Annotated in this window: 59 protein-coding genes and 2 tRNA genes (2 of these 61 cut by a window edge); 23 read left to right on the top strand and 38 right to left on the bottom strand. The window is 67.4% G+C overall.

Annotation, left to right across the window (positions count from 1 at the left end):
- Window positions 1–383 carry the 3' portion of a signal peptidase II gene (lspA, locus tag K368_RS0114150; protein ID WP_018044290.1) on the top strand. The gene continues 145 nt to the left of window position 1, outside the view, so only the last 383 of its 528 coding nucleotides appear in the window; its start codon lies beyond the left edge, outside the window; its stop codon occupies window positions 381–383.
- A 147-nt stretch (window positions 384–530) separates the two neighbouring features.
- On the opposite strand, the gene K368_RS0114145 is transcribed toward lspA, so the two are convergent.
- Window positions 531–1277, bottom strand: a complete 747-nt coding sequence (locus tag K368_RS0114145) for a phosphatase PAP2 family protein (protein ID WP_018044291.1) — start codon at window positions 1275–1277, stop codon at window positions 531–533.
- A 538-nt stretch (window positions 1278–1815) separates the two neighbouring features.
- Between K368_RS0114145 and K368_RS0114140 the strand changes: the two genes are divergently transcribed.
- The 5 genes from K368_RS0114140 to K368_RS0114120 are packed head-to-tail and all read left to right on the top strand — an operon-like array spanning window position 1816 to window position 4783.
- A complete protein-coding gene (locus tag K368_RS0114140) occupies window positions 1816–2199 on the top strand; it encodes a hypothetical protein (protein ID WP_018044292.1) in 384 nt (127 codons plus the stop codon).
- Window positions 2200–2212: 13 nt separating this feature from the next.
- Window positions 2213–2722: an RNA polymerase sigma factor gene (locus K368_RS0114135; RefSeq protein ID WP_018044293.1), complete on the top strand. Its 510-nt coding sequence runs from the start codon at window positions 2213–2215 to the stop codon at window positions 2720–2722.
- Window positions 2719–3528, top strand: a complete 810-nt coding sequence (locus K368_RS0114130; RefSeq protein ID WP_018044294.1) for an anti-sigma factor — start codon at window positions 2719–2721, stop codon at window positions 3526–3528. The genes K368_RS0114135 and K368_RS0114130 overlap by 4 nt, the downstream gene beginning before the upstream one ends.
- On the top strand, window positions 3525–4415 hold the full coding sequence (locus K368_RS0114125; protein ID WP_027172942.1) for a LysR family transcriptional regulator: 891 nt from the start codon (window positions 3525–3527) through the stop codon (window positions 4413–4415). Before K368_RS0114130 ends, K368_RS0114125 begins: the two co-directional genes overlap by 4 nt.
- A complete protein-coding gene (locus K368_RS0114120; protein ID WP_018044296.1) occupies window positions 4412–4783 on the top strand; it encodes a DUF202 domain-containing protein in 372 nt (123 codons plus the stop codon). Before K368_RS0114125 ends, K368_RS0114120 begins: the two co-directional genes overlap by 4 nt.
- Before the next feature lie 3 nt (window positions 4784–4786).
- Here the strand turns inward: K368_RS0114120 and K368_RS0114115 are convergent, their stop codons facing one another.
- From K368_RS0114115 to K368_RS0114090, 6 genes are all read right to left on the bottom strand, one after another.
- Window positions 4787–5872: a sulfite oxidase gene (locus K368_RS0114115; protein WP_018044297.1), complete on the bottom strand. Its 1086-nt coding sequence runs from the start codon at window positions 5870–5872 to the stop codon at window positions 4787–4789.
- A 79-nt stretch (window positions 5873–5951) separates the two neighbouring features.
- Window positions 5952–6935, bottom strand: a complete 984-nt coding sequence (locus K368_RS0114110) for a beta-propeller fold lactonase family protein (protein ID WP_018044298.1) — start codon at window positions 6933–6935, stop codon at window positions 5952–5954.
- A 185-nt stretch (window positions 6936–7120) separates the two neighbouring features.
- On the bottom strand, window positions 7121–7459 hold the full coding sequence (locus tag K368_RS0114105) for a cytochrome c (RefSeq protein ID WP_018044299.1): 339 nt from the start codon (window positions 7457–7459) through the stop codon (window positions 7121–7123).
- An 11-nt stretch (window positions 7460–7470) separates the two neighbouring features.
- Window positions 7471–8694, bottom strand: a complete 1224-nt coding sequence (locus tag K368_RS0114100) for a molybdopterin-dependent oxidoreductase (RefSeq protein WP_018044300.1) — start codon at window positions 8692–8694, stop codon at window positions 7471–7473.
- 278 nt (window positions 8695–8972) lie between these two features.
- Window positions 8973–9107 (bottom strand): hypothetical protein, encoded by a 135-nt coding sequence (locus K368_RS27585; protein ID WP_018044301.1) that lies wholly within the window; start codon window positions 9105–9107, stop codon window positions 8973–8975.
- 78 nt (window positions 9108–9185) lie between these two features.
- On the bottom strand, window positions 9186–9419 hold the full coding sequence (locus K368_RS0114090) for a hypothetical protein (protein WP_018044302.1): 234 nt from the start codon (window positions 9417–9419) through the stop codon (window positions 9186–9188).
- A gap of 214 nt (window positions 9420–9633) precedes the next feature.
- Between K368_RS0114090 and K368_RS0114085 the strand changes: the two genes are divergently transcribed.
- Window positions 9634–10785 (top strand): TDT family transporter, encoded by a 1152-nt coding sequence (locus K368_RS0114085; RefSeq protein ID WP_018044303.1) that lies wholly within the window; start codon window positions 9634–9636, stop codon window positions 10783–10785.
- A 26-nt stretch (window positions 10786–10811) separates the two neighbouring features.
- Here K368_RS0114085 and K368_RS0114080 read toward each other — a convergent pair whose 3' ends face one another.
- Both K368_RS0114080 and K368_RS0114075 read right to left on the bottom strand, forming a co-directional pair.
- Window positions 10812–11873: a putative sulfate exporter family transporter gene (locus K368_RS0114080; protein WP_018044304.1), complete on the bottom strand. Its 1062-nt coding sequence runs from the start codon at window positions 11871–11873 to the stop codon at window positions 10812–10814.
- Between the two features lie 183 nt (window positions 11874–12056).
- Window positions 12057–12695, bottom strand: coding sequence for a 2,3-bisphosphoglycerate-dependent phosphoglycerate mutase (locus K368_RS0114075; protein WP_018044305.1), 639 nt, complete (start codon window positions 12693–12695; stop codon window positions 12057–12059).
- Window positions 12696–13034: 339 nt separating this feature from the next.
- Between K368_RS0114075 and K368_RS0114070 the strand changes: the two genes are divergently transcribed.
- The gene (locus tag K368_RS0114070) at window positions 13035–13445 is read left to right on the top strand and encodes a response regulator (RefSeq protein WP_051074325.1); all 411 of its coding nucleotides are present in this window, start codon (window positions 13035–13037) and stop codon (window positions 13443–13445) included.
- A gap of 171 nt (window positions 13446–13616) precedes the next feature.
- On the opposite strand, the gene K368_RS0114065 is transcribed toward K368_RS0114070, so the two are convergent.
- The 9 genes from K368_RS0114065 to K368_RS0114025 form a co-directional block, all read right to left on the bottom strand.
- Window positions 13617–16784 (bottom strand): CusA/CzcA family heavy metal efflux RND transporter, encoded by a 3168-nt coding sequence (locus K368_RS0114065; protein WP_018044307.1) that lies wholly within the window; start codon window positions 16782–16784, stop codon window positions 13617–13619.
- On the bottom strand, window positions 16781–18283 hold the full coding sequence (locus K368_RS0114060; protein WP_018044308.1) for an efflux RND transporter periplasmic adaptor subunit: 1503 nt from the start codon (window positions 18281–18283) through the stop codon (window positions 16781–16783). The genes K368_RS0114065 and K368_RS0114060 overlap by 4 nt, the downstream gene beginning before the upstream one ends.
- Window positions 18280–18675: a FixH family protein gene (locus K368_RS0114055; RefSeq protein WP_018044309.1), complete on the bottom strand. Its 396-nt coding sequence runs from the start codon at window positions 18673–18675 to the stop codon at window positions 18280–18282. Before K368_RS0114055 ends, K368_RS0114060 begins: the two co-directional genes overlap by 4 nt.
- Window positions 18676–18757: 82 nt before the next feature.
- Window positions 18758–19153, bottom strand: coding sequence for a hypothetical protein (locus K368_RS0114050; RefSeq protein ID WP_018044310.1), 396 nt, complete (start codon window positions 19151–19153; stop codon window positions 18758–18760).
- 44 nt (window positions 19154–19197) lie between these two features.
- A complete protein-coding gene (locus tag K368_RS0114045; protein WP_018044311.1) occupies window positions 19198–20361 on the bottom strand; it encodes an MFS transporter in 1164 nt (387 codons plus the stop codon).
- A gap of 7 nt (window positions 20362–20368) precedes the next feature.
- Window positions 20369–21664, bottom strand: coding sequence for an arsenic transporter (locus K368_RS0114040; protein ID WP_018044312.1), 1296 nt, complete (start codon window positions 21662–21664; stop codon window positions 20369–20371).
- 36 nt (window positions 21665–21700) lie between these two features.
- Window positions 21701–22126: an arsenate reductase (glutaredoxin) gene (gene arsC / locus K368_RS0114035; RefSeq protein WP_018044313.1), complete on the bottom strand. Its 426-nt coding sequence runs from the start codon at window positions 22124–22126 to the stop codon at window positions 21701–21703.
- Complete coding sequence (locus tag K368_RS0114030) at window positions 22126–22653, bottom strand: arsenate reductase ArsC (RefSeq protein ID WP_018044314.1); 528 nt, start codon at window positions 22651–22653, stop codon at window positions 22126–22128. Before K368_RS0114030 ends, arsC begins: the two co-directional genes overlap by 1 nt.
- Window positions 22646–23005: a metalloregulator ArsR/SmtB family transcription factor gene (locus K368_RS0114025; RefSeq protein WP_026176011.1), complete on the bottom strand. Its 360-nt coding sequence runs from the start codon at window positions 23003–23005 to the stop codon at window positions 22646–22648. Before K368_RS0114025 ends, K368_RS0114030 begins: the two co-directional genes overlap by 8 nt.
- Window positions 23006–23055: 50 nt before the next feature.
- Between K368_RS0114025 and arsH the strand changes: the two genes are divergently transcribed.
- The 8 genes from arsH to K368_RS0113980 all read left to right on the top strand — a co-directional run bounded on the left by arsH (window position 23056) and on the right by K368_RS0113980 (window position 32356).
- Window positions 23056–23802, top strand: coding sequence for an arsenical resistance protein ArsH (gene arsH, locus K368_RS0114020; RefSeq protein ID WP_018044316.1), 747 nt, complete (start codon window positions 23056–23058; stop codon window positions 23800–23802).
- A gap of 848 nt (window positions 23803–24650) precedes the next feature.
- A complete protein-coding gene (locus tag K368_RS0114010) occupies window positions 24651–25229 on the top strand; it encodes a toll/interleukin-1 receptor domain-containing protein (RefSeq protein WP_018044318.1) in 579 nt (192 codons plus the stop codon).
- Window positions 25230–25270: 41 nt separating this feature from the next.
- Entirely contained in the window at window positions 25271–26875 is a 1605-nt protein-coding gene (locus K368_RS0114005) for a DUF2235 domain-containing protein (RefSeq protein WP_026176012.1), read from the top strand.
- 57 nt (window positions 26876–26932) lie between these two features.
- Entirely contained in the window at window positions 26933–28936 is a 2004-nt protein-coding gene (locus K368_RS0114000) for an AAA family ATPase (RefSeq protein ID WP_018044320.1), read from the top strand.
- Between the two features lie 193 nt (window positions 28937–29129).
- Window positions 29130–29558, top strand: coding sequence for a S24 family peptidase (locus K368_RS0113995; protein ID WP_018044321.1), 429 nt, complete (start codon window positions 29130–29132; stop codon window positions 29556–29558).
- The gene (locus tag K368_RS0113990) at window positions 29555–30844 is read left to right on the top strand and encodes a Y-family DNA polymerase (protein ID WP_018044322.1); all 1290 of its coding nucleotides are present in this window, start codon (window positions 29555–29557) and stop codon (window positions 30842–30844) included. The genes K368_RS0113995 and K368_RS0113990 overlap by 4 nt, the downstream gene beginning before the upstream one ends.
- A 154-nt stretch (window positions 30845–30998) precedes the next feature.
- On the top strand, window positions 30999–31541 hold the full coding sequence (locus tag K368_RS0113985; protein WP_018044323.1) for a metallophosphoesterase: 543 nt from the start codon (window positions 30999–31001) through the stop codon (window positions 31539–31541).
- A complete protein-coding gene (locus K368_RS0113980) occupies window positions 31538–32356 on the top strand; it encodes a metallophosphoesterase (RefSeq protein ID WP_018044324.1) in 819 nt (272 codons plus the stop codon). Before K368_RS0113985 ends, K368_RS0113980 begins: the two co-directional genes overlap by 4 nt.
- Window positions 32357–32671: 315 nt before the next feature.
- Here the strand turns inward: K368_RS0113980 and K368_RS0113975 are convergent, their stop codons facing one another.
- From K368_RS0113975 to K368_RS0113935, 7 genes are all read right to left on the bottom strand, one after another.
- On the bottom strand, window positions 32672–32962 hold the full coding sequence (locus K368_RS0113975; protein WP_018044325.1) for a hypothetical protein: 291 nt from the start codon (window positions 32960–32962) through the stop codon (window positions 32672–32674).
- A gap of 313 nt (window positions 32963–33275) precedes the next feature.
- Complete coding sequence (locus tag K368_RS0113965; RefSeq protein WP_238206018.1) at window positions 33276–33512, bottom strand: hypothetical protein; 237 nt, start codon at window positions 33510–33512, stop codon at window positions 33276–33278.
- An 11-nt stretch (window positions 33513–33523) separates the two neighbouring features.
- Entirely contained in the window at window positions 33524–35086 is a 1563-nt protein-coding gene (locus K368_RS0113960; protein ID WP_019904521.1) for an AAA family ATPase, read from the bottom strand.
- A 66-nt stretch (window positions 35087–35152) separates the two neighbouring features.
- Complete coding sequence (locus tag K368_RS0113955) at window positions 35153–35749, bottom strand: hypothetical protein (protein WP_018044328.1); 597 nt, start codon at window positions 35747–35749, stop codon at window positions 35153–35155.
- Window positions 35750–35882: 133 nt separating this feature from the next.
- Window positions 35883–36281 (bottom strand): hypothetical protein, encoded by a 399-nt coding sequence (locus K368_RS0113945; protein WP_018044330.1) that lies wholly within the window; start codon window positions 36279–36281, stop codon window positions 35883–35885.
- 98 nt (window positions 36282–36379) lie between these two features.
- Entirely contained in the window at window positions 36380–36904 is a 525-nt protein-coding gene (locus tag K368_RS0113940) for a hypothetical protein (RefSeq protein WP_018044331.1), read from the bottom strand.
- On the bottom strand, window positions 36901–37440 hold the full coding sequence (locus K368_RS0113935) for a hypothetical protein (RefSeq protein WP_018044332.1): 540 nt from the start codon (window positions 37438–37440) through the stop codon (window positions 36901–36903). The genes K368_RS0113940 and K368_RS0113935 overlap by 4 nt, the downstream gene beginning before the upstream one ends.
- Before the next feature lie 269 nt (window positions 37441–37709).
- Between K368_RS0113935 and K368_RS0113930 the strand changes: the two genes are divergently transcribed.
- The 5 genes from K368_RS0113930 to K368_RS0113905 all read left to right on the top strand — a co-directional run bounded on the left by K368_RS0113930 (window position 37710) and on the right by K368_RS0113905 (window position 39612).
- Window positions 37710–38177, top strand: a complete 468-nt coding sequence (locus tag K368_RS0113930; protein ID WP_018044333.1) for a hypothetical protein — start codon at window positions 37710–37712, stop codon at window positions 38175–38177.
- A gap of 187 nt (window positions 38178–38364) precedes the next feature.
- Window positions 38365–38619 carry a hypothetical protein gene (locus K368_RS0113920; protein WP_018044335.1) on the top strand — a complete coding sequence of 85 codons (255 nt, stop codon included), beginning with the start codon at window positions 38365–38367 and terminating at the stop codon, window positions 38617–38619.
- Window positions 38616–39134, top strand: coding sequence for a hypothetical protein (locus K368_RS0113915; RefSeq protein ID WP_238206015.1), 519 nt, complete (start codon window positions 38616–38618; stop codon window positions 39132–39134). Before K368_RS0113920 ends, K368_RS0113915 begins: the two co-directional genes overlap by 4 nt.
- On the top strand, window positions 39131–39421 hold the full coding sequence (locus K368_RS0113910; protein WP_018044337.1) for a hypothetical protein: 291 nt from the start codon (window positions 39131–39133) through the stop codon (window positions 39419–39421). The genes K368_RS0113915 and K368_RS0113910 overlap by 4 nt, the downstream gene beginning before the upstream one ends.
- The gene (locus tag K368_RS0113905; protein WP_018044338.1) at window positions 39418–39612 is read left to right on the top strand and encodes a hypothetical protein; all 195 of its coding nucleotides are present in this window, start codon (window positions 39418–39420) and stop codon (window positions 39610–39612) included. Before K368_RS0113910 ends, K368_RS0113905 begins: the two co-directional genes overlap by 4 nt.
- A gap of 99 nt (window positions 39613–39711) precedes the next feature.
- Here K368_RS0113905 and K368_RS26685 read toward each other — a convergent pair whose 3' ends face one another.
- From K368_RS26685 to K368_RS0113840, 13 genes are all read right to left on the bottom strand, one after another.
- The gene (locus K368_RS26685) at window positions 39712–39951 is read right to left on the bottom strand and encodes a hypothetical protein (RefSeq protein ID WP_018044339.1); all 240 of its coding nucleotides are present in this window, start codon (window positions 39949–39951) and stop codon (window positions 39712–39714) included.
- Between the two features lie 182 nt (window positions 39952–40133).
- Window positions 40134–40207 (bottom strand) — tRNA-Gly (locus tag K368_RS0113895).
- A gap of 82 nt (window positions 40208–40289) precedes the next feature.
- Window positions 40290–40373: transfer RNA gene (locus K368_RS0113890), tRNA-Tyr, on the bottom strand.
- An 88-nt stretch (window positions 40374–40461) separates the two neighbouring features.
- Window positions 40462–42201, bottom strand: a complete 1740-nt coding sequence (gene recJ / locus K368_RS0113885; RefSeq protein WP_245259689.1) for a single-stranded-DNA-specific exonuclease RecJ — start codon at window positions 42199–42201, stop codon at window positions 40462–40464.
- Between the two features lie 101 nt (window positions 42202–42302).
- The gene (locus K368_RS0113880) at window positions 42303–43094 is read right to left on the bottom strand and encodes a VOC family protein (protein WP_027172940.1); all 792 of its coding nucleotides are present in this window, start codon (window positions 43092–43094) and stop codon (window positions 42303–42305) included.
- 211 nt (window positions 43095–43305) lie between these two features.
- On the bottom strand, window positions 43306–44706 hold the full coding sequence (locus tag K368_RS0113875) for an NAD(P)(+) transhydrogenase (Re/Si-specific) subunit beta (protein WP_027172939.1): 1401 nt from the start codon (window positions 44704–44706) through the stop codon (window positions 43306–43308).
- 4 nt (window positions 44707–44710) lie between these two features.
- Window positions 44711–45151, bottom strand: coding sequence for a proton-translocating transhydrogenase family protein (locus K368_RS0113870; protein ID WP_027172938.1), 441 nt, complete (start codon window positions 45149–45151; stop codon window positions 44711–44713).
- A 17-nt stretch (window positions 45152–45168) separates the two neighbouring features.
- A complete protein-coding gene (locus tag K368_RS0113865) occupies window positions 45169–46311 on the bottom strand; it encodes a Re/Si-specific NAD(P)(+) transhydrogenase subunit alpha (RefSeq protein WP_027172937.1) in 1143 nt (380 codons plus the stop codon).
- 94 nt (window positions 46312–46405) lie between these two features.
- Window positions 46406–46699 (bottom strand): aa3-type cytochrome c oxidase subunit IV, encoded by a 294-nt coding sequence (locus K368_RS0113860; protein ID WP_027172936.1) that lies wholly within the window; start codon window positions 46697–46699, stop codon window positions 46406–46408.
- Window positions 46700–46869: 170 nt separating this feature from the next.
- Window positions 46870–48234 (bottom strand): AarF/ABC1/UbiB kinase family protein, encoded by a 1365-nt coding sequence (locus K368_RS0113855; RefSeq protein ID WP_027172935.1) that lies wholly within the window; start codon window positions 48232–48234, stop codon window positions 46870–46872.
- Window positions 48235–48355: 121 nt separating this feature from the next.
- Window positions 48356–48742, bottom strand: coding sequence for a type II toxin-antitoxin system death-on-curing family toxin (locus K368_RS0113850; RefSeq protein WP_027172934.1), 387 nt, complete (start codon window positions 48740–48742; stop codon window positions 48356–48358).
- Complete coding sequence (locus tag K368_RS0113845; RefSeq protein WP_027172933.1) at window positions 48739–48963, bottom strand: AbrB family transcriptional regulator; 225 nt, start codon at window positions 48961–48963, stop codon at window positions 48739–48741. Before K368_RS0113845 ends, K368_RS0113850 begins: the two co-directional genes overlap by 4 nt.
- A 60-nt stretch (window positions 48964–49023) precedes the next feature.
- Window positions 49024–50913 (bottom strand): M3 family oligoendopeptidase, encoded by a 1890-nt coding sequence (locus K368_RS0113840; RefSeq protein ID WP_027172932.1) that lies wholly within the window; start codon window positions 50911–50913, stop codon window positions 49024–49026.
- A 293-nt stretch (window positions 50914–51206) separates the two neighbouring features.
- On the opposite strand from K368_RS0113840, the gene K368_RS0113835 reads away from it, so the two are divergent.
- Together K368_RS0113835 and K368_RS0113830 are read left to right on the top strand one after the other, a co-directional pair.
- On the top strand, window positions 51207–52700 hold the full coding sequence (locus K368_RS0113835) for a sigma-54 dependent transcriptional regulator (RefSeq protein WP_027172931.1): 1494 nt from the start codon (window positions 51207–51209) through the stop codon (window positions 52698–52700).
- Between the two features lie 181 nt (window positions 52701–52881).
- On the top strand, window positions 52882–54636 hold the 5' portion of the coding sequence (locus K368_RS0113830; protein WP_027172930.1) for a L,D-transpeptidase family protein. Its footprint extends 348 nt past the window's final position; 1755 of the gene's 2103 nt are visible here — the first part of the coding sequence; it begins with the start codon at window positions 52882–52884; the stop codon falls past the right edge of the window.

Below are 54636 nucleotides of genomic sequence, written 5' to 3'. Positions count from 1 at the left end.
TCAGGCTCGCGTTCAATCATGGCATCAGCTTCAGCCTGCTTCCGGCGCATGACGCGACGTCCTTGGTCGTCCTTCTTGCGCTTCAGGGAATGCTGACGGCCTACGTTGCCCGGTTGGCATTCCGCGCGACCGGAGCGTCGGAAGGAGTTGGTTTCGCCATCATGACCGGCGGTGCACTGGGAAACCTCATCGACCGATGGGTGGACGGCCGCGTCACGGACTTCCTCGACCTGCACCCGGCGGAGGTGCATTGGTTCACCTTCAACATGGCCGATATCTGGATCAGCCTCGGGGCCGCCTTGATAGCTTGGGAGGCAGTCGGCAAGCCGGGCGGGCCGAGACCACCAGCGCCGCTTGATCGGGCCGCCCTACGGGTCCCTTAACGGCGTCATTTCGGTCGTGCCCGTAATGGTCGAACGGCCTGGCCGCAGGCATGGACGATGCGGTCCTGCTAATTGAACGAATGCTGGGATGCGTCCGTCCCTTCAGTCAGGCGGAGGATGCGTTTAGGAAGAACGGCGCATGGGGTCCTATGCCTCGATGCCGGCCTCGCCCGCGACATGGTCGGGCTTCTCGACTTGACCGCGTCGCTGAAGCTGGAGGGCCACGACCCAGCACAGGACCGCCCAGGCCGACCCCACGCACCAGCCTGCCAGCACGTCGGTCGCGTAGTGGACCCCGACATAGACCCGGCTCAGCCCGACGACGACCGTGAGGAAGACGGCCAGCCCCATGAAGTACGCCTTCAGGCGAGCGCCCGCCGCCACGCGCGTCATGAGGGCGCCGAGTGTCAGGTAAGTCACGGCGGAGAGCATGGCGTGGCTGCTAGGGAAGCTGGCGGTGAACACCTGGATGCCGCCGGGGATCTCGGGTCGGGGCCGGTTGAAGAGGAGTTTCAGCCCGAAGCTGATGACCGTCCCGCCCAGGATCGATCCCACCACCAGGACCGCGGCCCCCTGCTTGCGGATCAGGAGCAGGTACCCTGCCACAGCCGCGATGAGGAAGCAGAGGACCACCATGCTGCCCAGGGAGGTCACGTCCCGGGCCATCTCGTGCAGCCAATCCGGTCCAATCGGACCAGCCGCGCCGGGTGGACGGAAGAAGTGGGCGACGCGGGTGTCGAACCCCATCGTGCCGCCCTCCATGACCTTGTCGGCCAGGAGACCAAACCCGAGGATGAGGGCGGCGACGCAAAACAGCGTCACGGGCAGACCGATCTCCCGCTTGCCGAGGCGCGCCATGATACCGGCACGGGCGGACGGAGAGGACTGGTTCATGCGCCCGAACTCCTGGATCGGTCCCTTGACGGTTGCTGGCTCGGGACACTCACCGCCTCATGCGGCAGAGCCGAAGAACCCGTTCGGATCCTCGCCCGTTCCCCCGCGGTGAGCGGCGAGCCAAGGAGAACCCGCACCTTTGTTGCCCGCAATGGTCGCATCCACGCCGAGATCCCTGTGGAGGAGGGCCTGAAACGTCGGATATCGACCCCGAGGCCTAGTGGTCGAAACCTGACGCTTGATACCGTCCGCTTCCGACCCAACTACGCCGTAAGAGCAAGCCAACGTATCTCTCGAAAGCAGACGTTGCAGTCGATCTCGCCGTGCGAGGGCATGATCTCGGATCTCCGCCTTTCAGAGTGGTGACGCCGCCGCATCATTCCTCTGACTGCTCCTGGGTGACGGCCGTATGCCGTGGTTGAGGACGAGTCGGCGGTCACGCTGACGTCACCAATCTTTTTCGTGTGTCAGTGGAATAGACGCGCCCGTTCGGCATCTCTCCCGATGCGGTCATGGTCGACCGCGGGAGACCTCACTCATGCACACCATGCTGATCCGCGCTGCCTTTGCGGCCTTCGCCTTCTCCGCCGCCGCCGCCCAGGCCGCTGCGCCTGCGATGACGGCCGAGACTGCCAAGGGGCCGGCGCTCGTCGATGCCAAGAGCATGACCCTCTACACCTTCGACAAGGACATGGGCGGCAAGTCGATGTGCAACGGCCCCTGCGCCGCCAACTGGCCGGCCCTGATGGCCGCCTCCGGCTCGGCTGCTAGTGGCGACTGGACGATGGTGACGCGGGACGACGGCACGATGCAGTGGGCCTACAAGGGCAAGCCGCTCTACACCTTCGCCAAGGATACGAAGCCCGGCGACATCACCGGCGACGGATTCCTCAACGGTGCATGGCACATCGCCAAGCCCTGATCGGTAAAGCCTCGTGGACGAGATCGCCGCCCTCATCGAACCGCAGATCCCAGCGTTGCGGCGCTACGCAGTCGCACTGTTGCGGGACCGCGAAGCGGCGGATGACCTCGTCCAGGACACGTTGGAGCGGGCGTTGTCCGGCTGGTCCGGACGTCGCCGCGACGGCGACCTGCGAGCCTGGCTGTTCACGATCGAGCGCAACCTGTTCCTCGGCACTGTTCGACGCCGGGGCCGGCGCGGCATCGATGTCGGCGCTGAGGCTTTGGAGCAGGTGCCCGATCCGGGTGCCGACCCCGAGGCCGTTATGGGGGCACGCGACGTGCTCACCGGACTCGACGCCCTGCCCGAGGAGCAGCGCTCAGTGCTACTGCTCGTCGCGGTCGAGGATCTGTCTTATGCGGAAGCGGCGCAGGTGCTCGGAGTACCGCTGGGCACGGTGATGTCGCGGTTAAGCCGAGCCCGGGAGCGGATGCGAAGTTTTCTGGAAACGGGCCGAACCGGCTTGTTGAGGAGGGTGAAATGAGCGGGGATCCACGCCCGGTCGGCGAGGACGACCTGCACGGCCTGATCGACGGTCGTCTCGAACCGGAGCGGCAGGCACTGGTCGAGGCATGGCTCAGGGGAAACCCCGCGCGGGCGGCCGAGGTCTCGGCGGATCGCGCCCTGCGCGAGCGCTTGCGTGCCCGCCTCGCGCCGATCGCCGAGGAGGCGATCCCGGCGCGGCTCCGGGTGGCCAACATCCGCTCGCGACATCGCCCGATAACCGGGCGCTGGCTTCCGGTCGCGGCTGCGGCCGTGCTCTGCCTCGCGGTTGGCGGTGCCGCCGGCTGGTTCGGCCATGCCGCGCGGCAGGTACCCACGGTCACGCTCGCGCGAACCGAGCCGGCGACCGACGACGCGGTGGCGGCCTTCCGCACCTACGTGGTCGAGGCGGTGCATCCAGTGGAGGTGCGCGCCGATGAGAAGCCACACCTCGTGACGTGGCTCTCGAAGCGCCTCGGCCGGGCGGTGACCACCCCCGACCTCACGGCCTACGGCTTCCGCCTGATGGGGGGCCGGCTGCTGCCGGCGGGTTCCGAATCCGCCGCGATGCTGATGTACGATGACGATCACGGCACCCGGCTGACGCTCTACAGCCGCGTAGGCGATGCGGATGGCCGCACGGTGTTCCGCTTCGCCCGCGAGGGCGACGTCGCCGCCTTCTCCTGGGTCGATGGCGGCATGTCCTACGTCGTCACCGGTCGCACCGACGAAGCGCGGCTTTTGACCGTCGCGCAGGCGGTTGACGCGCAGGTCCGTGGATTGCCGGTTCCGCCGCGGCAACCATGACCCTCGACCAACTCCGCATCTTCGTGGCGGTGGCCGAGCGGCAGCACGTAACCCGGGCTGCCGAGGCGCTGAACCTCGTGCAGTCGGCGGTCAGCACGGCGATCGCCAATATCGAGGGACGACACGCGACCAAGCTGTTCCATCGGGTCGGCCGCGGGATCGAGCTGACCGAGGCGGGACGCGTGTTCCTCGTCGAGGCCCGCGCGGTGCTCGCCCGGGCCGAGGCCGCCGAGCTGGTGCTCGCCGACCTCAGCGGCATGCGACGCGGGACGCTGGCCCTCTACGCCAGCCAGACCATCGCCAGCGACTGGCTGCCGCGCCACCTTGTCGCCTTCCGCCGGGCCTACCCTGAGATCGCCATCCGGCTGGCGGTGGGCAACACCACCGACGCTGCCGATGCGGTCCGCGCCGGGCAGGCCGAACTCGGCTTCGTCGAGGGGGCGCTGGACGACCCGACGCTCGCGAGCATCACCATTGCTCATGACCAGCTCGTCCTCGTGGTCGCCCCAGGCCATCCCTTCGCCGGAGCGACCGCCCTTGAACCCAAGGACCTCGCCGGGGCCGACTGGGTGCTGCGCGAGGGGGGATCGGGAACCCGCTCGGCCTTTGAGGCGGCGCTGGGTGCGGCCGGCCTCGCTGCGGCTCAACTCCAAGTCACACTCGAATTGCCCTCGAACGAGGCGGTCCGCGCCGCCGTCGAGGCCGGGGGCGGGGCCGCCGTGCTGTCCGAGACCGTGGTCGCCGCAGCGCTTCGAGCCGGGACCCTGGTACGGGCGGCGTTCGCCCTGCCGAGCCGGCCGTTCCGGGTACTGCGCCACAAGGAGCGCTACCGCAGCCGGGCCGCCGACGCGCTGCTCGATTTGATCGCAACGGCGGATGCCGAATGAGCGAGCCCGCGAAACCCGTTCCCCCCGACGACCCGCGGGTCAGGCTCGCCGAGGACCGCACGGTGCTGGCAGCCGAGCGCACCTTCGTGGCGTGGCTTCGCACCGGGCTCGCCTTCCTCGGCGTCGGCCTGGCCGCGCAGCGCTTCCTGCGAGAGGTGCTGGCGGTCTGGCCACTGAAGGTGCTGTCGCTCACGCTGATCGCCTGTGCGCTCGCCTCGTTCGCCGGCGCCGCATGGCGGGACCGAGCGATCCGGGCGCGACTCGCTCATGCCGAGATCCCGATGATGCCGCGCATCCTCACCGTCGGGGTTGCGGCCCTGCTCATCGCGATCTCGGGCCTCGCTGCCACCGCCCTGCTCTGGGCGTGACGGTCAGGCCACCGTTACCCGCACCCGGTGCCAGGCGGCGCTGAGGTAGCCCTTGTAGTTCCAGGTGTCGTCCGGCGCCGCAGGCTGGGTCTGGCCGGCGGAATCCCAGGCCCGTACCGCGAGTTCGTGCTCGCCGGTCGTCAGCTCGCGCTCGATCTCCCAGAACGTCCAGGCGTAGGGTGCGTCGGCGTCGCGGTCGATCCGGGCCTGCGCCCAGCTGCGACCGCCATCCGTCGAGACATCGACGCGGGCGACCGCGCGGTCACTGGCGATGGCGTAGCCGCGGATCGCGTGCCGGCCGGCCTTCAACGCCGCGCCGCGGGCGGGCTCGCAGATCGCGCTGTTGAGCGGCATCGCCTCGATGGTGATGCCGTGGGCGGGGTCCGCGGTCTCGGCGGTCACGTCGGGCGGAAACAGCTTGTAGTCGTCGGCCTGCATCGGGTTGTTGGAGGGGTGATCCTGCACCGTGATGCGGGCGAGCCATTTCGGGCTGCGGATGCCGGCAAAGCCCGGCACCACAACACGCAGCGGGTGACCGTGCTCGGGGGCGAGAAGCTCGCCGTTCATCGCGAAGGCGAGCAGCGTCTCGGGGGCGAGAGCCTTGGCGAGCGGGATCGAGGCGCCGAAGCGCGTGTCCGTATGGGCGATCCGGTCGTGGCTCTCGAAGGCGACGTGACGTGCGCCCCCCGCGTCGAGGCCGGCCGCGCGCAGCACCTCGGCGAGGCGCACGCCGGTCCATTCCGCGTTGCCGATGGCGCCGGGCGCCCACGGGTCGCCGGAGACCGGCGCCACCGCCAGCATGTCGGCCCGGCGGTTGCCGGCGCATTGCATCACCGCCGTGACGGTGACGGGCGCGAAGCGTTCCTTGAGATCGGCGAGCGAGAGGTCGAGCGACGTCGCGACCATCCCGTCGATAATCAGGCGGTAGCTGTCGGCGTCGAGGTCCGGGATGTCACCGTGGCTGCGGACGTAGAAGTCGGCCTGATCAGTCAGGAAGGCCGCGCGCAGGCGATCGAGCGGCGGCTCGGCGTTGTAGGGCGCCTTTCCGTGGACGATGAGGCGGTCCTTGCGCTGGAACAGGCCGAGCATGGGGTCTTTGTCCTGCGTTCGTGACGTGTCGACATCGGGAACGCGCCGGGAGCCGAGAAGGCACCCGGCGCGCGACGCCTCAGGGCTTCATGGTCGAGATGACCGCGTTCTTCGCCCGGTCCACCACGGCGACGCTAAGGTCGCGGTTGAGGACGTAGGCGTGGGCGTTGTCGGCCGAGAACGCGATCGCCTGGCGCGGCTCGTTCAGGCCGGTCACCGTGGCGACGACCTTGAGGGTGCCGGTGTCGATCACCGACAAGGAGTTGTCCTTGAGATTGCCCGAATAGACGAAGCGCCCGTCCGGGGTCAGCGCGGCGCCGTAGGGGTCCTTGCCCACCGCCACCTCGGACGTGACCTTACGGGCGGCGACATCGACCACGCCGATCGTGTTGCGGCCGCTGTTGGCGGCAAACAGCGTCTTACCGTCCTTGGTGATCGAGATGGCGCGCAGCTTGTCGAACCCGGCGATCTCGCCGGTGATCTTGTTGGTGGCGGTATCGACCAACGTGATCTTGTCGCCGAGGAAGTTCGTCACGAACACGGTCTTGCCGTCCGGCGACAACTTCACGCCCTGGCGCGGCTGCGCGAAGCCGGGGATCACAGCCTCGGCGAGCATGGTCCTGGTGTCGAACACGGTCAGCGTGCTCGCGGCCTCGTTATTGACGTAGAGCTTGGTCCCGTCGGCCGAGAGCACCGTGCCGAACGCGCCGGGGCCCGCGGCGAGAACGCCGGCTTCCTTGCCGGTGGCGGTCTCGTAGACCGTGATCCGGCCGGTGCCGCTGTCGGAGACGTAGAAGCGGGCGCCGTCCGGCGCGAACACGATGTTGCGCGGGGTCACGAAGCCGTCGAGGCGGCGCAGCACCGTGCCCTTGGCGACGTCGTAGACGATGACGGCGCTCTCTTCGCTGTTCGACACAGCGGCGACCGTACCGGCGGCGTTCAGCGCCAGCGCGTTGTTCTTGATCGCCCCGTCGAAACCGGCGGCGAACCCGGGCTGGCCCTGGGCGAGGAGCAAGGCGGCTCCGGCGACGAGGGCGCGCAGGCTGGTGCGGATATGGGTCATGAAGCGTGTCTCTCGGGCATGCGCGCTCGTTCGGCGGCCGGGGCCTGCCGTGAGGGCTGGTTCGAAATCGGAAATCCGTCGTGCAAGGCCGGGCCGGCCGTGCATCGCCCTGAGGAGACGCCGGAAGGCGCGGTCTATTCCCCGAGGCCGGCGAAAAAAGCGCGGCGGCCTCGGGAATCGGGGGTTCAGGGCGTCGGCTTCAACGCCGTGAGGTAATCGATGATGGTCTGCACGTCGGCCTGATCGACCGGTGCCTTGTAGACGTGAACCATCTTGTTCACGGTCTCGGTCCACTGCGCCTTGGTGAGCTTGGGCTGGGTCAGCACCATCCCGGCCGAGTGGCAGGCAAGGCAGTTGTTGTTGACGGCCTCGGCCCCCGGCCCGTCGGGGAAGATCCGGTCGGAGGTCGGCATCGCAATGGATTGCGAGGTGAAGCGCATCGGCTCGGGGGCCGGGGCGGCGAGCGCCACCAGAGGAGACAAGGCGAGCGCGGCGATGAGGGCCGCAGGGCGGATCGGGTTCATGGCTGGTCTCCTCAAGCGGCCTGGAAGGACACGGTCTCTATGCCGTTCTGCATGAAGCCGTTGGCGTTCCAGACCTGGTCCATGCCCTGGGCGACGCCGTTGGTATTGGTGCAGCGGACCTTAACCGCATGGGTGCCGGCGGCCAGCGCCGGCAGGCTGCCGTCGAAGCGGCGGAAGCTGTAGGGGCCCTCGTCCGCGCCGAGTTGCGCCGGAAACCACGTCGCCCCGCCGTCTCCGGAGAAGTCGACCGCCTTTACCCCGCAATCGCCGCCGAAAGCGATGCCGCGAAGGGCCACCGGCGTTCCGGCCGCCACCTTGGCGCCGTCGGTCAGGTTGGTGACGAAGGAGCGCGGCACCATCCTGTTGATCGGCACCGTCTTGAAGCCGGTCTGGCCGGGCTTGATGTTGGCGCCCGGCACGTCCGGGATGCGGTAGGCGGTCTTCATCCAGTACCCGTCGTCGGGCTTGTCCAGCACCTCGATGTCGGACAGCATCTTGACCCAGTAGGTCGAATACCAGCCCGGCACCACGAGGCGGAGCGGGAAACCGTTGAGCAGCGGGAGCTGCTCGCCGTTCATCGCGTAGGCGATCATCACCTCACCATTGTTGGCGTGGTCGAGATCGAGCGACTTCTTGAAGTCCGGCGCGTCGTCGACCACGGGCTCGTCGAGGCCGTTGAAGCGCACCTGCACGGCGCCGGACTTCACCCCAGCGCGTTCGAGCACGTCCTTGAGGCGTACCCCGGTCCAGCGGGCGTTGCCCATCGAGCCGTTGGCCCATTGCGCGCCGGGCACCCGCGGCTCGAACAGCCCGCGTGAATTGCCCGAGCACTGGTTCACCGCGGCGATCTCGAAGCGCGGCAGGCCGGCGATGGCGTCGAGCGAGAGCGAGAGTTCCTTATCGACGTGGCCGTGGACCTTAAGACGGAAGGTGCCGGCATCGACTTCGGTCGGGATCGAGGCCCAGTGCCAACGGACGTAGAAGCGGTCGTTAGGGGTGAACACGCCCTCGTCGAACACCGAGAACGGCGTCTCCAGCAGCGGCGGATGGGTGCGTTGAAGGATCATCTCGGCCTTGCCCGGAAAGGCGGTGGTCAGCGCCCGCTCGTCCGGGCCGCCGGGCAGCGGAAGCTTCACCGAGCCCGCGGCCCAGGCCGGCATGGCGGCGGCGAGGCTGCCGACCCCTAGGCCACCCAGGACGAGGCGGCGGTTCAACGGTTCGTGCAGATGGCGCATGATGTCTCCCTGGAATCGTTTGTTGGGCCGCGTCGGCCGGTCGCTGGATCTCGGTGTCGCCGTCGGCGGACGGCATTGGCGTCGGTCGGGACGGTTCGGTCTCGCCGCCGGAAACTCGGGTCGTCGATCCATGTCATCCCGGCAAAGAGGCGTCCTCTCCGTGAACGAGATGCTACAGCGAGATGATTATTCCACCCAATGATCGTTAGAGATCTGAACGATCTCCGATTGCGATCATCCGAAGATTTCCGATCTCCGATCAATGGCGGGCGGCCGGATCAGATGATCGTCAGCCAGGCGGTGCCGACGGCGGCGACAGTCAGGGCGACCGTCCAGAACAGGACCCAGCGCATATGACCGCTGGTCTCGCCCTGCCGGGCCTCGTCAGTGGTCTCGAAGGTGGGTCGGGTCATGATGGATCTCCCTGTCATTCGGGTGTTCGAAGGCTTCACGTGCCGCCGGACGGATGCCCGGCGGCCAAGGGGGCGCTGTCAGCGACCGATCAGTTCCCGCGCCGGGCCGCCGGTCTCCTGGCCGCGGCCACGGGCGTAGGCCGGGAGTGCCGGGTTCTTGGCGTTGGCGCCATCGGCGTCGCCGTAGATCGGTGCGGATGGGCTGGTGATGAAGCGGACCTGCGGAGCGCGGAGGCCCTGGGCCTGCGAGAGGCCCGTCATGCCGACGAGGGCGGAGGCGGCGAGGGCGACGGCAGCGATCGTACGGGTCATGGTCGATATCCTTCTGGTCGGGTCGTCACGTCGGTTCGTGATGACAAGAAGGTAGCGGCCGACAACCATTCATACTAATGGTTTGATTAGCTAGTTTTAATCGATTGTTTTGATGATTAAGCGCCGCTTGCGAGTTGATGTTTATCGCGGCGGCGCGCGATGCGGGGTCGTGCTAGAGCCGGTGCGTTGACCCTCCGAAGCCCAAGAGCGCCCCGTGTCCGAATCCAGTCTGCTGGCGATCAGCACAGGCCTAAAGCCGCTCTCGCGCCTCCAGCATCCGCGGGACGTGATCCGACAATTCACGCCGAACTGGTTCACCGTGGTGATGGGCACTGGCGTGGTCGCCTTGGCCCTCGACCGTCTGCCGGAGACGCATGCCCTGCTGGCCCCTGTGCCGCTCGGGCTCTGGCTCGCCTCCGTCGTGCTTTTCGCCACCTTCTGCCTAGTCTACGGCGCGCGCTGGATCTTCTACTTCGATGGCGCCCGACGGATCTTCGGACACTCGACGGTGTCGATGTTCTTCGGGGCGATCCCGATGGCACTGGCGACGCTGCTGAACGGGCTGCTGATATTCGGTCCGCCCTATCTCGGCGCAGAGACCGTCCGAATCGCACTGCCACTGTGGTGGTTCGACGTGGCGCTCGCTCTGATCTGTGCTGTCGCGATCCCCTACCTGATGTTCACCCGTCAGGAGCACCGCATCGACCAGATGACGGCCGTATGGCTGCTGCCAGTGGTGACAGCCGAGGTCGTCGCCGTCTCCGGTGGCCTGCTCGCTCCAGCCTTGAGCGGCGAGAGCCAACAACTCGCCGTCATCGTCACGAGCTTCGTGCTCTGGGGCGTCTCGGTCCCGCTGGCGCTGAGCATCCTGGCGATCCTGGTGCTGCGCATGGCGCTGCACAACTTGCCACCGCGTGAGATGGCCGCATCGAGCTGGCTCTCCCTCGGTCCGCTCGGAACCGGGGCGCTCGGCCTGCTCGTGCTGGGGCAGGCCGGTGGCCCGATCCTCGCGGCAGGCGGTTTTGCCGGCGCGCCCGAGATCCTCAGGATCACGGGCCTGATCGGCGCGCTGATCCTCTGGGGCTACGGCGCCTGGTGGTTTCTGCTCTCGCTCGCCGTCACCGTGCGCTACCTACGCGCCGGCGTTCCGTTCAACCTCGGCTGGTGGGGCTACATCTTCCCGCTCGGCGTCTATGCCCTGGCCACCCTGCGGATCGGCGAAGTGACGGCACTCAGCGGGTTCGCCTGGCTCGGAGCGGGCCTCGTCGGCCTGCTGACCCTACTCTGGCTGATCGTGTCCGTGCGCACGTTGCGCGGGGCCTATCGCGGGGAGCTCTTCGTCTCGCCCTGCCTCGCCGGGGCCTGACCGGGCCTCGGGCGCATCCGATCGGTTCAAGCGAGGCCCAGCACGCGGATCAGACCGAGGCTGACGGCGCCGAGTGCGACGAGCGAGGCGACCACCGCCAGGGTCACCCGCGCCCCGGCCTTGGCGACGCTGCGCACATCGACCCCGAGGCCGAGCGCCGCCATCGAGACCACGGTGAGCAGATTGGCGGTCTCCGACATCGGCGCGAGCGCGACCTGCGGAACCAGCCCGGCCGAGCGAAGGCCCGCGAGCGCCAGGAAGGCGAGGATGAACCACGGCACCAAGCGGTGGATCGCGAGGCCGGCGCGAGCAGGGCGGTCGCCAGCGGTGACGCCGGGGGCGGCCTCGTCGGTCTCCTCGCGCAGCCGGCTTGCGCCGAGCGAGAGCATCAGGACGACCGGGCCTAGCATCAGCACCCGGACGAGCTTCACCAGGGTTCCGACCTGGACGCTGAGCGCCGCGACCGGCGCGGTGGCGGCGAGGACTTGCGGAACAGCGTAGACGGTGAGGCCGGCGAGCACGCCGTACTGCATCGGCGACAGACCGAGCAGCGGCACCAGCAGCGGTAGGCCGAGCACCACCAGCACGCCCAGCACCGCGGTGAAGGCGATGGAGGCGGCGACGTCCTCGCCGTCGGCGCCGATCACCGGTGCCGTGGCCGCGATCGCCGAGTTGCCGCAGATCGAGTTCCCGCAGGCCACGAGGATCGCCATGCGCGGATGCAGCCCGAGCGCTCGGCCGATGCCGTAACTCGACAGGATCGCCACCGCGACGACGCCCGCAATGCCGAAGAGCAGGCCCGGTCCGGCGGCGAGGATCGTCGCGAGGCTGAGCGACGCCCCGAGCAGGACGACCGCGATCTCCAGCACGGTCTTGGCCCCGAAGGCGATGCCGGGAAAGAAACGCTGCGACGGGGTCCAGGCGGTGCGAATCGCGCTCCCGAGCAGGATCGCCAGTACCAGGGCTTCGAGCCAAGCGCGACCGAACAGATGCGCCTCGACGGCCTCGAAGCCGACCGCTGCGGCGGTGACCGCCACGCAGAGGCCCAGTCCCGGAAGGATGGCTCTCGTGCCGGCCAAGGCGTGCATCGATCGAGGGTGGGAGAAAAGTCTGGGCGCGGACATGGATGGCTCCGATGTGATGCCGGAGGATCCCAGGGCCCGTTCATTCACTCCAACGGAATGATTAGATGCTTGCCATCACTGAAATAGATGAAAGCAGGACCCCTTCAGAGTTTGCGGAGACCCATTGTGGAGGGCCGACAGGCGGATTCACCCGTCGATCCAGCGGGCCTTGATCGTCGTGTCCGCAGCAAGCTCATAGATCCTGACGGAGCCCGTCGCGAGTTCAAGGTGCTCGACCTCCGCGGGGCTCAGGTCTTCAAGCGCCATGACAAGCGCCCGCAGGCAATTGCCGTGGGCGACGACGAGCACGTCTCCGCCCATAACCGCCGGCTGGATGGTTCGGAGGTAGCATGGGACGATGCGGGCGACGGTATCGCGCAGGCTCTCACCGTTCGGCGGCGCCTCGGCGTAGGAGCGGCGCCAGGTCTCGATCCGCTCCGCCCCCCAGCGCGCATCGGCGGCGATCTTGTCGAGCCCGCTGAGGTCGCCGTAGTCTCGCTCGTCGAGCGCGGCGAAGCGTTGGGGGACCAATCCGGGTTGCCCGAGCGCATCGAGAATAAGCCGGCCGCTCACGATCGCCCGCGTCAGCGTCGAGGTGAAGGCTGCGGAAAAGCGCCAGCTGCGCTCGGCCAAACGCCGCCCGGCTGCCTCGGCTTCCATCCGGCCCTGCTCGGTCAAGGGCGAGTCCAGCAATCCCGTGAACAGGCCGGATCGGTTGGCTACGCTCTGGCCATGCCGGACCAGCACGAGATGTCGCGTGACCGGGGCTTTGCAATCGTGAATCACGCTGTCTCCCGAGGCAGAGCACTTTCGTGCCGGTCGCATCGCCTCTGATGATGTCGGCATCCGACTTCAACGAACTTCGACCATGCGATGGGTTGGACCGTTCATCCGGAGTCGGCGGGTCATCCTAGGTCCGCTTAAGAACGTCTCGCGACTGAAAGCAGCCAAGCTGCTTCCCACCCCAAGCTGACCTCGCGAATGGGTACCAAGCGTCAGATTTCAACCACTAGGGGCCCGCATCCACGGGACCTACGGAAACGGCGCTAGGCAACCATGCTCCGATGGCGCAAAAGAAACCTATGTTATGCGGCAACCTACCGGCCAGGCCGGCCTTTGGTATCCATGCCCCTGCCTGACCCCGCCGATGCCCCCCATGTCCTCGTGGTCGACGACGACGCCCTCATCCTGATGGATGTGTCCGACATCCTGGAGGATGCCGGTTTCGTGGTTCTTGAGGCGATGGACGTCGCCCAGGCGACGCGGGTGCTCGACGAGCACCATGGCAAGGTGCAGCTGCTGTTCACGGACGTGCAGATGCCCGGGCCGGACAACGGCTTCGACCTGGCGCGGCGGACGGCCGTGACGTGGCCCCACATCGCCATCGTGGTCGCCTCCGGCAATGTGCGACCTGAACCCGGGGACCTGCCCGATGGGGCGACGTTCATCGGGAAGCCGTTCAGCCCCTCCTTGGTCCGGCACCACGTGCGCGAGACGATGCCGTCGGAGAAGCACCCCGGGCCCCTTCGGAGGTAAGCCCGGGATCGGTTGGCCGGAGCCCCATGCCTCCTACCGGCTCTCCTCGATCATCGACCGGATGCGAGCGACCCTCGATGTCGGGTTAGGCGAGGTCTTCGAGAATGTCGGAGACCAACATGCCTAACCGTCGGCTCGTCGTCGACCACCAGCATGGTCTCGTCCTCGTTGTCATTCCGCGGCCAAGGGCATCGTGTGCCCCTCGACGGGTTCCGGCTGCATGTCGGATCTCGGCAGTCCCCATCCCTTCACCAGCCCGTATACCGCCGGGATCACGACGAGGGTCAGGACGGTCGACGACACCATGCCGCCGATCATCGGCACCGCGATGCGCTGCATGACCTCGGAGCCCGAGCCGGTGCTCCACAGGATGGGCAACAGCCCGGCTATGATGGCGACCACGGTCATCATCTTGGGCCGCACCCGCTCGACCGCGCCGACCATGATCGCCCGCCTCAGGTCATTTCGCGATAGGGCGCGCCCATCCCGCTCGCACTCCGTCCGGATCTCGGCCAGCGCATGGTCGAGGTAGACCAGCATGATCACCCCGGTCTCGGCGGCGACCCCGGCGAGCGCGATGAAGCCCACGGCCACGGCGACCGATAGGTTGAAGCCCAACCACCACATCAGCCAGACGCCGCCCACCAGTGCGAAGGGCAGCGACAGCATCACGATGAGGGTTTCAGTCAGCCGGCGAAAGTTGAGGTAGAGCAGCAGGAACACGGTCAGGAGGGTCAGGGGCACCACGATCTTGAGCCGGGCCGTGGCGCGGTCGAGGTACTCGACCTGCCCGCTCCACTGGAGGGTGGTCCCGGGTGGCAGGCTCACCTCGCCGGTAACAGCCGCCCGTGCATCGGCCACGTAGCCGCCAAGGTCCCGTCCCGAGACATCGACGTAGATGAAGACCGCGAGTTGCCCGTTCTCGGTCCGGATCTGGGTCGGCCCCCGGGTCAGTGCCACCTTGGCGACTTCGCCCAAGGGGACCGTGCCTCCGCCCGCGATGGGCACCTGCACCTCGGTCGCGATGGATTGTGGGCTCGACCGGAAGGCGCGCGGGTAGCGCACGTTGACGGTGTAGCGCTCGCGGCCCTCGACCGTGTTGGTGACGCTCTCGCCGCCGAGCGCCATGGCGATCACGTCCTGCACGTCCCCGACCGATAGGCCGTAGCGGCCCAGAACCTCCCGGTCGGGCGTGATGTCGAGGAAGTACCCGCCCTGGACGCGCTCGGCATAGGCGCTCGACGTGCCCGGCACCGCCTTCACCACCGCCTCGACCCGGCGGGCGACCTTCTCCATCTCGGCGAGGTCGGTTCCGAGCACCTTGATGCCGACGGGGGTCCGGATGCCGGTGGCGAGCATGTCGATGCGGGCGCGGATCGGCTGGGTCCAGGCATTGGAGACACCGGGGAACTGGAGCGCGGCATCCATCTCGGCTTTGAGGCTCGCCAGCGTCACGCCCGGGCGCCACTCCGCCTTCGGCTTCAGGTTGACGATGGTCTCGAACATCTCGGAGGGCGCCGGGTCCGTCGCGGTCGCGGCCCGTCCGGCCTTGCCGTAGACGGACAGGACTTCCGGGAAGCTCTTCAGGATGGTGTCCTGTCTCCCTAAAAGCTCGCCGGCCTTGGTCACCGAGATGCCCGGCAGGGTGGTCGGCATGTACATCAGGGTGCCCTCGTCGAGATCGGGCATGAACTCGGACCCGAGTTGCAGGGCCGGCCAGACCGAGGCGCCGAGAACGCCCAGCGCGATCAGGATGGTCAGCACCCGCGCCCGCAGGACCCCTGCGATGATGGGACGGTAGAACCAGATCAGGAGCCGGTTCACCGGGTTGCGGTGCTCGGGCACGATGCGGCCGCGCACGAACAGCACCATCAGCGCCGGAACCAGCGTCACCGACAGCACCGCCGCCGCCGCCATCGCGAACGTCTTGGTGAAGGCCAGCGGCCCGAACAGACGCCCTTCCTGGCTTTCCAGGGTGAAGATGGGCAGGAAGCTGACCGTGATGATGAGGAGCGAGAAGAACAGCGAGGGACCGACCTCGGAGGCGGCCTCTATCAGGACCTGGACCCGGGGCTTGCCAGGGTCCGCCCGCTCCAGGTGCTTGTGGGCGTTCTCGATCATGACGATGGCGGCGTCGATCATGGCGCCGACCGCGATGGCGATGCCGCCCAGGCTCATGATGTTGGCGCCCAAGCCCAGCGCCTTCATGCCCGCGAACGCCATTAGGATGCCGACCGGCAGCATCAGGATCGCGACCAGCGCACTGCGGACGTGGAGCAGGAACACGACGCAGACGAGGGCGACGATGGCGCTCTCCTCGATCAGGGTCCCCTTGAGCGTCTCGATGGCCGCCTCGATGAGGTGCGACCGGTCGTAGACAGGCAGGATCTCGGTGCCCTTGGGCAGGCTCGCGGCGACCTCGGCGAGGCGCGCCTTGGCACTCGCGATAACGTCGAGGGCGTTGGCCCCGAAGCGCTGGAGGATGATGCCGCCGGCGACCTCGCCCTCCCCGTTCATCTCGGTGATGCCGCGGCGCTCGTCGGGACCGAGCTCGACCCGGGCGACGTCCTTCACCCGCAGGGGCGTGCCCGCCTCTGTCTTCAGGACGATGCTCTCGATGTCGGCGATGCTCTTGAGGTACCCGCGGCCACGGACGACGAACTCGAACTCGGAGAGCTCGACGGTGCGGCCGCCTACGTCGGCGTTGCTCGCCCGGATCGCGTCCCGGAGCTTCGCCAGGGTGATGCCCTGCGCCCGCAACCGGCTCGGGTCGACGACCACGTTGTACTGTTTGACGAAGCCGCCGACGCCTGCGACCTCGGCCACGCCTTCGGCACGAGAGGCCCCGAAGCGCACGACCCAGTCCTGGAGCGAGCGGAGCTCGGCCAGCGTGCGCTCTTTGGCGACCACGACGTACTGGTAGACCCAGCCGACCCCGGTCGCGTCCGGTCCCAGCGTCGGGGTCACCCCCGCCGGCAGGCGCTTGGCCACGGTGTTTAGGTATTCGAGCACCCGGCTCCGGGCCCAGTATGGGTCGGTGCCGTCCTCGAAGATGACGTAGACGAACGAGACCCCGAAGAACGAGAAGCCGCGCACGACCTTCGACCGGGGCACCGTCAGCATGGCGGTAGTCAGCGGGTAGGTGACCTGGTCCTCGATGACCTGTGGCGCCTGCCCGGGGTACTCGGTGTAGACGATGGTCTGGACGTCCGAGAGGTCCGGGATCGCGTCGAGCGGCAGGGTCCTCAGGGCGTAGAGCCCGGCCCCCACCGCGAACACCGTCCCGATCAACACCAGAACCAGATTCCGGGCCGACCAGCCGATGAGCCGGGCGATCATGGCGCCCTCCCATCGGCCGCCGCCTGCGGACCTGGTTCTACCTTCGGCTCGGAGAGACCCTGCAGCGCCGCCTTGAGGTTGCTCTCGGCGTCGATGAGGAAGTTGGCGGCGGTCACCACCCGGTCGCCTGCCGCGATGCCCTCCCGGACTTCGACGTAGCCGTCGCCGCGGGCACCGAGCTTGACCGGGCGCGGCTCGAAGCGGCCCTCGCCCTTGTCGAGCAGGACGACCTGCCTGGTTCCGGTGTCGATGACGGCGTCGTCGGGGACGGCGACCACGGGCTTGGCGTTCCCGGTCGCGATCTCGACGTCGCCGTACATCCCGGGCCGCAGGTCGCCGTTGAGGTTCGGCAACTCGATGCGCAGGCGGGCCGTCCGGGTCCCCATGGCGAGGTGCGGATAGATCCGCGTCACCGTGCCAGTGAAGGTCCGGTCGGGAAACGTCCGGGCACGCACGGTCGCCGTTTGGCCCTCCGCCACGGACGCCAGGTCGCGTTCGGTCACGTCGACGAGCACCCATACCCGGGTATGGTCGACGAGCTTGAACAGGGTGTCGCCGGACTTGGCGCGCATGCCGTCGGAGACGTTGCGCTCGACCACGACGCCGTCGCGTGGCGCCGACCACGTGATGGTCGCCGGCACTTTTCGGGATCGCTCGATCTCGTCGATGGCCTCGGGCGGGATGCCGAGGTTCTCCAGTCGGCGCCGGGCGCCCTCGTAGCCGATGCCGGTGAGGTACTGCGCGGCGGCCGCGTTCATCTCGGGCGAGAACAGGCGCATGAGCGGCTGGCCCTTGTGGACGTGGTCGCCGGTGGTGACGGCCTCGACCTTCTCAATGAAGGCGTCGGTGCGCATCGCGATGACCGAGATCCGGCGCTCGTCCTCCTCGATGGTTCCAGGAGCCCGCACCGGCATGGATAGGACGCGCCGTGCAGCGACCTCCGTCCGGACGCCGGTTCGCTGGACCTTGCCGGGCGAGAGGGTCACGGTGCCGTCGTCGGTGTCCTCGCCCTCGTAGACGGGGAGGTAGTCCATCCCCATCGAGTCCTTTTTCGGAATCGGCGAAGTGTCCGGAAGGCCCATCGGGTTGCGGTAGAAGCGCACCTTGCGGGCGCTCGCGGGCGTCTTGGCCTGAGCCATGGCCATGTCGCCGTGGCCGGCGTCAGGCATGGCTTCCGCCTCTTCGGGTTCGTCGAAGCGCACGTCCTCGCTGGCGTGGACGGCGCGGTAGTCGCGACCGTCCGCCGTCTGTTTGGGTTCGGAGGCGTAGTCCGGCTTCCCGTCCGGGTCTCGGTAGTAGACCACCGAACCCGTCGCCTTGATCGGAGCCTGCGCGGGCATCGGGGAGGCCGGCCGTGCACCCGGCAGCCAATGGGCGAACCCGGTCCGCGCCTGCTGGACGAGCGCCGGCACGGGGCTGCCCTCATGCCCCGCGCCATAGCCCAGCCCCCCCGCCGCGAGCGCGGCGAGGGTCCCGGCCAGCCATGCCGTCCGGCTCACTTGGTGGCCTTGAACACCAGCTTGTTCTCGACGGTGCCGGTCTCGCCTTGGACCTTGGCCCCGAGCGAGAGGCGCCAGCCGCCGGCCATCGTCAGCTTCGCCTTGAACCGGTAGAGGCCCGGCTCCGGCGAGGGCAGTTGCTCGATCTTGGAGGTCATCTCCTCCATGCTGTCGGGCGCCATATCGATGCGCTTGGCGAAGATGACGGCGTTCGGCACGGGCTTGGACGTGCGCTTGTCGACGAGGCGGACGTCGAGGATGGCCTCGCCCTGCTTGGCTTCGTCCTTCACCAGCTGGAACTCGTAGTCCTTGGTGTCGGCCCGGGCCGCGGCGGTGAGGGCGAGGCCGAGCAGCGCAACCGTGAGGGCGCGCGAAAACGATGTCTTGGTCACGATGTGGGGTCTCCTGAACGCGATGGATGGCCACGCGCGGACGCGCGTCACCGTGCCGGCGCAGGCGCCGACGGCATCGGGTTCAGGCTCGGGGAGGCTCGGAGGGTGGCCCTTGCGAGACGCTGTCGAAGGAGGCGGTGACGGCCCACGCAGTCCCCTCGACGACGGCGACGCGTCCCGGCAACCCTAAGGCGCCGGGCAGGCCGGTGGCGACCTTCGCCAGGCAGAGTGCCATCAGGGGGCAGCCCTTCGAGCAGTCGGGCATGTCCGGCCGCTCCTTGGGGCAGCACGGCATCTCGTCCATGGCCATCCCGGCCATGTCGTCCATGGCCTCGTCGGGCATCGCCATGGCGTGGCCCTGAGCGGCCATCGGCGCATGCATGCCCGCGGCGGCCGCGGATGCGGTCACCGGCGCAAGGGCGAGGCTGAGGACCGCAAGGAGCGGAAGCAGCCGCCGAAGGGCGAGCCAGAAGGTCACGGACGGACGATGCCACATCGCGGAGCGGTGAGGAAGGGAGGTGACTACCGGACGCGCCAGAGGGATACGGCGAGCGCGACGTTCGCGAGGGCGAGCACGGTCAAGAGGGCGTAGGTCGCATCGGCGCCCGCCTGCGTCAGCACGACCGCCCCGAGGGAGGGCGCAAGCGCCTGCGCCACCAGCCCCGGACGGGCGAGCCGGCCAACGAGCGGGGCGTAGCGCTCGGGACCGAACAGCGCGAGGGGCACCGTCCCGCGGGCGATGGAATAGATCCCGTTGCCGGCGCCGTAGAGGACCAGCGACAGCCCCACCACGGGCAGACCAGCCGCCAGCATCGCGACCCCGATGGCGACGAGGACCATCGCCGCGGTGAGGGTCCATAGAGGGTGATGCCGGCCCTTCCCGGCCATCTCGACGATGCGCGCCCCCACCTGTGACGGGCCGATCAGCGCGCCGTATGCGACGGCCGAGGTCAGCGCCACGCCACGGGCCTGGAGAAGGGTAATGAGGTGCACCGAGACCATGGCCATTACGGTGCCGCCGAGGGTCAGGACCCCCGCCATGAGGAGGAAGGCACGCCGCTCGCGTGCATCGAGCCGGACGGCCGAGACCGGGCCCTCGGAACGTGCTGGCCCGTGGGCAGGGGGGTGCGGGATGACGAGCAGGACGAGGGGAAGCGTGACCGCCAGGTGCAGCCCGGCATAGGCGAGGCAGGTGCCGCGCCAGCCTACCCGTTCGATCAGGAAGGCCGAGAGCGGCCAGCACACCGTGCTGGCGAAGCCGCCCCACAGGGTCAGGGTCGTGATGGCGGGTCTTGCCTCGGCGCCGTAGAGCCGACCAAGCGTGGCAAAGGCCGGATCGTACAGGCCGGTGCCCATGCCGAGCCCGACGAGGAGCCAGCCCACCAGGTAGGTCGGCAGGTTCGGCGCGAGGCCGAGGACGCCGAGGCCCAAGGCAAGGACCACGGCCGCGAAGGCCAGAACGGGCCTACCGCCGTGCTCCCCGATGAACGCTCCGACCCGTGGCGAGACCAAGCCCGCGACGAGGAGGCCGAGGGACAGCCCTCCGATGACCCAGCCGAGGGGCCATCCCGTATCCTTCGACATCGGCGCGGCCAGAACCGACAGGAGATAAAACGAGGAGCCCCAGGTCAGGATCTGGATCACGCCCAGGGCCGAGATCACGGGCCAGCGGCGCGCCGGGGTCATCGGTTCGCTACCGCGCCCCAAGAACGGGTAGCCACACTGTAAGGGCCGCCAGGGTGACGAGGAGCACCGGCGGCGTGATGACCAGACCCACCCGCATGTACTGGCCCCACGTGATGTGCTGGCCCTTGGTGTCGAGGACGTGGAGCCAGAGCAGGGTCGCCAGGCTCCCGATGGGGGTGAATTTCGGGCCGAGGTCGCAGCCGATGACGTTGGCGTAGATCATGAGCTCGCGCGTCAGGGGTGAGAGATTTGGGGCCTGCTGGATTGAGAGTGCACCCACCAGCACGCTCGGCATGTTGTTCATGACCGAGGACAGGATGGCGGCGGCGAACCCGGTCCCGATGGTGGCGACGAACGGGCCAAAGCCCGAGAGCCATACGAGCCCCTGCGCCAGGTAGCCGGTCAGCCCGGCATTCTTCAGGCCGTAGACCACGAGGTACATGCCGAGGCTGAACAGCACGATCTGCCAGGGGGCGCCGGTCAGGACCTTGCGAATGGGGATGACGCGGCTGCGGTTGGCCAGCGCCAGGAGGATCAGTGCGCCGGCACAGGTGACCACCGAGACCGGCACGCCGAACGGTGCGGTCACAAAGTAGGCGACCAGAAGCAGACCGAGGAGCGGGAAGGCCGCCCGGAAGACCAGCGGGTCCTTGATCGCGTGGCGCGGCGCTTCGAGCTCGGCTACCGGGTACGTGGCCGGAAGGTCGCGCCGGTAGAACAGCCACAGCACCACCAGGGTCGCTGCCAACGAGACCAGGTTCACCGGCACCATCACGGCCGCGTAGCGGCTAAAGGAGATGTCGAAGAAGTTCGCCGAGACGATGTTGACGAGGTTCGAGATCACCAGCGGCAGGCTCGTCGAGTCTGCCACGAACCCGCAGGCAACAATGAAGGCCAGCGCGGCCGCCGGCTTGAAGTTCAGCCGGAGCAGGATGGCGAGCACAATGGGGGTGAGCAGGAGGGCCGCCCCGTCATTGGCGAACACCGCCGCGATGGCTGCACCCAGGAGGATGAGCAGCGGGAAGAGCAGGCGTCCCCGGCCGCCGCCCCAGCGGGCGATGTGGAGCGCCGCCCAATGGAAGAAGCCGGCTTCGTCGAGGAGCAGCGAGATGATGATCAGCGCCACGAAGGTGAAGGTCGCGTCCCAGACGATGTGCCAGACCACCGGGATGTCGCCGGGGCTGATGACCCCGGTGGCCAGCGCCACGGCGGCCCCGATGAGGGCGCTCCACCCGATGCCGAGCCCCTTCGGCTGCCAGATGACGAAGACGAGGGTGACCACGAAGATGGCAAGGGCGAGCATCGGGACCGTTTCTTGTTCTTGTGTACGTGGAGCGGATCAGGCGGTGGCGACGCGGCGCCCGTGCTCGTCGACGACGCGCTCGCCGTCTTCCTTCACGAACTCGCCCTGCTGGGCCGGGAGGAGGTCGAGGACCGCCTCGGAGGGCCGGCACAGGGCAACGCCCTTCGGGCTCACCACCAGGGGGCGGTTCAGCAGGATCGGGTGCTCGGCGATGGCGTCGAGAAGCTGGTCGTCCGTCAGGCTCGGGTCCGAGAGCCCGAGTTCGGCGTAGGGCGTGACCTTCTCGCGGAGCAGAGCGCGGACGGTGACGCCAGCCCTGTCGGCGAGTTGGCGCACCAGGATCCGGTTCGGTGGCGTCTTGAGGTACTCGACCACATGCGGCTCGATGCCGGCGTTGCGGATCAGGGCCAGGGTGTTGCGGGACGTGCCGCAATCCGGGTTGTGGTAGATGACGACGTCCATCACGCGACCTCCGGGCGGGGCGAGGTGGCGCCGGCCCGCTGGCCGATCTCGCGCACCTTGGACGAGAGCGCCACGCCACTAAGGCTGTCGAGCGGCAGAGCGACGAAGGCTCCGATCCGGTTCTTCAGGTAGCGTTGGGCGGTGATGAACGCCGCCTTGCGCTGCATGTCGCTGCCTTCGACGGCTGCAGGGTCCTCGATGCCCCAGTGCGCCGTCACCGGCTGGCCGGGCCAGTAGGGGCAAGCCTCGCCGGCGGCGTTGTCACAGACCGTGAAGACGAAATCCATGACCGGCGCGTCGGGGCCGGCGAACGCGTCCCACGACTTCGAGCGCAGCCCCTCGGTCGGGTACTCCGTCTCGCGCAGAACCTGAACGGCGAGCGGGTTCACGTCCGCCTTCGGCTGGCTGCCGGCGGAAAAGGCCCGGAAACGACCCTGGCCCTCCTTGTTGAGCATGGCCTCCGCCAGGATCGAGCGAGCGGAGTTACCGGTGCAGAGGAACAGGACGTTGTAGACGCGGTCAGGCATGAGCGGTGTCTCCGGTGGGCAGGCAGCAGGCGGCGAGCGCGGCGACGGCGGGGGCGCAGACCTCGGGTCGCCCTTGGCAGCAATCGCGCATCAGAAATTGGATGAGCTCGGACAGGTCCGGGTAGGCGGCGCTGTAGATGATCGAGCGTCCCTCGCGCCGCGAGGTGACCAGCCCGGCATGGCTGAGCTCCTTCAGGTGAAATGACAGGTTGGTGCCCGAGACGCCGACCGCCTCGGCCAGCATGCCGGCCGCCATGCCTTCAGGGCCGGCGGTGACGAGCTGGCGCACGATGCGTAGGCGATGCTCCTGCCCAAGGGCCGCGAAGGCGGCGACGGCTTGCCGTTCGTCCATCATGATGTCAATATCTCAACCATCGTTGAAACGTAAAGGAACGAAGCGTCTTGGACAAGCCCCAACAGCCTTTCGCCGATGGATTGCCCAACCTCAGCGAGGAGCACTTCGTGGTCCCGGCGGCGACCGACCTTCAGGTGCAGGCACCGTTCACCCACGCCCCACGCTTCCTGATCCTGTACGGCTCGCTCCGGGAGCGTTCCTTCAGCCGCTTCCTGGCCTACGAGGCCGCGCGTCTCCTGGAGGCGATGGGAGGCGAGGTGCGGATCTACGACGCGCACGGCCTGCCGCTGCCCGACGACGCCACGGCCGATCACCCCAAGGTCGAGGAACTCCGGAACCTCTCGATCTGGTCCGAGGGCCACGTCTGGGTCAGCCCCGAGCGCCACGGCGCCATGACCGGGGTGATCAAGAGCCAGATCGACTGGCTCCCCCTGTCGGAAGGGTCGGTGCGCCCGACGCAGGGCCGGACCCTGGCCGTGATGCAGGTCTCGGGCGGCTCGCAGTCCTTCAACGCGGTCAACGGCCTGCGTGTGCTCGGGCGCTGGATGCGGATGATCACCATCCCGAACCAGTCTTCGGTCCCGATGGCCTATAAGGAATTTGACGAGGCCGGCCGGATGAGGCCTGGGCCGCTCTACGATCGGGTGGTCGACGTCTGCGAGGAATTGGTCAGGTTCACGCTCCTGACCCGCGAGCGCTCCTCCTATCTCGTTGACCGCTACTCCGAACGGAAAGAGCGAGAGCCTGAGCGCCTCAAGGCCGTCGCCGTCGACATCGGGTTCGTCAAGCGCTGAACCACTGCCCGTGGGGTGTTGGATCAAAGCCGAGTGGCCGCGAGTTGCGTTAGACAGCCCTTCGACGTCACAGCGATATTCGGTTCAGGATGGCATCCGAAGGCAAGATCGGCGGATGATCTCGCTGCCTCCGGCCGTCACATCCCCGGTTGGGGTGTGTCGTCCTCATCATCGGTCAGGTCGAGATCGACGGCCAGCCTGAGACGCGGCTCCATTCTGTCGGGCAGCACTCGGAGGATGACGACCTCAGCGTGCCCATGCCCGTCCCCCTGCACCCGATAGTACAGGACATGGGACGGCCCTCCCTTCCGTCCGGTCGCGAGTGCAACGTGGAGGGAACGCGTTTCGGGACCGAGGTTGGGCCTGGCTTTCGACGAAGGTGTATCTGATGCGTCGGCGACCATGCCAATCGCCCGGTCTATGTAGCCCACGTTAGCTTCGAGTTGGCGGGTACCGAACTCCTGGTGGGTTTCGACGAGTATGCGTTCGATATCGCTTTTCGCGGCGCTCCAGGGGTCAGAGTCGAGGGTGGCGGTCCCTGATTTTCATCGTGTGAGCGCTTCTTGAGGCGGCGGTGATCGCATCGCGGGCCCAAATCCCGCAAGCTCGGAGCGGGAGAGATCCACAGCGCAGGATGAGCGCAGGACGACTGGAACAAAACGTGTTCAGACGACATTATTCCTGAACTTGGCCGCCGCCTGGGGGGCTCATTGCGCACGAAATCCGGGCCAGGGGCCAGGAAGGCTACACCACCCAAGACGAAAGGGGCGGCGGTCGCGTGCGCCTCCAGTCCGCCAAAGCCGAGCGCACCAAAGGCGAAGACGAAGAAGCCAACGGTTCGGATCTTCGTGTCCTACAGCCACGCGAACTCAGCACAGCAGGCAAAGCTGCAGGTCCACCTGGCGCAACTGAAGCGCGACGAGGTCGAGACCTGGTTCGATGGCGACATGGAAGCCGGTGACGCACTGAACAGCAAGATCTCCCGTAAGCTTCGGGAGGCCCACGTCTTCGTGGCGTTGATGAGCCCCGAGTACATCCACAGCCACTGGTGCCAACTGGAGTACCGCCGTGCGATGGGCCGCCGGGCCAGGGGCGCAATGCGTGTGGTGGTCGTCGTGCTCCGCCATTGCGACTGGAAGGATACCGGCGCTTCGGCGCTAAAGGTGTTGCCGCGAGACGGCCGGGTGGTGAGCAACTGGCGAACCGCGGACGAGGCTTTTCACGACGTGACCCAGGGCATCCGCGGGGCGGTCAGGACGGTGCGCGCCTCGCTGGCCGAGGATGCCAAAGCGAGGCCTGCCAGGGCGGCCAGGAGCAAGGCATCCACAGGGAACGCCAAGACCGCCGGCGCTCGACGGATGAAGGGGGCCACGGGCCCGAAGCGGACCAAGGACGGTCCGCCGACGCGAAGTCGGGTTTCCGGTTGAACCATATAATTCGGGGGGCGGCCCGTGGGGTCGGAATGGGCATGCCGAAGAACATTGTCGTCTTTTCGGACGGGACCGGCCAGGAGGGCGGGCTGCGCGAGGAGCAGCGCCTCAGCAACGTCTACAAACTCTATCGCGTCTGCCGGGTTGGCCCGGACAGCGGCATCGACCCGAAGGATCAGGTGGCGTTCTACGACCCCGGGTTGGGGACCGACGGCTCAGCCACCGGGTTGCTGAGCGCCTACCGAAGGCTGCAGAAGCTCCTGTCCTCGGTGACGGGCCTCGGCATCACGAAGAACATCGCCGACTGCTACGCCTTCATCATCGACCACTACGAGCCGGGCGACCGTATCTTCCTCGTGGGCTTCAGCCGAGGAGCCTACACGGCCCGTTGCGTGGCAAACGTGCTCTTCCTGTGTGGCGTCCCGACGATTGCGCCCGGGGGCGAGTGCAAGGCCCCAAGCCTTTGGGCGGCGGTTGGCCAATGGATGAAGGAGAAGCTTCCAGGCCGGAAGCACGCGCTCCCGCCGCCGGCCGAGGCACTACCCCCCGGCAGTTACCTTCCACGGTTTCGGAAGACGACCCGCGACATCGCCAACGAGGCGGTGATGGGAGTCTACGAGTATGGCGCCGGGTCCCCTCGGGGCGACTACGACCGGGAGCGCCAGGAGCTGGCGCGTCGGTTCCGGCACCGATACGGGTCAGGCGACGACCTGAGGTCGAACGTGGCTCCTCATTTCGTAGGCGTGTTCGACACCGTCGCATCCCTCGGATCGGTCGGCGTACGGCGTTGGGGCCTCGCGGCAGGGCTGTTCGCGCTGGCCGCCGTGCTCGCCGCCGGGCCGTCGGTCGTGCTCGACCTTGCATTCCATACGGGGTTCTGGAAGCCGTTCGCGGTCGTCGCGATCCTCGGCGCGGCTTTCGTCCTGTGGCGCTGGCTTCCTACCACCATCAAGTTCATCGTGAACTCCCCCGTCAACGGCAAGACGCGCTTCAACCTCGCGCAATGGCGGTCCGGGAACTACGACAGGTTCCTCAGCGGCCACGTCGGCTACGGTCGGCACGCCCTGGCAATCGACGAGACCCGCGCCGACTTCCCCCGTGTCGAATGGGCGAAGAAGGACGCCATTCGCCAAAGGGTCGGCGACGAGCCCGATCCGCTGATCCAGATGTGGTTCGCAGGCAACCATTCCGACGTGGGCGGGAGTTATCCCGAGGTCGAAAGCCGGCTCTCCGACATCGCGCTGGACTGGATGGTCGAGGAGGCCACGACCATTCCGTATCCGCTCCTGGTCGACGGGATGGAACCGGGCAAGACGGGTACCGGGCGATTGCACCTGCACCCGGCCTTCGACGGCATGCAGCACTGCGAGGTCGCCGGGATGCGCGACACCATCGCGGGCATCGTCCCCGGCTGGCTCCTGCCATTGGCCGGCAGGCTGGGCTGGGCGGTGAAGCCACGCTACGTGCCGCCCGGGGCGCCTGTCCATGAGACCGTCTACCGGCGCTTCCGGTTGGCCGAGGTGACGCAATGCACCGGCAGGGGCCCCTACCGACCGGAGGCGCTGGCCACCCACGGGGATTTCAACGACGGATCTCCGGCCGCCCCTGCACCCGCGCAGGCTTCGGCTCCGGGCACGCCCTAACCATCATCCTTTCACATGCAGGCCTCCGCCGAGGCCGACCGGACAACGAGGTCTCGGATGAAGCTCGACAGTTTCAGGGTCACGAATTTTCGCAGCGTCGAGGATTCCGGCGAGATCACCCTCGGCGACATGGCCTGCCTCGTCGGCAAGAACGAGGCAGGCAAGACGGCACTGCTTCACGCGCTCGCCGGCCTGAAACCTCATGCGTCGACGCCTATCACGTTCGACCGTGAGCGGGACTACCCGCGGCGTTACCTGAACGAATACGAGAGGCGTCACGCGGACGACGACGCCATGGTCATCGCGACCCGGTGGACCTTGTCCGACGCCGAGATGAACGACCTCGCCGCATCTTTCGGGCCCGGCTGCCTCGCGTCGTCCCAGGTGACCCTCAGCCGGCGCTACGGTGGCGGGATCGGAGTGACCGTGCACCTCGACGAGGCCGCCTGCATGGCCTTCCTCACCGACAGGCATGGGCTAACCGAGGATGAGCGACGCGCCTTTGCGGCCTCCGGTTCGGCGGCAGCGGTCCGGAAGGCCCTGGAGGGCCTGGAGGAAATATCCGCAGCCCAACAGGCGCTACTGGATGCCCTGGAAGCCTTGCCAGGCAAATCGGTGCTCAACGCTATTGCGAGCCACGTTCGCTCGGCCTGCCCAAGCTTCATGTACTTCTCGCACTACGACCGCATGGCCGGCCAGATCCGCGTCGACGACATCGAGAGGGACGAGGATGGCGGCGTCCATCGATTTGGTCGCCGCCCGCATAGGTCGAGCGAGCCTCTCGAAGTCCCCGAGCTGGTTTTCCTCGATTTCCTGGAGTTCGCCGGGACCTCGGTCGAGGAGATCCGCGAGTCGAAGACCTACGAGTCGCTGAACGCGAAATGCGAATCCGCGTCGAACGCGATCACCGACCAACTGCGGGAATACTGGACCCAGAACCCGTTCCTGGAGATCGAGGTCAGGGTCACAAAGGCGGAGCCGAACGACCCCGCGCCGTTTGACGAGGGCGTGATCGCGCGCGCCCGCGTCAAAAACATCCTGCATCGCGTCTCGGTCCCCTTCTCGGAGCGGAGCGCCGGTTTCATCTGGTTCTTCTCGTTCCTGGTGAAGTTCGCCCAGGTCAGCAAGCAGGGCGGCAGCCTGGTGCTCCTGCTCGACGAGCCAGGGCTGACCCTTCACGGAAAGGCCCAGGCCGACCTGTTGAGGTACTTCGGCGACAAGCTGGTGCCCCACCACCAGGTGGTGTTCTCGACCCATTCGCCGTTCATGGTTCCACCCGACGACCTGACGCTCTCGCGCATCGTCGAGGACCAGATCGAACAGCGGCCGAACGGCTTCCCGACGACGAAGGGCACCAAGGTGCGCGATGACGTCCTGGCGACCGATCCGGACACGCTGTTCCCGCTCCAGGCGGCGCTGGGCTACGACGTGACCCAGGCCCTGTTTATCGGCAAGCACACCTTGCTGGTCGAGGGGCCCGGCGACCTCGTCTTCCTCAATGCGCTCTCGGCCCAGTTGAAGCGCCGCAAGCGTATCGCGCTCGATCCGCGCTGGACGATCTGCCCGGCCGGCGGCCTCGACAAGATCCAGTCGTTCGTCTCGCTGTTCAAGGGCGCGAAGCTGCACATCGCGGTGATGTCCGACAGGGCTCAGGGCGACAAGCGCAAGCTGGAGCAACTCCGGGCCGCAGGTGCGATCCCCGAGAACCGCATCATGAACTACCCCGACGTGCTCGGCCTGCCAGAGGGGGATGTCGAGGACATCTTCGACCCGGAAGTCTACCTCGCCATTGTCAACGGAGCCTACGGCCTGAAGGGCCGCGGTGTGCTGACGACCGCCAAGCTCGACAAGGAGGCGGGGGGTATTGTGCGACTGGTCAAGCGGGTGGAGGCGGCCTTCAAGCTGCTGCCTCCCGACACGCCAGAGTTCGATCACTTCACGCCGGCGGACTGGCTTATTCGCAATCCCGCCGTTCTGGACGAAAAGACCCCCGCCATCGAGGCCACCCTGGACAATGCGGAGAAGGTGATCCGGGCGATCAACGGCGCCCTGCCTACGTAGTCCACCCCTACCGTCCGTGGCATCCCTTCGCGGACGGCGGGTGCATGAACCGCCTCTATCGCGGGAGACGGGTTTTCCCCACTCCACCATCGGCGGGACCTCATCGAATTGTGGCTTCGCACCCAAGCGTAGCCGCTATACGGAACCGGCCAAACGTGTTCTGCTTTTGTTCCTGGACTCTTGGAGGAGCACCATGCAGATCACTGGCATAAACATCGGCTTTTCCATGCCGGTGTCCCTTCTCGCCAAGCCTGTCCAGGCCGGCTTCCCGAGTCCGGCCGACGACTTCATCGAGGAAGAGATCGACCTCCAGCGCCTACTGATCGTCAACCGCCCGGCCACCTTCCTGGTCCGGGTCGCCGGCGACAGCATGATCCTAGCCCGCCTGTTCGACGGCGACCTCGCCGTCGTCGACCGCTCGCTCACCCCGCGCAACGGCGACATCGTCGTTGTCGACATCGACGGCGAGCGATCCTTCAAGGTCTGGAAGCGCCAAGGGCCGCGCATCTCGCTGCACTTCGCCAACCCTCGCTTCCCCGAGTTCCAACTCTCCCCCGACGCTGTCATTGAGGTCTGGGGCGTCGTCTCCGGGTCCGTCTGTGCGAAGCGCCGCTGCGAATGAGCGCCCGGGCCTACGCGCTCTCCGACGGCAACTCGTTCTACTGCTCGTGCGAGCGGGTCTTCGATGCTCGGCTGGCGAAGGTGCCGGTGATCGTGCTGTCCAACAACGATGGCTGCGCGATTGCCCGGACCAACGAGGCCAAGGCGCTCGGCATCCGGATGGGCGAGCCCTGGTTCAAGATCCGGGACATGTGCCGGCAGCAGGGTGTCCAAGTCTACTCCTCGAACTACGCCCTTTATGGAGACATGTCGGCCCGGGTGAACGCGGTCTACCGGGACTTCTCGCCCCGCATCGAGATTTACTCCATCGACGAGAGTTTTCTCGACATCTCCGACGTGCGCAACCAGGACCGGGCGTCCTTATGCAGGGACATGCGGGCGACCGTACGGGCCTGGACGGGCATCCCCACCTGCGTCGGCATCGGGTCGACCAAGACGTTGGCCAAGCTCGCCAACCACATCGCCAAGAAGGTACCCGAGCTCGAAGGGGTCTGCGACCTGACCGACCCGGAGCAGTACGACCACTGGATCATCCGCATCCCGGTGGGCGACATCTGGGGTGTGGGGCCGGCAAACGCCCGGCGCCTGGAAGCCCTGGGATGCGACAGCGCCGCCGATGTCCGCGACTTCGACCCACGCGTCGCCCGCAAGGCCATGACAGTCGTGGGCGAGCGCCTCGTCCACGAGCTGCGGGGTATGGCCTGCCTAGACCTGGAGACGGTAGCCGCCACCCGTAAGGGATGCGCCGTCACCCGGTCGTTCTCCGAGCGCGTCGAGGATCGCGCCACCATGGAGCAGGCCGTCGCCACCCATGCCTCCAGACTCGGCGAGAAGCTCCGCCGCGAGGGGTTGGCGACCAACCACGTGACGGTCTTCTTCCACACCTCGGAGCATGACCGCGACCGGCCTCAACGCTCGGTCTCGACCGTCGTGACGCTCCCCGAGGCGACCAGCGACACTCTCGCCCTGGTGAAGGCCGCCACCCACGGCGTCCGGAAGACCAGGCGGGACGGGTTCCGCTATTCCAAGGCCGGGGTGGTCACCACCGACCTGATGCCGCTGGCCGCATCGCAGCGTGCGATGCCGGGCTTGGGCCAACTCGACCGCGAGATGGGAGCCGCCCTGATGGAGGCGCTCGACGCCTGCAATCGCCGCTTCGGACGAGGCGCCGTCGTCCCGGGCGCCGCCGGGTTCGCCCCGAACCGCGAATGGTCGACCAAGTTCAAGATGCGGTCGCCCCGTTACACGACCCGCCTCGACGAGATTCCGATAGTCGCCGCGGCCTGACAAGCTTCTCACGCCCCTTGCGTTCGGGGACCGGCCAGGCGATCACGCGGAAGCTTCAAGGATAGTAACGATGAAACGCATGGCGCCGCCCCCGACCGACTAATCCCGGAGAGCGATGCCGCGCGCGAAGCCTCCGCAATTGCGAGAGGCTAAAATGCCAAAGGTACATTTTACGGCCGACAGCCACGTTGGCCATCAAGCTCTCATCCTCAGCCCGAGGATGCAGACCCAGCGACCGTTCGCTTCGCTTCACGAGCACGACGAGACCCTGGTCGAACGTTGGAACGCCGTCGTCCACCCGGATGACACGGTCTGGCACCTGGGCGACTTCGCATACCGGTGCACCGAGACTTATGCGCTCGCGATTTTCCTACGCCTTAACGGTCGCAAGCTCCTGATCCGTGGCAACCACGAGCGGATCGGTGAACGCCTCCCCTGGGCCGAGCCCGTCCGGGACGTGGCGATGATCGCCCTGCCGGACCCGGCGGGCGTGATGCGCTCCATATGGCTGAGCCATTACCCTCATGTGAGCTACCCTCGCTCCCACCGGGGTGGCCTTCACCTGCATGGGCATTCCCATGGTTCGGTCCCGGGCACGGCGACGCGTGCCGATGTCGGCGTGGATTGCTGGGACTGGGCCCCGGTGACGTTGGACCGGATCCTGGCGCGCTTGGCGACGAACGGAGCGGGGTCATGACTGCCCCTGGCCTTCGCCTATGGGTGTTCTCGGACCTGCATCAGGACTGGAAGGAGAATGCTTGGGACCCTGCCGCGCATGCGCCGGCGGGTGGTTTCGACGTGGCCGTCGTGGCCGGTGACGTGCACATGCCCCTGGTTCGGGCGCTGGACTGGCTCGGCGACCACTTGTCCGGCGTGCCGGTGGTCTACGTGCCAGGCAATCACGATTTTTGGTGGGACCGGGGTGAGGAACGCTACACGATTCACGACCAGTTGACCCGGGGGCGTGAGCGGGCGGACGCGCTCGGCATCCATCTCCTGCTCGACGACGCGGTCATCATCGACGGCGTTCGGTTCGCCGGCGGTACCCTATGGACGGACTTCCGCCTGGGGTCGTTCAACCTGAACCACGGTATCCGGACCGCCCAGGGGCGTGGTGGGATGGTCGATTACCGCCGGATCCGCACGGGTCCGAGGTCGCGCAATCGCATCAAGCCCGAGGAGGTGCTTGCGATGCACCGGGTCACCCGTGGCTTTATCGAGAACACCCTGGCCGTCAGCCACCCCGGTCCCACGGTGGTGGTGACCCATCACGCCCCGCACCCGGCGAGCCTTCCACGGAGCGACGCGGACCTACGGTGGTGCGATGCTTCCGACCTGACTGACGTCATCCTGGACCAAGGACCGGACGTCTGGGTCCACGGTCATGTCCATTATGCCTCCGATTACCGGGTGGGCCGGACGCGGGTGGTCTGCAACGCAAGGGGGCATTCAGATGAGCGAACCAGGTTCAGACATGGGCTCGTTGTTGAGGTCGCCCATTACATTCCTTGACCAGCCCCCTCGACGGATCCCAGGACAGGCCACAGTAGCCTCTCAGTCGGCTCGGTCCAAAATAACGGTCAGGTCACGGCATTCCGGACCTAAAAAATTCCCGAACGGGATACGGGCCTTGCGTTAACCGGGAGGCGCGGGGGGGGCTGTATCAAGGTGACCCAAACGGCCTGTCGACCCGGGGGCGCCCAGGCATTTTGCCGCCAGCGACCCTCGGAATAGGTAATTTGCCGTCCGCCCAGGCGTTTTGCCGCCCGCCCGCCTCCCGACAGGCGTTTTGCCACCACCGCCCCGGCCGGGCCGTTAACGCTTGGGCTACATAAGGTCCACGTTCGCGCATCCCTCCGGGTCCTGGCACCGGCCGAGGCGGACCAGCCCAGTCGAGTAGCAGTACGCCCATCCCGCCGCCGCATCGAAAGCCTGGACGGTCGACGTCGTTAGGCCCGTCCCGTCGGGGAACTTGTCATGCCCGTAGACCGTCCCGGTGAGCACGGTGCCATCCGCGGACCGGTTGTCGGGCTGTATGATCCAGTCGTGAAACAGGGGACGGTCGCCGAGCTCAGTCAGGTCGAAGCGGCTGCCTGGGTACCGGTTTCGCTGTGCCATGCCCTGCCGTCCTCGTCGAAGAAAATTGAGGCGGCTGCCACGACGGGCCGACCGCATTCGTCAGTGAAATGACCGGCAAGGAACGGCCGGTAATAGAATCTGACGGCCCTCGCGGGGACGCCTGCATGCGGGACGAGGGTGCCCTTGATCCACGCGTGAACCTCGCGATTGCCGGTGGGGATAACCCGGGCCCGCGACCCTGGCCGGACGACCATCACGGCGTCGGCCAGGGTTACGGTTTGGGCGTGGGCGACGACGCGGCCGCGTTCACGGACGGACCAGCAGCCGCGGGTCAGATTCCGGTAGACGTCTGTCATCGCGCTTCAAGGCGATCCTCAGGGATCGGGATGAGGCGGCCGCATGCCACGACGGCCGCGTTGGCGGCGGCGAGGCCCTCAGACAAGGTGACCTGGCGTGTCGCGACACAGCGGGCCATATGTCCGACGTACTCATCAAGCACGACCCCGACGCGGTGATCGACCGTGCCGGCGAGGCGATGGGCTCGGATGGACGAGCGGAGGTAGTCCCAGACGGGGGCGTGCGTGGTCATCGTCACCCTCTTCAATGCCGGGCCGCGAGGGTCTCGCGACCGGCGAGGACGGTGTCGACGAGACGCTGGAGACGTCGGACGCTACCCCCACTCCAGTGCTCCGCGATGAGCCCGAGCTCGTCGCCGTCGAGGTCCGGGAGCCACGACGCATCCGTCCCCCTCTCGCGCCGGGCGTCCCCCACGATCCCCCGTGCGAGGGCAGGTAGGTCGGCAAGCGTGGGCTCGGGCATCTGGAAAACTCGGAAGCGGTCCAGCAGGGGCCGGGGCATGCCCCTAGTCCCGTTAGCCGTCGCCAGGAACGTGATGCCCGAGAGATCGGTCGCGCACTCCAGGTAGGGGTCCCTGTAGTCCTCGGCATGATCCAGCATGGGCAGGAGCCCGTCGAGGAGATTGCCGTTCGTCATGCTGGTGCCGGCCTTCTCGATCTCGTCGAGGACCACCGCCACCGTCGCGAGGCTCTCTTGCCGGATCGTCTGAAGCGGCACCGAGGCCCTGCCGGATGACCACTGCCGGGAGGTCCCGATGAACGAGGCGTCCGCCACACCCGAGCACGAGTAGACCGTGCTTGGGAGGCCCAGCGCGGTGGCCAGGCTGGTGGCCAGTCGCGTCTTGCCGGAGCCCGGGGGCCCGACGAGCAGGATGGGTGGAAGCCGGGCGAATGACCTACCGACGAGTTGGTTCAGGATGCGCTCGATGAGCGATGCCGCGTGCGGGTACTGATCGACGAGATCCCGACGCGCGGCCGCGAGATCGGGCACCGGCCGGCGCGGGAGAGTCACCCCCGCGATAGGCGCCCACTCCGCGCGGGGCGTGGTCCCGCCGCTGCTACGTGCGCCGTCCTTCGCGGACCCCGGCAGGTGCTCGACGCTGCGCACGACGAGGAGCCCGGCGCCCGCTGCCTCCGGCAGATCGTCCTCGTCTTGATCGCGGGGATCGAAGCCGGTGTCGTCCCGGACGGGGCCGCGCTTGACGTTGTTGGGCCACTCTACCTTCACGACCGACCGGGCAATGATCTGTAAGGCGGTCAAACCGTCCCCCTGGCGGCGGGCCGACCGGGGCTCGCGCCTGGGTGCCCACTGCTCTCCATCGCAGTACGCGGCGATGCTCATCATCTCGGCATGCGTTCGGAGGAGATTTCCCAGTCGTAGGTCGGTATGCCCGCCCGCCATGGCGATCTGCCAGACCCTGACGGCACACCGCAGGGCACAGACGTGGTCGCCCAAAAAAGCTTGGTAATAGACGCACCTCGTCGACCAATCGGCATACGTGTCGCGGTCGTTCTGCCCCAGCTTGAGGTCCTCCGAGGCATCGTCGCACACGCTCTCAGCATGCGAGAGCGACGAGAGCGACACGCGGCACGACGACAGCTTCTCAAGCGCGGCACGCACGGGGGGGGGCAGGTCCGGCAGGTCGAGCAGGATGCCGGTCGACCAGTGGATCGTATCCGCGAGCGGGTCGCAGTCGAGGAAATCCAGGCCCTGATCGAGCCAGTCTACGGACGGGGGATGATTGGGTGCGAACGGATCGCTGGCAGGCGCACGGGGGCGCGCACCCCGAGGGGGGGTCTTCGTCATGGCCGGGTTTCTCCAGACGCCCTGTCAGAGACAGGGCTTCAGGGTGCCAGCCATACACACGAATCGTTAACGGAGCGTTGCCTTGAGCGCGGCCGTCCGGGCCCGGGCCGCGGCCGTCTCCCCCTGCATCGTGGCGACCATCCCGAGCGCACGGTCGAGGATCTCCTCACAGCGCTGCCCGAGGGCCTCGCGACCCTGGGCGGAGAGCGGCCCTGGGCCGGTCTCGCCCATTCCATGGGAGATGACGTGCTCGTCCCAAAGGTACGCGACTGCTTGGAGCATATACCCGGTGGCCCTCGGGTGTGCGGTTGCGGCCGCCCGGCCGAGCATGTCCAGGAGGGGCGCCGGGAGACCATGGGAGATGAGGCGGCCGCGTGCCAGGGAGCGCACGTTTAGGCCCGAGGCCAGGCTCAGGGGCCCCACGAAATCAGGTCCGAAGACCCTTTTGGCCACTCGCTCGATCTCGGCGTGGAGGGCCTCCGAGATCTCCGCATGATCCACCGGCTGGCCATCGATCAGGGCCTGCCGGCCATCGTAGGACAGCAAAGGCCCCGCCGGGGGGGCGGCCCCCGCGAGGTTGGAGAGCGGCGAGCCCGAGACGTACCCGACGGCGTGCCCAACGGCGGGGGTCCCAGCCGGGACGGGGTAGAGCGTTATGCGCACGGGAGAAGGTCCTGGGTGGGGCCGGCCAGGTAGATCACGTCAACGCAGAACCGGCCGGGATGGTCATTCGCGACGGGCCACATGCCAAGGCGCTGCCCCCATGTGTACCCCCTGATGATGATGGTGGTGCCCCTCATGACGCCACCCGCTTCAGGCAACGCGGGCAGGTCGCAGGGACGCCTTCGACGTCGCCCCATCCGACGGAACGCCGGCCCGGCGTGGCACCGCACAGCGCGCTCCCGGCCCCGCCCATCGGGCCGCAGCCGTCCTCGGAGACGATATGGTACAGGCGGCCGCGGTCGCGCTCACCGCCGTTGCTCAGGCGTCCGAGCATCTGTGCCGAGCGCCACGCGGAGCCGTCGGGGAGGACATACCGGGGGGCGGCCGTGAGGAATGCCTGGCGCTCCTCGGCCTGGCGGACCTGCCTGGCTTTCTCCTCAGCCTGGTACTGGGCAGCGGCCGCAGCCCGTTCCTCCGGCGAGGGGCCGGGGCCGGCGCGCACCATCGCCACCATTCGGTCGATAATCAACATGTGGGGTTCCCTGCTGTACCGGGCAGCTTGTGGGCAAGCCGCTTCTGGTATTGTCCTATCTATACTGACAATCATTACTCTTCAAGGGTAGCGCGTCGTCAACGGCTAGTAGTGTCGGTGAGCGTCATGAGTCTGCGGATCATCCTGTCCTGGGCCGCGCCACGGCCGTCGCACCAGCCGTCGAAGGTAGACCGTGAGACCTGCAGGGCGTCGGCCGCGGCGTCGCGCCCGCCGCGTGTCTTGGCCCATGCCTTTAGACACTCCGACAGGGGGCGGGCGTCCTTTTCCCAGTCCGGTGCGGCCTTGGGCTTGGACGCCGGCGCGGGGGAGTACACTGCGCTTTTCGCATCGTATGCGTTAGCCCAAGGGTCAAGCCGGGGGTCGTCGGGACCGATGCGGCCCGCCCCGAGAGGCTTGTCGAACCGCGAGAACCACGTCGCGGCGTTCCCGTCGCCGGTCGCATCCCGGGGAGGCTTGAACACCGCGGCGACCGGTTGCCCGATGAGGTCCTCGCGCCCGAGCAGGAGGCGATAGGCGTCAATGGCTGCGTCGGGCGAGCCGTAGCTCGCCCTCTCCAGAAGCTCGCCGCCATCGTGTGCGCGTAGTCGGACCATCCAGGTCATGAGCGGATACTCTCCAGGATGTCTTTGACCATGTCGTTGGCGTTGCAGCGCTTGTTGCCGCTGTTGCAGAACCCGCCGTACGCCCAGAAGGCCTCGCCGGCATCCGTCTCGGTGTACGTGCCGTGTCCGGTTCCCTTGCGCAGGATGAAGAGTTTGATTGGACCCTTGCGGTCGTCAGACCACATGCCGCTCGTCTCCATCTTGATGTAGTCGCGGACCTGCGCGCCGTCGGGCGAGGTCCAGCGCTCGACGGAGACGATGGTGTAGAGGGCCTCACCACCCGCAAGCGCAAGGGAGGCGGTCTTGCCGACGAGGGCCTTGGCGAGGCCCTCGGTGGTGGTGAGGTCGGCCGGCGCGACGGCCTGGGCCTGCTGCTGCTGGACGGGCTGGGCGACCATGCGGGCCTCGGCCCAAGCCTGCCGGAACGCGGCGCCGAGCGCGGCACGGACGGCGGTGCCGGCGGAGGCCGCGGCTTCGCGGGCGATCCGCCAAGCATTCCTCAGGAGGGCGGAACGGTCGATTTTGGTGGTGGTCATCGGGTGGCTCCATCATCGGCCCGGATCGCCCCGGGAGGCCTCGGCTTGCGCCGGTGATCTAAATGTACCGCAATTTGCGGTAGTCGCAAGGCCTCCACGAGAGAATTCTTTACGCCCGATGAGGCCGTGTCGCGCGTCGTAAACCGCGATGGCGTTCTCGATGGGCCATCCGGACGGCCCGTCCGGTTTCCCTCTAGGCGAATCTGCGGGAGCTGCTTCGATCGTCTCTGAAGCGATCTCGCGAACGCGAGACAGGGACCCGGACCAGCATGCCCACAGAGATCGAGATCCGAGAGTTTGCCCGGCTGTATGCCGGCATGACACCCGAGCAAGTGGCGGCCCATGAAACGTGGGTCGCCAAGTACCGGCTGGAGATGGCCGAGGAGATTGCGCAGCGAGCGGTCGCGGCACAGGAGCGCCGTGACGCCCTCCGGGCAATGAGCGATGCCGACGTCGTCGAGCAGACCGTCAACGCTTACAGCGACGCCGACTTCGACCCGGCGCCCGCCCTGCAGGTCCTGCAGTATGCCGGGTTCATCCGCCGGCGAGATCTCCACGAGGCCGTCTCGCGTGTGAAGACCGTCATCAAGGAGTTCGATCTCGCGACCGCAGGGCATCATCTCTACGGCGTCCCCGGGATCCGCCATGACCTGTATCGGGTCCTCGATTTCCTGACCGGCGAGGACCACTCGGGCTGCACCCCGAACCCCGCTCCATTTCGGGGGGCCCAGTCATGAGGCGGTCCACAATCGACGAGATCGCCCTCGGGGCTGCTCGTGGGGTCGAGCGGATCATCGCAGAGGAGCACCCCGGCGGGGCCCCCCAGCGGCAGGCCAAGGTGCAGGTCATGTTCGCGGACTGGATCAGGCACGCCGTCCTCCGCGAGGTCAGGAATGACCGGCGCCGTGTTTCGAGGAGGTCCTCATGATCAGGACCTCCTCGCCTCGCGACGGGTTCGACCTCTGGTTCCTGTTCATCGGCATCGCCATCGCCGCGGCCGTCCTGCTCACGATCCTGCAGGCCCTCTCGCAGGCAGCGGATCCCGCGTGGTCCAACCAAGGCGGCGTCCGGGTCTGGACGGACCCGGCGACCGGGTGCCGGTACACCCAAGCCGAGACTGGCATGCAGCCGCTCGTGGGACCGGACGGGCGCCCCGATTGCCTGAGGAGGCCGCAGTGAACGGTCGGGGCATGCAGAGCTACCGGGTCAAGGCAACCGACTGGCGCCGCATGCCCGGACAGGGGACCGTCGTCCTGATCAGGGCACCTTTCGACCGCCACGCCGTCGGCGACGTCATCACGATCTATACCGAGGGCGTTGGGGAAGATGCCGGTCGGGAGACCGCCGGGCACTGGAAGGTCACGGGCAAGGAGGGATCGGTCGGGTTCGCCATGAGCGCCCTGATAGTCCGGCTGGCGAAGCTTGAGGAGGTCCACTCGCCCGAGCCGGACCCGACGACCATGTCCGAGGCCGACCGTCTGAAGGAGGCGGCGCGCCAGATCTACGCCATCACCGGCCACCTGGCCGGGTGCATCGGTCTGGAACGGAACGGCGTCAACGAACTCCGGGACAAACTCTACCGCCTCAAGGCCACCATCGTCGGTATCGAGTTCGAACCTGATTGCGAACATCGCTGGGACTGGCCGGACGGCACCACTCGGCACGGGCGGCCGCCGGAAGGAGACAGGGCATGATCGAGCGCATGATGAACCCGACCATCACCCTCACCCGCAAGCACTTCGCGACCGAGGAGGACTGGCAGCGCGCCATCCGCGAGGGAGGCACCTTCACGCTCGCCGGCGGCATCAGGGTTCACCTCACCCTGGGCGAGGAGATGGACCTCGATGACGACTGGGGCGTGAACCTTGGCGAGCCAGTCGCGAAAGTTTCCATCTCTGGCAGCCATGACGTGGAGGTGACCACCTACACCGAGGAGGTCACCTTCCATCCCGATGGCAGCTATTCGCGGAGGCTGGGATGACCGAGTCTGACGAAGTCATGCAGCAGACCTGGTGCTGCCTCACGTGCTCCGCGAAGTTCCGGTGGGGGGAGGTCCGGATGGCGGCGGGCGGCCTGCACTGCCCGCGATGCGATGCCGTCTCGCTCCACCCGGCCGGGGGCGAGGTCCGGGTGCTCGATGGGTACGACGGCGAGATCGGGACCCTGAACTGATGGCCCGCCCCGAACGTGTAAAACGATTCCCAAATCGCGTTTGTGGAATCGTTTTACACGTTCGGGGCGGCCCAAAGCGAAAGGGCCCGGGTTCTTCGATCAAGGCAGGAGCGCTGCACGAGCCTCGGCCACCAGGGCGTTCCACCGCTCGACCTCCGGGCGGACCGGATCACCGGCGCTACGGGGCGTCCATCCCACGCGGCCGCGCCGGACGATGCCCCTGGCACCACAATCCGTGCAGCGCACGAACCGGGAAAGGCTGCCAACGGCGATGAGGTCGTGAACCGGATCAGGGTGGCGGTCGTAGAGGCGGGCCGGGGTGTGGGTGCAGCGGGGCATGGCGATCTCTTTCGATCACCATCATTCGTGCGAGCGGGTCCGAGTTCGACAAGGAAACTTGCGCCCGATACCGATTCGTCTGCGGTATCCATGCGGTATCCACCGCCCAGGCAAACAGCCACTGGATACCGCGCCCCTGCCCTATCGGGCTGAGGTTGCTAGTCTTTTCGGGAAGGGGGGAGTGGAGCGGGTACCGGGAATCGAACCCGGGTATTCAGCTTGGAAGGCTGCTGCTCTACCATTGAGCTACACCCGCATGTGGCGCCCGATAGCATGACGACGCGGTTTTGAGAAGGTGATCCCTTCGTCGGCCGTGTTGCCAGCGTGTCGGTATGGATTGGTGGGGGAAGTAGGACTCGAACCTACGAAGCTTACGCAGCGGATTTACAGTCCGCCCCCTTTGCCGCTCGGGACATTCCCCCAAACCACCGCCTTTCGGCAGCGCGCGGGTCCTTATGGTGAGGGCTTGCGCGGGTGTCAACACGTCCCGCGCGGGCACCGGCGCAAAGTTCAGGGTGCGGCGAGATCGCCGACGCGCAATTGCACGCGCTCGCCGCCGCGCCAGGTATCGATGGCGAGGGTTCCGGCCACATGGAATTCCTGCCCGATCCCACCGAGGAGCGCTTGGCCCAGCGGCCCCTGGGCGGAGCGGAAGGCAATGGCGCCGATGGCTTGGCCGTCCCGGCTCCGGAAGCGCGCGCGGACGTGGCCGTTGCCGACAATCGCCGCATCGACCAGCCGGTGATACGGCAGGGCGAAGACCGGTTCCGGTGCTCCGGCGCCGAACGGCCCGGCACGCTGGACGAGACGAACCACCTCCGCCGTGGCGCCCCCTGCGTTCACGGTGCCGTCGACGAGTAATGCCTCCACCGCCCTTGCCTCCGACACCGCCGAGGCGAGGGCGGCCGCCAGGAAGTCGCTCAAATGCGTGGGATCGTGGCTCGGCAGCGTCGCGCCGGCTGCCATGGCATGCCCGCCGCCCTTGACGAGGAGGCCGGCATCCACGGCCTCGCGCACCGCATGGCCGAGATCCACCCCTGCGACGGAGCGGCCCGACCCTGTGGCGGTCCCGTCCGGGCGCAGGGCGAAGGCGAAAGCCGGCCGCCCGAAACGCTCCTTCAGCCGCGCCGCCACGAGGCCGACCACTCCCGGATGCCAGGAGGCGGAGGCCGTCACCAGGATCGGCGTATCGGGGGCCAGTGTCAGGGCCCGATCCATCTCGGCTTCGGCTTCGAGCACCGCCTGCGCTTCGATGCCCTGGCGCTCACGGTTGAGACGGTCGAGTTCGGTGGCGATGCGGGTCGCCTCGGCCGGATCTCCGCTGGTGAGAAGGGCCGCGCCGAGCCCAGCATGGCCGATGCGCCCGCCGGCATTGATGCGCGGACCGAGGAGATAGCCGAGATGCCAGGATTCCGGCGGCTCGCTCAGGGATGCCGCGTCGAACAGGGCGGCGAGACCGATCCTTCCCCGCCCCCGCATCACCTTCAGTCCCTGGACCACGAAGGCGCGGTTGAGGCCGGTCAGCGGCACCACGTCGGCGACCGTCGCCAGGGCCACCAGATCGAGGGCCTCGGCGAGATCCGGCAGATCCTCCCGCCCTCCCCGCCTCAGGCGGCGGTTGAGGGCCACGAGGGTGAGGAAGACGACACCCGCCGCGCAGAGATGGCCGAGGCCAGAGATGTCGTCCAGCCGGTTCGGGTTCACCAGCGCCTCGACCGGCGGCAGGATCTCCGGCGCGCCGTGATGGTCGAGGACGATCACGGCGAGGCCGCGTTCGGCCGCAGCCGCCAGGGGCTCGTGACCGCTCGTTCCGCAATCGACGCAGACGAGGAGCGTCGCCCCGCCCTCCGCCAGTGCCGTGACCGCGGCCACGTTGGGGCCGTAGCCTTCCGTGATCCGGTCTGGGATGTGGATGTCCACCGTCAGGCCGAGCGCGCGCAGGTAGCCGGCCATCAGCGCCGCGCTGGCGGCGCCGTCGACATCGTAATCACCGAACACGGCGACGCGTTCGCCGGCCTCAACGGCATGGGCGAGCCGTTCGGCCGCAGTTTCCATATCCACGAGACGGGACGGATCCGGCATCAGGTCGCGCAGGCGCGGTTCGAGATAGGCCGCCGTCTCGTCGGGTCGGATGCCGCGTGAGGCGAGGACGCGGGCCAGAAGGTCGGGCAGGCCATGGGCCTGTACCATCGTCGCGGCATAGGCCTGGGCGGCGGGGTCGCCGCAGCGGTCGCGCCAGGGCCGCCCCATGATGGAGCGGGTGACGCCGAGGAAGGCGCGAGACGGGGCAAGGATCGAGACGGCTGACACCTTGCCAGTCTACCCGCTCCCGGCCATCCGGCGCCACTGGGTTACGCGTTCGGCCGTTGGCCGACGAGGCCGAACATCGCTCCTTGCGGATCGAAGGCATGAATGGTCCAGGCCCCGCCGGGCACCTGATGCGGACCGGCGACGATCCGGCCGCCGCCCGCGGTGATTCTCGATCCCGCGGCGTCGATGTCCTCGACATTGACGTAGTAAAGCCAGAACGGGGCCGGCACCTGTGCGTTCGTCATCATGCCGCCGGTATGGATTCCGGCGCAGCCGGAATCGGGGACAGGGGCGCCGAAGAGCTGGTAGATTCCCAAGGGACCCATATCCACCGCTTCGGTCTTCACCCAGCCGAAGAGTGACGCATAGAAGGCGAAGGCCTCCTCCCAGTCGGTCGCGTGCAATTCGTGCCAGCCGAAATGCCCAGGCGTACCGGGTGTGGGTGTCGGCGGCAGGGGCCCGTCGCCACGAAAGGGTACGAACACCGCGCCCTGCGGATCGGCGGCAACGCAGAAGCGGCCGATCCCCGGAATGTCGGCAGGCGGCCGGTAGATCTTGCCGCCGGCCTCGCGGATTTCGGCCGAGGCGGCATCGACATCGGTGACGGCTACGTAGCCCATCCAGCCGGCCCGGCCCCCCTGGGCACGGACGTCGTCGGGGAGCGTCATCATCCCGCCCACCGGCACTTCTCCGAGATGGGCCAGGGAGTAGTCGGTCCCCGGCATACCGGCCTCTGCGATGGTCCATCCGCAGGCATGACCGTAGAAATCCCGGGCTGCGGGAAGATCCGTTGTCATCAAATCATACCAAACGAAACGGCCGGTCTCGGTCATTGCCCTCTCCCGTTACGAATCGTGTCGCCGGGCACGAACGGTGTCCATCGAAGACGCGTCATCCCTTTATGACGCCAGATCGTGGTGAGTGCCACTTACCGCCGGAGAGGTGTCGACACCGGTGCCGGTCGTGCCGAACGAGAAAGGGGCCGGCGTATGATGCGCCGGCCCCTTTCTCGTGAACGTCGTCGAGGATCGAAAGCCCCGAGACTCAGAGGTTCTTGACGATCGAGTCCACCACCTTCTTGGCGTCGCCGAACAGCATCATCGTGTTGTCGCGGAAGAACACCTCGTTCTCCACGCCGGCATAGCCGGAGCCCATGCCACGCTTGATGAAGAGAACCGTCTTCGCCTTCTCCACGTCAAGGATCGGCATGCCGTAGATCGGCGAGGTCTTGTCGGTCTTGGCGGCCGGGTTGGTGACGTCGTTCGCGCCGATCACGAAGGCCACGTCCGCCTGCGGGAAGTCGCCGTTGATGTCCTCGAGCTCGTGGACCTCGTCATAGGGCACGTTGGCTTCCGCAAGCAGCACGTTCATGTGCCCCGGCATGCGTCCGGCGACCGGGTGAATGGCGTACTTAACGTCGACGCCCTCCTTCTTGAGCATGTCCACCATCTCGCGCAGCGAGTGCTGGGCCTGCGCCACCGCCATGCCGTAGCCGGGGACGATGATGACGCGCTCGGCGTTCTTCAGTATGTAGGCCGCGTCGTCCGCGGAGCCCTGCTTGACCGGTCGGGTCTCCACCGCGCCGCCTCCGGCCGCCGCGGCGGCATCGCCGCCGAAGCCGCCGAGGATGACCGATATGAAGGACCGGTTCATCGCCTTGCACATGATGTAGGACAGGATCGCGCCCGAGGAGCCGACGAGGGCGCCGGTCATGATGAGCGCGAGGTTGCCCAGAGTGAAGCCGATGCCGGCCGCCGCCCAACCCGAATAGGAGTTGAGCATCGAAACGACGACGGGCATGTCCGCGCCGCCGATCGGGATGATCAGGAGGCCGCCGAGCACGAAGGACAGCACTACGATCAGCCAGAAGATCGCCTTGCTTTCGGTGCCGATGAACACCGCGATCAGACCGATAAGGGCGATGCCGAGAGCAATGTTGATCGCATGCCGCTGCGGCAGCATGATCGGCTTGCCGGACATGCGCCCGTCGAGCTTGGCGAAGGCGATGACCGAGCCGGTGAAGGTGATGGCGCCGATGGCGACGCCGAGCGCCATCTCGAACAGCGATTCCTTATGGATATGGCCGTTCTCGAGGATGCCCACCGCCTGTGGAGCGTAGAGCGTACCCGCCGCACCCGCCACTGCGGCGAGGCCTACGAGGGAGTGGAAGGCGGCCACGAGCTGCGGCATGGCCGTCATCGGCACTCGCTTGGCGATGACCGCGCCCGCGCCACCGCCGATGCCGAGGCCGAGGAGAACGATGATCCAGGCGCCGAAACCGGCCGGCGGATGGCCGACCAGGGTCGTCAGGACCGCGAGGCCCATGCCGATCATGCCGTACAGGTTGCCCTGCCGCGACGTGGTCGGGTGCGAGAGCCCCCGCAGCGCCATGATGAACAGGACGCCGGAGACGATATAGAGGAGGGCGGAGACGTTCTGGGACATCGTCTCAGGCCTTCTTCTTGTACATGCCGAGCATGCGCTGGGTAACGAGGAAGCCGCCGAAGATGTTGACGCTGGCGAGCACGATGCCGACGAAGCCGAAGAAGCGCGCCCAGCCGGTGCCTTTCTCGATCAGCGGAACGCCAGCGGCGAGAAGGGCGCCGACGATGATGACGGAGGAGATCGCGTTGGTGACGGACATCAGGGGGGTGTGGAGCGCCGGGGTCACCGACCACACCACGTAGTAACCAACGAAGATCGCGAGCACGAAGATCGCGAGCTGGAAGACGGTAGGGTCGACCGCGCCGTGGGTGGCGGCGGCGATGCCGTGGCTGATGCCCTGACCGAGGCTGTCGGCGAGGCTCTGTGCCTGTTCGGCGGCGGTGCGGGCGGTAACGGCGGCGGCGCGCGCCTGTTCGGCGGCCTGTTCGGGAGGAAGGGTTGCCATCTGTCTCTCCGTCGCGATCAGGCTGCTGTGGACTGGAAGGACGGGTGGACCACCTGTCCGTCCCGCGTGAGGTTCGTCGCCTTCACCAGTTCGTCGTCCCACTTGACGGCGAGGGCCTTCGATTCCTTGTCGATCAGGGTCTCGACGAAGGCGAACAGGTTGCGGGCGTAGAGGCTCGACGCGGTTGCCGCGAGGCGGCCGGCGACGTTGACGTGGCCGACGATCTTGACCCCGTTCTCGGTGGTGACGATCTCACCGGCCTTGGCACCGGCGACGTTTCCGCCGCGCTCGACTGCGAGATCGATGAGCACCGAGCCGGGCTTCATCGAGGCGACCATCGCCTCCGAGACGAGCTTCGGAGCGGGGCGGCCGGGGATGAGCGCCGTGGTGATGACGATGTCCTGCTTGGCGATGTGAGTCGCCACCAGCTCGGCCTGTTTCTTCTGGTATTCCGCCGACATCTCCTTGGCATAGCCGCCGGAGGTCTCGGCCTGCTTGAACTCGTCGTCCTCCACCGCCACGAACTTGGCGCCGAGGGATTCGACCTGTTCCTTGGTGGCGGGCCGCACGTCGGTGGCGGTCACCACGGCGCCCATGCGGCGGGCGGTGGCGATGGCCTGGAGGCCGGCGACGCCGACGCCCATCACGAAGACGCGGGCGGCGGGAACGGTGCCCGCGGCCGTCATCATCATCGGCATGGCGCGGCCATACTCGGCGGCGCCATCGATCACGGCGCGATAGCCGGCGAGGTTGGCCTGGGAGGAGAGCACGTCCATCACCTGCGCGCGGGTGATACGCGGCATCAGCTCCATGGAAAAGGCGCTGATCCCCGCATCCGCCATGGTCTTCAGTGCGGCCTCGTTGCCGTAGGGATCCATGATGGCGACGACGGTGGCGCCGGTCTTCAAGAGCTTGAGCTCGTCCTCGTTCGGACGGCGAACCTTGAGGATGAGGTCAGCATCCGTCGCGGTCTCTGCCGCCGAGGCGGCGATGGTGGCGCCCGCTGCCTCGTAATCCGCATCGGGAACGCCGGCCTTGAGGCCGGCCCCTGATTGGATCGTCACATCGGCCCCGAGGCCTTTGAACTTCTTGATCGTCTCGGGCACCGCCGCGACCCGCGGCTCGGCGGGGTCCGACTCTGTCAATACAGCGATGCGCATTCAGGAGTTCCCCCTCGGCGATCGTTCGTGATCGCCGTAGCTTAGCAGGAATATAGAGCCCGGACCTCTGGTATACCAGCGGTCCGTGGCTACGTCACGCGAAGAAGAGGTACAGAAGCAGGAGAACGGCGACCGCAGCGGGAGCCTTCCAGCCGACGACAGGCGACAGCGCGCCCACCGTGCCCGCCACACCCGACAGCATGACGCCGAAGATGGCGGTCAGCCAAGCCTCGCGAATGCCACCCACGGCCAAAGCGAGCACCCAGCAGATCACCACGAAGGTGCCGATTTCCACGAACCTGACAAACCCACGGTAGGTCTGTTCATGGGTCTTCTCGTCCATCGCCGGGCTGTAACGTACGCCGGTCACGGTCTTCGCATCGGCCATCTTGTCGTCGTCCCCTTGGGTATCATCTTGATTGGTTCCAAGCGGATTTAGCGCATGCCTCTGTCGCTCGCAATCGAGATACCGACTCGCGAAAATATGGAAAGCTGGTTTTATCCCGGAGAATGACAGTCGATCCCCGCTTGTCATGCGCAGGTCGGGAATCCTGCGGATTATTCGGGAGAGGGAAGTCCTGCCGCCGCCAGCGCCGCGCCCTGCCGTTCGGTCAGGGTCTCGAGAGAGAAGCGCTCGATCTCGGCCTCGAACAGGCGATGGTAGTTCAGCTCGGAGCGCAGGTGCAGGAACACCGCGCCGAGCCCCACGGCCGCGCGGTCCATGAAGACGAATTCCTGCGGCACGGTCACGGGCCCGCGCTGCTTGAGGGCCTGATGCACCTCGAAGGCCTGGCGCCGGCCATACTCGCCTGGCTTCACGCCATCCGCTACCGTCCTGGTACGATCCTCCAGGATCGGCCCGTAGATGAACCGCGCCCAGATGTTGAGGATCTCGATCAGCTCCTTGTTCAGATTCTTGAACCCCCACACCTCGTAAGCGTGGACGATCCGGGCGTTGTCGTTCTCCAGGAGACCGCGATAGAGATCGACCACGCCGCCGACGAAGCGGGGGTGGAAGATGCGGACGCAGCCGTAATCGAGCAGATTGATCCCGCGCGCCTCGCCGTCATCGGAGAAGACCGTGTAGTTGCCGAGATGCGGATCGCCGTGGATCACGGCGGCCCGACTGAACGGGTGCCACCACGCCTTGAACATCGCCCGCGCCAGACGGTTGCGGATTTCGAGGGGCTGATCCGAGAAGCTGAGGATCCTGTCCCCTTCGAGCCAGCCGAGGGTGAGGAGTCGCTTGGTCGAGAGGTCCGTGTGGATCGCGGGCACCCTCACCTCGGCGATGTCCTGCAGGACGGCCCCGTAGAGGGCGGCGTGCTTGGCCTCCCGCTCGTAATCCAGCTCCTCGCGCACGCGGGCACCGATCTCCTTGGCGATCTCGCGGGTGTCGAGCCAGGAACTGAGGCGACGGTGCAGGGCGAAGGCGACTTCGAGCTGCTTCAGGTCGGCCTCTACGGCCGATTGCATGTCGGGATACTGGAGCTTGCAGGCGAAGAGCGTCCCGTCGAGGCCGGTCGCACGATGGACCTGACCGAGGGAGGCGGCGGCGGCGGGCTTCAGGTCGAAGCTTCGAAAGCGGGACTGCCAGTCCGACCCAAGCTCGGCCATCATCCGGCGCTTGACGAAGGCCGCGCCCATCGGCGGTGCATCGGCCTGGAGTTTCTGGAGCTCGGTGGCATATTCCGGCGGCAACAGGTCCGGCACGGTGGCTAGGAGCTGCGCCACCTTCATGATCGGGCCTTTCAGCCCGCCGAGCGCCTGGGCCAGGGCGGCCGCGTTTGTCGGCGTCTCTCCCTTTCCGAACAGCTTGGCGCCCGCCATCCGCGCGGCGACACCCCCGACGTTGGCGCCGACACGGGCATAGCGGCTGGCGCGCGCCGAGAAGCGGTTGGCTTCGTTGTCGTGATCGGCCATCGGGTCCATTCTGCGCGACGAAGAGGTGTCACCACGAGATAGGCTCCTTCCCCTAGGGTACCAGGGCCATGGGCCCATGGGTCGCGGAAGTTGGGTTTCGGAACTTGGGTCGCGGAAGGGGTTACGCCGCCGGCCAGTTGTCGCGGATCCAGCGCGTGAGGCCGTCCTCGTCGATCTCGCTTGCGGCGAGGTTCCGGATCATGACGACGGCCTCTGCCTCGTCCGCGAGGAAATCGATCCCGTTGAGGCCTAGAAACGTTACGAGCGCGAGCAGTGCCGCACGCTTGTTTCCGTCGATGAAGGGATGGTTCTTCGCGATGCCGAAGGCACAGGCAGCGGCCAATTCGGCCAAATCCACCTCGCCGTAGGCTGCCCGGTTCATGGGCCGGCCGAGAGCCGATTCGAGCGCTCCTTCGTCCCGCAACCCTGGCGGGCCCCCGAACAACTTGAGCTGACGGGCGTGGATGGCCTGGACGAGATCGCTCGTCAGCCAGACGACCGTCGTCATTTCGCGAGTTCGGAAAGCGCGTTGCGGTAGGTCTTCATCGCCTTCTCGGCGATTTCCATCCCCTTCTCGAAAGTCGGATCGAGGGGCGAAAGCCGCACTGAGCCATCCGCGTTCTCCGTCACAGAAAGCCAATCACCCTGTGAGAGGTTCAGCTTACCCAGCAATTCCCGCGGCAGGATGAGCCCGGTGGAATTGCCGATCTTCTTGACTTCGAGCTTCATGACGGTCCAGCCTTTCGTTGTACGTTATGTACAACGAAAGGCTGCCGGCGCAAAGGAGCGTTACCCTTCCATCGCCTCCAGTTCGACGATCATCCCCTCGATCATGTTGAGGCCGATCTGCCAGAAGGCGGGGTCGCTGGCATTGAGGCCGAAGGGGGCGAGGAGTTCGCCGTAGGGCTTGGCCCCGCCGGCCGAGAGCAGCGCGAAGTAGCGGTCCACGAAACCCTCTTCGGCATTGGCATAGACGCCGTAGAGCGAGTTCACGAGGCAGTCGCCGAACGCGTAGGCGTAGACGTAGAACGGCGAGTGGATGAAGTGCGGGATATAGGCCCAGAACGGCTCGTAGCCGGCATCGAGCGAGATCGCAGGGCCGAAGCTCTCCGCCTGCACCGACATCCAGAGGCCGTTGATCTGCTCGGCAGTGAGCTCGCCTTCGGCGCGAGCGAGGTGGACCTTCCGCTCGAACAGGTAGAACGCGATCTGGCGCACCACCGTGTTGATCATGTCCTCGACCTTGGCGGCCAGCATCGCCCGGCGCTGGACGGTATCGGTGGTGGCGGCGAGCAGGCGCCGGAACGTGAGCATCTCGCCGAACACGCTCGCGGTCTCGGCCAGCGTCAGGGGCGTCGGCGCCATCAGCGCACCGTTATGTGATGCGAGAACCTGATGCACCCCGTGGCCGAGCTCGTGAGCCAAGGTCATCACGTCCCGCGGCTTGCCCTGGTAGTTCACCAGCACATAGGGATGCGCCGAGGGCACAGTGGGATGGGCGAAGGCGCCCGGCGCCTTGCCCGGCCGCGTCGGCGCATCGATCCAGCGGCGGTCGAAGAAAGTCTTGGCGATGTCGGCCATGCGCGGCGAGAACGCGCCATAGGCGTCGAGCACCATGTCGCGCGCCTCGGCCCAAGGAATGGTGCGCTGCTCGACCCGCGGCAGCGGCGCGTTGCGGTCCCAATAGGGCAGGACATCGACTCCGAACCACTTGGCCTTCAGCCTGTAGTAGCGGTGCGACAGGCGCGGATAGGCGGCCTGGACGGCGTCCACCAGGGCCGCCACCACCTCGGGCTCCACCCGGTTTGAGAGGTGCCGGTCGTCGGCGACGTCCGTGAAGCCGCGCCAGCGGTCGGAAATCTCCTTGTCCTTGGCCAGGGTGTTGGTGATGAGGGCGAAGGTCCGCAGATTGGCACGGAACACGTCGCCAAGGGCCCCAGCCGCTTCCTTGCGGACCGCCCCGTCCGGGTCCTGCAGCTTGTTGAGCGTTGGCTCGAGGGTGAGCATCTCGCCCTGCAGCGGGAAGCGCAGGGACGCGATCGTGCCGTCGAACAGCCGGTTCCAGGCGGAGCGCCCGGTCACCGACTTTTCCAAGAAAAGCTTCTCGGTGCGGTCGTCGAGTTGATACGGCTTCTCGCGGCGCAGATCCTCGATCCAGGGGCGGTAATGCGCAAGGGGCCCATCCGCCATGGCGGCGTCCATCACGGCGTCGTCGACCCGATTGATCTCAAGGGCGAAGAAAAGCAGGTGGCCAGAGGCCGTGGTCAGGCGTTCCTGGGTGTCGCCGTAGAACTTCTGGCGTCGCTCGTCCGTGGTGTCGCCAGAGTAAACCAGGCCGGCGAAGGACATCAGACGGCCGAGCCGGTCTTCGATCGCCTCATACGCCGCCACCGCCTCGGCGAGGCGTGCGGACGCGTCGGATCCGCCGGCGATCTCGGCGATGGCGCCGCCATAGCGCTCCGAAAAGGCGCTGCATTCGCCTTCCGCCCGGACCAGGTCGGCGCGAAAGTCCGGCGAATCGATCCCGGAATAGAGGTCGCTCAGATCCCATTCGGGAAGCGAGCCAAGATCGAGGGCGAGAGCGGCTGCCCGCGCGACGTTCGTTCCTTCCGATCGTTGCCCGGCCGGCATCCGGGCGGCGCTTGAGAGGCTGGCATGGACGACGGCACGACTCGACATGGTGTCTTTGATCCTGAAGCGGCGTTTCCCAGCCGTTTCCGCTGATATCGAGCGGTAAGGCCCTGCGATCAACCGACTCGGCCCATTCGGCCGCAACGAATCTCCGGCATTGTCCTCGCTCGCCCCGCCTCGCCCGGGGAGTGGACCCGTAAAGAAGAAAGTGGGATCGTCGTTAAGCGCAGCTTTACGCTCTTCGCTCAACCTACGGATCGAAACGAAACACCGGTGGCCGACTCGCAGGATGATATCCCTGGGACGATCGCCTTTCTCAGCACACGGTCGAGGCTCTCCGCATGTCGACAACGATCCTCATCGTCGACGACGATCCCGTCCAGCGCCGGCTCGCCGAAGCGATGGTGCGTCGTCTCGGCTTCGAAGTGAAGGTCGCCGAGAGCGGTGAGGACGGGTTGTCCGTGATGCGTTCGGGCGAACCCATCGATGTCGTACTCCTCGATCTGGTGATGCCCGGCGGCCTCGATGGTCTCGCCGTCATGGCCCAGATGCGCCAGTTGGGTCTCGACACCCCCGTCATCGTCCAGACGTCCAATGGCTCCATCGATGCCGTGGTCAACGCCATGCGAGCGGGTGCCACCGATTTCGTGGTGAAGCCCGCCGGTGCCGAACGGCTTCAGGTTTCCATCAAGAACGCCCTCAAGGTCGACCAACTCGAGGAGGAGGTCCGGCGCATGCGGCGGCGCGCCTCCGGCTCGCTCACCTTCAAGGACCTGTCCTCGCGCAGCCCCGACATGGAGCGCGTGATCCGGCTGGCCGAGCGTTCGGCCAAGTCCAACATCCCGGTGCTGATCGAGGGTGAGTCCGGTGTCGGCAAGGAGGTGCTGGCGCGCGCGATCCAAGGGTCGGGCGACCGGCGCGGCAAGGCCTTCGTCACGGTCAATTGCGGGGCGATTCCCGACAACCTCGTCGAATCGACCCTGTTCGGGCACGAGAAGGGCGCGTTCACCGGCGCCACCGAGCGACATGTGGGCAAGTTCGTCGAGGCGTCGGGCGGTACGCTGTTCCTCGACGAGATCGGTGAACTGCCCCTCGATGCCCAGGTGAAGCTTCTGCGCGCCCTGCAGGAGGGGGAAGTCGATCCGGTGGGCGCCAAGCGCAGTGTCCGTATCGACATCCGGCTCATCTCGGCTACGAACCGTTCGCTCCTCGACCTCGTGAAGCAGGGCCGCTTCCGCGAAGACCTGTATTACCGTCTCAACGTCTTCCCGATGACCCTGCCCCCCCTCCGGGCGCGCCGCGAGGATATCCCGGATCTGGTGCGCTCGTTCTGTGCGCGCTTCGCGGCTGAGGAGGGCAAGCGTGTTCGTGCGATCACGCCGGAGGCGATGTCCCTGCTCAGCCGCTACGGCTGGCCCGGCAATGTCCGCCAGCTCGAAAACGCCCTGTTCCGCGCGGTGGTGCTCGCCGATAGCGACGAGCTCACCGTGGCCGAGTTCCCGCAGATCGCCGCCCAGGTCGAAGGGTTCGACGTGCGCATTCCCGCCGCTCCGGTCCAGCCCATCGTCCATGCCGGGACACCGGAGCCGGTGCGCGAGATCGTCCGCGTGGAGGTCCGCGACCCCCACGCTATGACCCTCGTCACCGAGGAATCCGGCGAGATGAAGCCGATGGATGCGCTGGAGGCGGAGATCATCCGCTTCGCCCTGCAATACTACCGGGGTCGCATGTCCGAAGTGTCGAGGCGCCTCGGTATCGGTCGCTCGACCCTCTACCGCAAGCTGAAGGATCTCGGTCTCGACGGCGACGAGAAGGGCGACGAAGCCGCTGCCTGAGACGCGGGGGGCGTCCCCTTCGCATCCTGTCGATCGGGATGTGCGTCACGGCACTGCATTTCCAGCCTCCGGCGCATGCCGGACATCCACTGTTGCCCGCACGCCGTTGCAAGCGGTGGCGCAAGCAGCGATTGTTTTGAGCTCAAACACGGCCGTTACGGCCGGTTCCGGGAGTTTCATCATGGGCGCTTCGCGCTCCGCATCGGTTGCACTGGCTGCCTTGATGGCGGGTTGTGTCGGCTACGCGGCACAGGCCGAGCCCCGGCTCGATCCGGCTCCTTCAGTCGTGCAGAGCGCTGCCGCACCGTCGGCCTCGCCCGAGCAGGGGCAAGGCGACACGGTGGCAACCGGGGCGATCTCCGCGCCGGTATTGCCCTCCCCCGACCTCGCGAAGCCTGGTGCGGCGGGAGGGGACGTCCAAGCCCCTGCGAGCCCGCTCGACACGGGCAAGGCGGAAACCACGAATGCCGAGGGCTCATCGGCCGGTGCCGAGGTCGGCTCCGAAGCCGCCGGCGCTGTGGCGGCCGCTCCGGTACCGACCGATCCGATGGGGGCAGCCCTCGCTGCCCGCCTTGCCGATCCGGCCCCTCTCCTCGCACGCCTGAGCACCAAGGACCGGGAGGCGATGCAGGCCTTCTATGGGCTCGGGGCCTTCAAGCCGGTCTGGGTCGTCGATGGCGGCTTCACCCCCGCGGCAAAGGCTGCCGCGTCCCGTCTTTCCCTCGCGGCCGAGGACGGCCTCAACGTCCAGGCCTATCCGGTGCCCGTCATCGGCACGCAGGGTTTGACCGAGGCCCAGACCGCCGAGATCGAACTAAAACTCTCCGCGGCGATCGTGCTCTACGCCAAGGACGCACGCGGGGCGCGCATCAACCTGTCCGCCATTTCCCGCCTGATCACGCCCACCCTGGATGTTCCCGGAGCGGATGCCGTTCTGACACGCGTCGCCAGCGCCGGGCCTCAAGCCGGCACCGTGCTGCAGGGCTACAACCCTGCGCAGGCCGGCTACCTCGCCCTGAAGGCCCGGCTCGCCAGCCTGCGCAATCTCCACGGCGCGCCCATGGCGGTGTCGCCCCTCACGATTCCCGCCGGGCCGGTGCTCAAAGTCGGCATGCACGACCCCCGCGTCCCCGCGCTGCGCCGCCATTTCGGCTTGCCGACCCGGACCGCCGGCACCCTCGACGCCGCCTCCGGTGAGCCGGATGCGTTCGATGCGAACGTGTCCGCGGCCGTGGCGAAGTTCCAGCGCGGCCGTGGCCTGCCGGCCACCGGCACGCTCACGCCGCAGACCGTCACCGCCCTGGGCCGGGCCGAGGCTTCCTCGCGCGTCGGCGACGAGGAGGCGACCGTCCTCGTCAACATGGAGCGTTGGCGCTGGCTGCCGGGCGATCTCGGTCGTGACTACGTCCTGGTCAACATCCCCGAATTCCGCCTGCGGGTGGTCCGCAACGGCACGCAGCGCGACGAGACCCGTGTCATCGTCGGCAAGGCCGAGACGCCGACGCCGGTCTTTTCCGGGATGATGGAATACGCCGTCGTCAATCCGTCCTGGAACGTACCGCCTTCGATCCTCAAGAACGAGTTCCTGCCCGCCCTGGCCCGCGACCCGAACTACGCGGCCCGTCGCGGCTACGAGGTCGTCTATCGCAACGGCAACATCTCGGTGCGCCAGCCGCCGGGCGAGCGGAATGCGCTCGGATTCATCAAGTTCCTGTTCCCCAACAACCATGCCGTCTATCTCCACGACACGCCGAACCGTTCGCTGTTCTCCGCCTCACAGCGGGCGATGAGCCATGGCTGCGTACGTGTGGACGACCCGTTCCGGTTCGCCGATTCGGTCCTGCCCGAAGCGTGGTCGAGCGAGCGGCTGAAGAAGCTCATCGGCAAGGGCGAGCGCACCATCCGCCTGCCCGAGAAGCTGCCGGTTCACCTGGCC

The organism is Methylobacterium sp. 10 (assembly GCF_000519085.1).
GTDB lineage: Bacteria > Pseudomonadota > Alphaproteobacteria > Rhizobiales > Beijerinckiaceae > Methylobacterium.
Note: the sequence above shows the minus strand (reverse complement) of the source record. Positions and strands in the feature narration are given on the sequence as shown.

Excerpts from the sequence above, each read along its gene's own strand:
- K368_RS0113850 (WP_027172934.1), bottom strand. The coding sequence starts at position 48,742 with ATGACGACGGTCGTCTGGCTGACGAGCGATCTCGTCCAGGCCATCCAC.
- K368_RS0114125 (WP_027172942.1), top strand. The coding sequence starts at position 3,525 with ATGACCCTCGACCAACTCCGCATCTTCGTGGCGGTGGCCGAGCGGCAG.
- K368_RS0114040 (WP_018044312.1), bottom strand. The coding sequence starts at position 21,664 with ATGCTCGCCCTTGCCATCTTCGTGGTCACCCTCGTCTTCGTCATCTGG.
- K368_RS27585 (WP_018044301.1), bottom strand. The coding sequence starts at position 9,107 with ATGACCCGACCCACCTTCGAGACCACTGACGAGGCCCGGCAGGGCGAG.
- K368_RS0114140 (WP_018044292.1), top strand. The coding sequence starts at position 1,816 with ATGCACACCATGCTGATCCGCGCTGCCTTTGCGGCCTTCGCCTTCTCC.
- K368_RS0113995 (WP_018044321.1), top strand. The coding sequence starts at position 29,130 with ATGCAGATCACTGGCATAAACATCGGCTTTTCCATGCCGGTGTCCCTT.
- K368_RS0113880 (WP_027172940.1), bottom strand. The coding sequence starts at position 43,094 with ATGACCGAGACCGGCCGTTTCGTTTGGTATGATTTGATGACAACGGAT.
- K368_RS0113960 (WP_019904521.1), bottom strand. The coding sequence starts at position 35,086 with ATGACGAAGACCCCCCCTCGGGGTGCGCGCCCCCGTGCGCCTGCCAGC.
- K368_RS0113945 (WP_018044330.1), bottom strand. The coding sequence starts at position 36,281 with ATGTTGATTATCGACCGAATGGTGGCGATGGTGCGCGCCGGCCCCGGC.
- K368_RS0113990 (WP_018044322.1), top strand. The coding sequence starts at position 29,555 with ATGAGCGCCCGGGCCTACGCGCTCTCCGACGGCAACTCGTTCTACTGC.
- K368_RS0113845 (WP_027172933.1), bottom strand. The coding sequence starts at position 48,963 with ATGAAGCTCGAAGTCAAGAAGATCGGCAATTCCACCGGGCTCATCCTG.
- K368_RS0113860 (WP_027172936.1), bottom strand. The coding sequence starts at position 46,699 with ATGGCCGATGCGAAGACCGTGACCGGCGTACGTTACAGCCCGGCGATG.
- K368_RS0114025 (WP_026176011.1), bottom strand. The coding sequence starts at position 23,005 with ATGGACGAACGGCAAGCCGTCGCCGCCTTCGCGGCCCTTGGGCAGGAG.
- K368_RS0113910 (WP_018044337.1), top strand. The coding sequence starts at position 39,131 with ATGATCGAGCGCATGATGAACCCGACCATCACCCTCACCCGCAAGCAC.
- K368_RS0113865 (WP_027172937.1), bottom strand. The coding sequence starts at position 46,311 with ATGCGCATCGCTGTATTGACAGAGTCGGACCCCGCCGAGCCGCGGGTC.
- K368_RS0114115 (WP_018044297.1), bottom strand. The coding sequence starts at position 5,872 with ATGCTCGGCCTGTTCCAGCGCAAGGACCGCCTCATCGTCCACGGAAAG.
- K368_RS0114000 (WP_018044320.1), top strand. The coding sequence starts at position 26,933 with ATGAAGCTCGACAGTTTCAGGGTCACGAATTTTCGCAGCGTCGAGGAT.
- K368_RS0114145 (WP_018044291.1), bottom strand. The coding sequence starts at position 1,277 with ATGAACCAGTCCTCTCCGTCCGCCCGTGCCGGTATCATGGCGCGCCTC.
- K368_RS0114120 (WP_018044296.1), top strand. The coding sequence starts at position 4,412 with ATGAGCGAGCCCGCGAAACCCGTTCCCCCCGACGACCCGCGGGTCAGG.
- K368_RS0113870 (WP_027172938.1), bottom strand. The coding sequence starts at position 45,151 with ATGGCAACCCTTCCTCCCGAACAGGCCGCCGAACAGGCGCGCGCCGCC.
- K368_RS0113935 (WP_018044332.1), bottom strand. The coding sequence starts at position 37,440 with ATGACCACCACCAAAATCGACCGTTCCGCCCTCCTGAGGAATGCTTGG.
- K368_RS0114030 (WP_018044314.1), bottom strand. The coding sequence starts at position 22,653 with ATGCCTGACCGCGTCTACAACGTCCTGTTCCTCTGCACCGGTAACTCC.
- K368_RS0114005 (WP_026176012.1), top strand. The coding sequence starts at position 25,271 with ATGCCGAAGAACATTGTCGTCTTTTCGGACGGGACCGGCCAGGAGGGC.
- K368_RS0114070 (WP_051074325.1), top strand. The coding sequence starts at position 13,035 with ATGCCCCTGCCTGACCCCGCCGATGCCCCCCATGTCCTCGTGGTCGAC.
- K368_RS0114080 (WP_018044304.1), bottom strand. The coding sequence starts at position 11,873 with ATGCACGCCTTGGCCGGCACGAGAGCCATCCTTCCGGGACTGGGCCTC.
- K368_RS0114065 (WP_018044307.1), bottom strand. The coding sequence starts at position 16,784 with ATGATCGCCCGGCTCATCGGCTGGTCGGCCCGGAATCTGGTTCTGGTG.
- K368_RS0113855 (WP_027172935.1), bottom strand. The coding sequence starts at position 48,234 with ATGGCCGATCACGACAACGAAGCCAACCGCTTCTCGGCGCGCGCCAGC.
- K368_RS0114100 (WP_018044300.1), bottom strand. The coding sequence starts at position 8,694 with ATGCGCCATCTGCACGAACCGTTGAACCGCCGCCTCGTCCTGGGTGGC.
- K368_RS26685 (WP_018044339.1), bottom strand. The coding sequence starts at position 39,951 with ATGCCCCGCTGCACCCACACCCCGGCCCGCCTCTACGACCGCCACCCT.
- K368_RS0113980 (WP_018044324.1), top strand. The coding sequence starts at position 31,538 with ATGACTGCCCCTGGCCTTCGCCTATGGGTGTTCTCGGACCTGCATCAG.
- K368_RS0113975 (WP_018044325.1), bottom strand. The coding sequence starts at position 32,962 with ATGGCACAGCGAAACCGGTACCCAGGCAGCCGCTTCGACCTGACTGAG.
- K368_RS0113965 (WP_238206018.1), bottom strand. The coding sequence starts at position 33,512 with ATGACCACGCACGCCCCCGTCTGGGACTACCTCCGCTCGTCCATCCGA.
- K368_RS0113920 (WP_018044335.1), top strand. The coding sequence starts at position 38,365 with ATGATCAGGACCTCCTCGCCTCGCGACGGGTTCGACCTCTGGTTCCTG.
- K368_RS0114130 (WP_018044294.1), top strand. The coding sequence starts at position 2,719 with ATGAGCGGGGATCCACGCCCGGTCGGCGAGGACGACCTGCACGGCCTG.
- K368_RS0113940 (WP_018044331.1), bottom strand. The coding sequence starts at position 36,904 with ATGACCTGGATGGTCCGACTACGCGCACACGATGGCGGCGAGCTTCTG.
- K368_RS0114090 (WP_018044302.1), bottom strand. The coding sequence starts at position 9,419 with ATGACCCGTACGATCGCTGCCGTCGCCCTCGCCGCCTCCGCCCTCGTC.
- K368_RS0114105 (WP_018044299.1), bottom strand. The coding sequence starts at position 7,459 with ATGAACCCGATCCGCCCTGCGGCCCTCATCGCCGCGCTCGCCTTGTCT.
- recJ (WP_245259689.1), bottom strand. The coding sequence starts at position 42,201 with ATGGGGCGGCCCTGGCGCGACCGCTGCGGCGACCCCGCCGCCCAGGCC.
- K368_RS0113875 (WP_027172939.1), bottom strand. The coding sequence starts at position 44,706 with ATGTCCCAGAACGTCTCCGCCCTCCTCTATATCGTCTCCGGCGTCCTG.
- K368_RS0113905 (WP_018044338.1), top strand. The coding sequence starts at position 39,418 with ATGACCGAGTCTGACGAAGTCATGCAGCAGACCTGGTGCTGCCTCACG.
- K368_RS0113930 (WP_018044333.1), top strand. The coding sequence starts at position 37,710 with ATGCCCACAGAGATCGAGATCCGAGAGTTTGCCCGGCTGTATGCCGGC.
- arsC (WP_018044313.1), bottom strand. The coding sequence starts at position 22,126 with ATGGACGTCGTCATCTACCACAACCCGGATTGCGGCACGTCCCGCAAC.
- K368_RS0113835 (WP_027172931.1), top strand. The coding sequence starts at position 51,207 with ATGTCGACAACGATCCTCATCGTCGACGACGATCCCGTCCAGCGCCGG.
- K368_RS0114110 (WP_018044298.1), bottom strand. The coding sequence starts at position 6,935 with ATGACCCATATCCGCACCAGCCTGCGCGCCCTCGTCGCCGGAGCCGCC.
- K368_RS0113985 (WP_018044323.1), top strand. The coding sequence starts at position 30,999 with ATGCCAAAGGTACATTTTACGGCCGACAGCCACGTTGGCCATCAAGCT.
- K368_RS0113840 (WP_027172932.1), bottom strand. The coding sequence starts at position 50,913 with ATGTCGAGTCGTGCCGTCGTCCATGCCAGCCTCTCAAGCGCCGCCCGG.
- K368_RS0114045 (WP_018044311.1), bottom strand. The coding sequence starts at position 20,361 with ATGACCCCGGCGCGCCGCTGGCCCGTGATCTCGGCCCTGGGCGTGATC.